The following is a 57,671-nucleotide window of genomic DNA, read 5'->3' on the forward strand; positions in this document are numbered from 1 at the left end:
TGGTAAAGGGTGTTATTATCGCATAATGTTCGTTTAAATAAATGTTGGTGCTCACCATTTTGAGCCATCATTCGATAATCTAGATCAGCTACTACAGCAGGGAAAAATGTCATGACACTCGTCTTCTTAAACCAATCTTCTCCCATTATTTTTTTCGCTGAAACATTTGAAAACGTTCGTTTTGTCATAAAATTCAATCCGTCAGAAGGAATGTTTGTGAGTTTACTTACACCACTCTTCATGATAGCTTTCATCAGTGGCATTGGGACAGAGATGTTTGGTGCCTTCATATTCATACTTTCTGACATCATACTTAATAGTCCAGCAACGTTCTGATCGTGCTCTTTGTCTTCAACAAGTGTATATGTTTGAATAGCCGGCTGCTCCAACTTGAAAACCTGTACAATACACTTCGCAAACTCATCGTTTGAAATAAGTGGTAACCGATAGTCCTTACCTCCAGGAATCACCGGCATGAGCCCTCTTCGCATACTCTTTACAAGCAAACCCAATCCTGCAATTTGCTCTGTACTCCCTGTTTGACTACTACCAACGACAGTTGGCGGATTAATGACAGAAAGCGGATAACCTACTGCTGATGCCTGCTGACGAATATAAAGATCTGCTAAAAACTTTGTTCTCTCATAAGGATTTTTTATTTTCAAGTAATCGTTTCCTTCTTCAAACACGTCGATGGCAATCTTGCTATTTTGATCATCAAAGGGACTCATATAACCGACAACATGAATAAATTGCTGCAAACCCTTCAATTGATGAATACTTTTAGCTAAGTCACTTATATGTTTGGCGCCATTTAAAAAGACAGAAGCTGCCTCATTACTGGTTGCTTGAATATCCATGGGTCCACCTGCATGAATGATCACATCTGTTCTCAATACCCTCTGCTGATCTTCAGGACTTAGACCCAAATCGACTTTCGTCAAATCACCTTCAACAAAGTGCATCACTGCCTCTTTTAAAATGCCTCTTTCTTGAAAAATGCGTGTTGCTTTACTTTTTGACCTCACTAAAAGAAGAATGTTCACATCCTCTTTGACTAATTCTTTCACTAATTGCTTTCCGATAAACCCTGTTCCACCAATTAAAAATACTGTTTTCATATGAGGTCTCCTCTTTAGTACTAATCAGTACTAATTTGATGTAAAAAAAATGCTTCTGTTATCGAAGCAAGTTAAATAAATGATCTGCTGTTTTTGTGATGACAGTGGCATCCTTCAATGTTTCTGAAATAAATAACGCTCCTTCAAGATTTGTCATAAAAAGTGATGCCACTTCATCAATATGAATCGTCTTTCTGAATTCTCCATTCTCTACCCCTTGTTTTAGTAACAGAGAAACTTTCTTTTGTAATCCTGTAAAAAAAAGACCTATTTTTTCTTTTATTTGTGTGGCCTGTGCAGGACTTTGAATATAAAGAGTAATAAATGGACAGCCGCCCTTATACTCTCTCGACTGAACGCCTTGTGATAATTGCTTTAAAAACATTTGGGTACGATCTTCAACTGAAAATTGAGTCTGAGACATTACGTCGTCTATTGCAGCTTGATACATATCAATCCAATAATCAACGACCCCTTCTAATAATTCCTCCTTATTAGAAAAGTGATAATACACATTAGACTTTGACACTTTGCTTACACGAACTAATTCATCCATACTTGTATAAGCAAACCCTTTTTCCAAAAATAATGTTGCAGCCACTTCAAGTACACGTTTTTGATTCATTAATTTTATCTTTGTCATGATTAGAACTATACAGTACTAAATTATATGTTGCAAGTATTTATGATCATTTAGAAAAGAGTTTGATGAAAAAGTTTTCTCAATGCGGTCAAACGCAAATGAGGAAACTAACAATAAGAGAGTTTCTTTTAATTATAATCTTCTCCTACCAGTAAAGTACTATACTTTGTTTTAAATTTTTCATGCTTTCTCTCATCTTTAAATAATAAGAATGCCCCTCTGTCATCATAAATATGATAAATAAAATCTTTATTTATAAAGAATATTTCAGGATAACTACTATATTTGTCATTGAACCTCGGAGCCATACTTTTAAAATCTTGATTACATATTGCCTTGATTATTTTCTTGTACTCTATATGCTGTTTTTTTGTTTCTAAAGAATATTGAATGACTTTTCCATTCTCATCTTTAGAATTTTTTACATTGAGTCTATATTTATTAATTTTTTTTGAATACTTACTATATACTCCTATCGGCCTCTGTAATGAATGCTCGCTTCGAACAATTGTGACGACGAACAATAAATCGTTCTCCCCAAAAAGTTCATCAAATATACTTATTGCAACATTATAAACCTTATTAAAATATTGAGGATTTAAATTGCCTTGATCATTAAACTGATACATTTCTTTTTCGAGTTGAATATGAAGGCTTAGAGGTAACTCGTCAAAGGAATCATTAATTAAATCAATATTGAATTCACTTTGTAAATAATCTAGATGAACCATATCTCATTCTCCTTTCATTCTTTTATGTACAATTTTTATTTTCTTAATATATGACCACTTTTATTTAGTGTAGCTATACGCTCTCCGGATTTATTCATTATTTTGTAGTAACTTCCTCCATGAGAATTCTCTTTCCCAAAATCTCTTGAAATGGTCCAACCAGATGTAGGATCTTTCCACTCTTGTTTACCTTTAACCTTCTTAGTGAAAAGAGAAATCTTAACTCCAGTATCATTCAATAAAGATTTTTTACATTTTTTTATACATAGTCAACTTAGATGTAACCAATGAAATAGAAAAAGACGAACTTAAAAAGTTCGTCTCATACACTAAAAGGTCATCTTGATCGGCACAAATTCGGCACGCTTCATCAACCTCTTATATCAATCATTTTCAACCCTCTGTATTAACCAATAGAACCTTCCATTTCAAACTTAATCAAACGGTTCATTTCAACGGCGTATTCCATTGGCAGTTCTTTTGTGAATGGCTCGATGAAGCCCATGACGATCATTTCTGTTGCTTCTTCTTCAGAAATTCCGCGGCTCATCAAGTAGAATAGCTGTTCTTCTGATACTTTTGATACCTTCGCTTCGTGCTCTAATGAAATGTTGTCGTTTAAGATTTCATTATAAGGAATCGTATCAGATGTTGATTTGTTATCCATGATGAGTGTGTCACACTCGATGTTTGAGCGTGCACCCTCTGCTTTGCGTCCGAAGTGAACGATTCCGCGGTATGTGACTTTACCGCCTTGTTTGGAAATCGATTTCGATACGATCGTTGAAGATGTGTTTGGTGCAAGGTGAATCATTTTTGCACCTGCATCTTGGTGCTGACCTTTACCTGCTAGGGCAATACTTAATGTCATACCACGAGCGCCTTCACCTTTTAAGATGACCGCTGGGTATTTCATTGTCAGCTTAGAACCGATGTTTCCATCAATCCATTCCATTGTTGCATTCTCTTCACATACTGTACGTTTTGTCACAAGGTTGAAGACGTTGTTTGCCCAGTTCTGAATCGTCGTATAACGGCAGTAGCCGCCTTTTTTGACGATGATTTCAACAACCGCACTATGAAGTGAGTTTGTTGTGTAAACTGGAGCTGTACAGCCTTCTACGTAATGCACGTGTGCGCCTTCATCAACGATGATCAGTGTACGTTCGAACTGACCCATGTTCTCAGAGTTGATTCGGAAGTATGCTTGAAGTGGTGTATCTACTTTTACGCCTTTTGGTACGTAGATGAATGAACCACCAGACCATACAGCCGAGTTAAGCGCAGCAAATTTGTTGTCAGTCGGAGGAATGACTTTTGCCCAGTGCTCACGGAAGATGTCTTCGTTCTCTTTTAATGCACTGTCTGTATCTTTAAACACAATGCCTAGATCTTCAAGATCTTGCTTCATGTTGTGATACACAACTTCAGATTCGTACTGAGCAGATACACCTGCTAAGTACTTTTGCTCTGCTTCAGGGATTCCAAGCTTATCAAAGGTTTGTTTGATTTCTTCTGGTACTTCATCCCAAGAACGCTCAGAGCGTTCTGATGGTTTTACGTAGTACGTAATTTCATCAAAGTTTAATGCATTTAAATCTCCGCCCCATTGTGGCATCGGCATGTTGTAAAAGTGCTCAAGAGATTTCAAACGGAAGTCGAGCATCCACTGAGGCTCTTCTTTCATACGAGAAATTTCTTCAACGATCTCTTTTGTCAGTCCGCGCTCTGAACGGAAAATGGAAACGTCTTTATCAGAAAAGCCGTATTTATATTCACCAACATCTGGCATTTTTTTAGCCATCCATTTTCACTCCAATCTTATGATTTGCCGTTATCTTCGGCAGATGCGCCTTTTTCAAGCGCCTTCCAGGATAATGTTGCACATTTGATGCGCGCTGGGAATTTTGCGACTCCCTGCAGCGCCTCAATGTCACCAAGATCAATGGAATCGTCGTATTCTTTTCCTAGCATCATATCGGAGAAAATCTGAGACATTTTCAAAGCTGTTTCAATATCTTTCCCTTTAATCGCCTGCGTCATCATAGAGGCAGATGCCATCGAAATCGAGCATCCTTCTCCTTCAAATTTCGCATCGATGACTTTTTCGTCTTCGATTTTCATCGTGAGACGAATGCGGTCACCACACGTTGGGTTGTTCATATCGACGACAATGCTGTCGTTTAACACACCTTTGTTTCTCGGATTTTTATAATGATCCATAATCACTTGTCTGTACAGTGTGTCTAAGTTTACATTAAAAGACATTCGTAAAATACTCCTTTGTCTTACGGAGCGCTGCCATGAGCTCGTCAATCTCCTCTTCTGTATTGTACAGATAGAAGCTTGCTCTTGCAGTCGCTGATACACCAAGCCATTTCATGAGCGGCTGTGCACAGTGATGTCCAGCACGAATGGCGACACCTTCCGTATCTAGAACAGTTGAGGCATCATGAGGATGGACGTCGTCTAAGTTAAACGTCACAAGTCCAGCTCGGTGCTGCGGTCCGTAAACCGTGGCACCTTCAAGCTCCTTAAAGCGCTCAAGTGCATAAGTCGCAAGCTGATGCTCGTAACGGCTGACTTCTTCCATTCCGATGTCATTTAAGAAATCAATCGCTTTTCCGAGCCCAATTGCTCCTGCAATAATCGGTGTTCCCGCTTCAAATTTCCACGGCAGCTCTTTCCATGTAGAATCATATAGATCCACAAAGTCGATCATTTCACCGCCAAACTCAGCAGGCTCCATATTATTCAAAAGGTCCTTCTTCCCGTAAAGAACACCAATGCCAGTCGGTCCACACATTTTATGCCCAGAGAAAGCGAAAAAGTCACAATCCAAGTCCTGAACATCAATTTGCATGTGCGGGGTGCTCTGGGCACCATCGACGACGATAATTGCACCGTGATCGTGAGCAATCTTTGCGATGTCTTTAATTGGGTTGATGGTTCCTAATACGTTTGAGACATGTGTGACAGCAACGATTTTCGTTTGATGTGTGATGGTTTGCTTCACATCTTCAAGCGACAGCGTGCCGTCTTCCTGTAACGGAATATATTTCAATGTGGCGCCAGTTGCTTTTGCTGCCTGCTGCCAAGGGATGATATTCGCATGATGTTCCATATGCGTAATGACGATCTCATCGCCTTCTTTAAGGTTTGCTCTAGCATAGCTGATTGCCACTGTGTTCAGTGCTGTTGTTGTACCTCTAGTAAAAATAATCTCCTGGACAGAAGAAGCGCCAATGAATGCTCGAACTTTTTCTCTTGCACCCTCGTATGCGTCCGTTGCTCTTGTGCCAAGGGTATGAACACCCCGGTGGACGTTCGAGTTGTAAGACCGGTAATACTCATTCATTGCATCAATGACAACTCGTGGTTTTTGAGATGTCGCTGCACTGTCCAAATACACCAAATCATGTCCGTTCACTTGCTGATGAAGGATTGGAAACTGCTCACGAACGTCTTTGATATTCATTATTTTACTTTCCTTTCAATCACAGAAACGAGCTGCTTTTTAACTCCTTCAATCGGCAGTTCTTTGACGACTGGATTTAAGAAGCCATAAATGACAAGTCTTTCTGCATCTTCTTTGGAAATCCCACGGCTCATGAGGTAATAGAGTTGAATTGGATCAACACGCCCAACAGAAGCAGCGTGCCCTGCTGTTACATCATCTTCATCGATTAAAAGAATTGGGTTAGCGTCACCGCGTGCTTTCTCACTCAGCATGAGAACACGAGATTCTTGCTCCGCATTTGACTTCGTTGCGCCATGCTCGATTTTACCAATCCCGTTAAAGATAGAAGATGCTTGATCCTTCATGACACCATGCTTCAAGATATACCCTTCAGAGTTTTTACCGAAGTGGATGATGCTTGTTGTGAAGTTTTCCGTTTGATTCCCGCGGCCAACAACAACTGATTTCGTATCACCGAATGTACCGTCGCCCATAAGCTTTGTGATGTTTTCAGACACGACGTTTCCATCATTCATCAGACCAAGCGCCCATTCGATTTTACTGTCACGACCATTTGCCATACCACGTCTATTCACATAGACTGTCACACCTTCTGCAAGGTTATCCACTGCACCGTAAGTGACGCGGGCATTTGCACCCGTGAAGACTTCAGACACGATATTGAAGATCGCTTCTTCTGGTGTTGCCGTACTGATGTAGTTTTCTACATATGTCACAGCACTATGATCGTCTGCTACAACGATGACATGGTTAAACAACGTTGTTTCGTCATTTTCATGAAGATAAACGGCTTGAATTGGTGCTTCAAGCTCTACGTTTTTCGGTACATAGAGGAAAGCTCCGCCATTCACTAAAGCAGCATGTAGAGCTGTTAGTTTGTGCTCATCCACTTTCACTGCATCAGTCATGAAATATTTCTTCACTAGCTCTCCATGTTCGCGAATCGCAGTATGGATATCAGTGAAGATCACGCCTTTGTCTTTTGCTTCAGTAGAAAGAGACAAGTATGCTGGCGTTTGATCACGCTGAATATAGACTGTCTTATCTGTGTCCTCTAAATCAATAAGAGATTTCACTTCTTCAGGAAGCTCTTCTAAAGATCCAAATGGCGCACTTTCAACTGTATGCTGTTTGAAATTTGTTAAATTCCATTTTGAAATATTCGTTTTGTCAGGCTTTGGCATTGGGAGGTCTTCTGCTTTTTCAAGAGCCTGTAAGCGAAGGGAGCTCATCCATGCCGGTTCCTGATGCTTCTCGGAGAAGCTTTTGACATAATCTTGATCTACTGATAATTTCGTTTCTAATGTCATCAATAATCCTCCTAACGCTTACGCTTCTTGACCAACAGTTTCGTCTTCAATTCCTAACTCTTTTTTAATCCAGTCATAACCTTCTGCTTCTAGACGCTGCGCGAGTTCTGGTCCGCCAGATTTCACAATACGTCCTTGCATCATGACATGAACGTGATCTGGTGTGATGTAGTTCAATAGACGCTGATAGTGAGTGATCATTAAGCAGCCGAAGCTTTCGCCGCGCATTTTATTAATCCCTTTAGAAACAACTTTCAGTGCATCGATATCAAGACCAGAGTCGATTTCGTCAAGGATGGCGATTTTTGGTTCAATCATCATTAATTGAAGAATTTCGTTACGTTTTTTCTCCCCACCTGAGAAACCTTCGTTTAGGTAGCGCTGTGCCATATCTGGGTCCATTTCAAGGAATTCCATGTTTTCGTCCATTTTGCGGATGAATTTCATGAGAGAGATTTCATCGCCTTCTTCTCTGCGTGCGTTAATAGCCGAACGAAGGAAGTCTGCATTTGTTACACCACTAATTTCAGATGGATATTGCATTGCAAGGAAAAGACCCGCTTGAGCGCGCTCATCTACTTCCATTTCAAGAACATCTTCGCCATCAAGCAAAATGCTGCCTTTTGTCACTTCATACTTAGGGTGGCCCATGATAGCAGCAGATAAAGTAGATTTACCTGTACCGTTTGGTCCCATTACTGCGTGGAATTCTCCACCTTTTATTTCTAGGTTTACACCTTTTAAGATTTCTTTCCCTTCAATCTCAACGTGCAAGTCCTTAATTGTTAATGTCGAAGCAGTCATATATCGATACCTCCAAAATAATCATTATTCTCAATTTATTCTCATTCTAATTTTATAACAAATTAAAAGTGAATACAACACATTCACGACAAGCGTGAGAGGATGCTCTCAAAATTCTAACAAAAAATACAGGTAGATAAAAGGATTTATGTCGAAAAGACTGTTTTCATAAAGAAAGGGCGGGAAACTGTTCTCCCCGCCCCTTAGCTATCAATAGCCTCGTATATTCATTTTTGCGAGCTGTCTTTTCTCATCTCGATAGGACTGCTCTCGTTTAAGTTCTACTTTCATTCGTAAGTCATGGTCTCTTTCGTACTCTGCATAACTCATGCCATGAGATTGATGCATGGCCTTTTCCATCTCGGCGGTATAATCCAATCCCAGTGTACTCTGGTCCGAACAAATAATAAACCATTCCCTTCTCTGAGTGTAGCTTTATTGTATCAAAGGCATGCTGCTTCACTCAAAAAGGATATGACGCGGTATACTGGCATATTTTCTTACACACTTGGCTGAGAAGAACTCAACTCCCTGATATGGAAAAATACCACCTTATCCTTCCCTTAATGCGTCTGTCCTCCAAATTCATCAATACATTGCTGAACAACTGTGATGCCTTGACTTAGCGCAGCACCGCCGCCAAACGCTGCCGCCACACTGACGACCTCCAGCAAATTCTCTTCTGTTGCGCCTTGGTCGAGCGCTCCCTTTGTATGATAAATCATGCAATATTCATCCTGTGCATGAATGCTGATGCCAAGGGCAATCATTTGTTTTTCTTTTTGCGTTAATGAATCGCTCTGGAAGCACTGCTCCGTAAATTCATTAAATTTCTTGCCAAACACCGGCATTTTCTTCTGGAATTCACCCATTGCCGTTTTATAATCCGTCAATGATTGCTGCATCGATCCGCTCATATGTTGTTCATTCATCTTCATTCCATCCCTTCAAGTCATTTGTTCGTTTTTATTATGAGCGAGATTTGAAAAAATACACAAAAAAACCCCGCTTTGATGAAAGCGAGGTTGCAGATTATTGACAAAGGGCTAAAATAAAGATCATTTTAGCCCTTTGTCTTCTTTTTGTTATTCAGATACAGGCAATACTGCACCATCATACTTTTTGTCGATGAATTCTTTGATTTTATCAGAGTGAAGAACTTCCATTAATACCTTGATCTTCTCTGATTTTTCGTCACCTTTGCGAACAGCGACGATGTTTGCATACGGGTTATTTTTCGTTTGCTCAAGTTCGATTGAATCTTTTTTCGGATTCAATTTATTTTGGATCGCATAGTTAACGTTGATAAATACAGCGTCGCCTTCACTGTTTTCATAAGCTTTTGCTGTTAGTTCAGGAGCGATTTTTTTGAATTTTAGGTTCTTCGGGTTTTCTTTGATGTTTTTGACTGTTGCGTTGATTGTATCTACTTTTGGATCAAGCTTGATCACACCAGCATTTTGTAATAGGGCAAGCATACGTCCTTGCTCAGCTACGTTGTTTGTCATGATGATCGTGCCGCCGTTTGGAATATCTTTTACTGATTTGTATTTCTTAGAGTAGATACCGAAAGGCTCAAGGTGAACGGCACCAGCACTCACTAAGTTGTAATCTTTGTTTGATTTATTTTCTTCGTTCAAGTAAGGGATATGTTGGAAAAAGTTCGCATCCACTTCTTTTTCAGCTAATGCTTTGTTGTACATTTTATAATCGCTCAGTACTTTCACTTTTAGATCGTAGCCTTTTTCTTTTAGAAGTGGTTTTGCTTCTTCAAGAATCTCGGCATGTGGTGTTTTTGAAGCGGCAACCGTGATGGTTTTGTTATCGCTTGCGTTATTTGATGAACCGCAAGCAGCTAAAATGCCTGCAAATGCTAGAAATAGTGCACTTAAAATCAATTTCTTCATGAATAATTCCTCCCTTAACGTTTATCAATTTTATTTGTAATCAAATCACCGATTATTTGAATGATAAAGACGATGATCAGAATAAACACAGTGGCTACAAGTGTGACATCTGTATTACCAGATTGGTATCCTTCTACATAAGCAAGGTCACCCAGTCCGCCTGCTCCAATTGCTCCTGCAATCGCAGTAGAGCCAATCAGAGCAATCGCTGTTACAGTAATTCCTGAAATAAGGGCTGGCAGTGATTCTGGAAGCAATACTTTGAAAATAATGGTCGACGTTTTTGCTCCCATAGATCGTGCTGCTTCAATGACTCCTTTGTCTACTTCACGCAGTGCAATTTCAACAAGACGTGCGTAGAAAGGAGCTGAGCCAATGACAAGGGCTGGTAATGCTGCATTTGGGCCTAAAATTGTATGCATTAAAAATTTCGTAAACCCTAGTAAAAGAATAATTAAAATGATAAAAGGAATCGATCTGAAAATGTTGACGACTGCGCCGATGACAGCATTGATCGGTTTATTTTCCCAAAGGCCGCCTTTTCCTGTAAGGAAGAGCAGCAGACCAAGAATAATACCGATCACAAAGGCAAATGCCAATGAAATGAGTGTCATATAGACCGTTTCACCCGTCGCGTTCCAAATAACCTCTAGATCAACGTTCGGAAACCATTTCTCAAACATGTGTCATCACCTCGATTTCAACCTGTTTGCTTTGGATATAGGCGATGGCTTTTTCAACTTCGTTCTCGTCTCCATTAATATGGATAAAGAGTGTTCCAAACGCGCCTTCCTGCGTTTGAGAAATCTTTCCTTGCAGGATGTTCACATCGACCTTGAAGGATCGAATAATTTCCGTGATCAGCGGCTGTTCGGCAGAATCTCCAATAAAGGACAACCTGACGACCTGACCTTCTTTTACTCTCTCTAGGACGTGCTCGATCGTTTCTTTTGCTTCTTCTGGTTCAGCAAGCTGTTTCACGAATCGCTTCGTCATTTCTTCTTTCGGCTGTCTGAAGACACGTAATACTTCGCCTTCTTCGACAATACGGCCATTCTCCATCACTGCCACACGGTGACAAATTTTGCGAATGACGTGCATTTCGTGTGTGATCAATACAATGGTGAGTCCTAGTCGTTTATTAATATCGGCTAAAAGCTCAAGGATGGAATCCGTTGTTTGTGGATCAAGCGCAGAAGTGGCTTCGTCACATAGCAGAACTTTTGGGTCATTTGCTAATGCTCTCGCAATCCCTACACGCTGCTTTTGCCCGCCGCTGAGCTGAGAAGGATATGCATTTTCTTTTCCTTCTAAACCGACCAATTTAATCAGTTCGTTTGCACGAGCTCTCCGTTTTGACGTTGGTACACCTGCGATCTCGAGCGGGAACATAATATTTTGTCTCACTGTTCTTGACCAGAGCAAGTTAAAGTGCTGGAAAATCATGCTGATTTCTTGTCTTGCTTTCCGAAGTTTCGCATTCGATACTTCATTGATCCGGTTGCCTGCCACTTCAACGATTCCTTCTGTTGGCAACTCCAGACCGTTTAATAGGCGAATCAGGGAGCTTTTCCCAGCGCCGCTATACCCGATAATTCCGAATATTTCACCTTTATCGATATCCAAGTTGACGTCTTTCACGGCATCAACATTTCCGCTTTTTGAAAGATACGTTTTTGATACATTCTGTAAATGGATCACAGTCTGTTCACCTGCTTTCTTGCTGAATCTATAGGTTGCCATCACATACGTTCAATTATTCTTCCGACTGTTATGACTCTAGCCTGACGCAAGGTCAGTAAAAAAGACCTAACTGCAACGCAAGCAGAAAGGCCTTTTATATCAAATACGCCTTTCTCTCATCTTTCAAAGCGTTGCGGCTTTGAGTGAATTGGCACCAATTTCAGCTATGCTGACGGTTGCCGGGTTTCATAGGGCACGTCCCTCCACCTCTCTTAATAAGAGAAAATATGTTGTTTTATGTGATGTTCATGTTTTTACTAACGTAGAATATCATGCTATCTGAGATATGTCAACGCTGTAAATCGCTAATTTCCAAGTAAACGACTACGTTATCATTTTTCGAAAAAAACCGTTCGTCAGCCAAAGTACCGCTTCTAGTCTTAGAAGAGCTCGAAATGAGCCTTTCACTTTCACTTGTCCTCTGCTGATCAGCTGCTGTAAGGACATGTCTCCATCTAATAATTGCAAAATCTCTTTTCGCTCACCATAAAAGATGAGATCCGATAACTCAATTGCAGGTAGTTTCTTCACTTCACCACGTTCATCCACAATCAATGTACAAGAGTCCGTTTCCGCCTCAAATGTAATCTTCAAGGATGATGATGAGAGCAACGGCTTTAACAATAATCGCTGCCCTGCACTTCCATGGGCTTTCACATTTTCCACATGTATAACCTCCCTGTCATTTGGTTATACATAACATTTCTCTACAAACATCGGCTTGTCCTTTATAAATAGCTCGACAAATTTTCAAATGAATTGCTTGAAATATGACAAAAAACCGCTTTATTTAGCGGTTTCAATCATTTCGTGAAGATATGGAACGGAGTGAAAAGCATAGCCTTTTTGCACCAATTCTCCTTTTTTAAACAGTAGAAAGCAAGGAACACTCTCGATCTCAAATGCTTTTGCAAAACCTGGTGAATAGTTTAAATTGTTTTCGTAAAATGGTACATCCGGCTGCATGGCGTCTACGACTGCCAGCATTTTCTTTGCCAGCTGGCATGTTCCGCAAAACGGTGTATATAAGTATAAAAGAAATAAATCGTCCTCTATCTCCTTGAATTCATGCTCTTCAATCTCTTTCATATACGTCACCCTTATAAATATTTCGAATGAACATCAATGTTTGCAGCTAATAGAATAGATGCAATGTGGGCTGACGGTGAAGCGGCCACTTCGCGGTACGTTCTGTCGACAAAAAGATGCAGTGCTTCAGGGAATTCTTTTCGGAATTGCTTCCGCAGTTTGTCGCCAGCATCGTCACTGTCTGCTAATATGTAAACGTCTTTCCCGAATAAATCGTCCACAAGCTGATCCAGCTTCGATGTACTGATCGTGCCATTGGTGCAAATGATGGTAACAGGTTCACTTATGACTTCTTTTAGCTTCTGTTTATCTGATTTACCTTCTACAATGATGACCTTTTCTATCTCGACATTCATCACGATCACCCGGCCCTTTTGACGTTGATTCACTTCTTCCTTAGATTACAATCTTTCATTCGGGTTGTAAAGATTGGGCAATTGATCAACAAAAAGACTGCAGCACTCACTGCAGCCTTATCTGTGATCAGCACCAGCCATTTTCATCGTCACAGTCTACATATTTTTCAGTCCCATGGGTCAACGTATCTGACAGACGATAAAAACGGTTTTGATCATAGGAATAACCTGATTTTAATTCATATTGATTTTCACTAATCATCGTGCCAATCTCTTCGTTTTGATGGTAAAGCACCATGCCGCTCTCTTTGAATCGTCCAGTGACATGCTCTGTTATATCCACCTGTTCTTTTTGAAAAGACAAATTGGACACCCCCCATATAGGTAGAGTGTCCAATTTCACATGAATTAGTCTTCTTTTGTCATTTCTTCATATTGCTCAGCTGTCATTAAGTTCTCGATTTCAGATGCGTCCGCTGGCTCTACTACGATCATCCAAGCTTTTTCGTATGGAGAGTCGTTGACGAACTCTGGGCTGTCATCAAGCTCATCGTTTACTTCAACGATTGTGCCGTTAATCGGTGCGTATAGTTCAGAAACTGTTTTGACTGATTCTACACTTCCGAAAGGCTCGTCCGCTGTAATTTTGTCTCCTACTTCAGGAAGCTCAACGAACACGATATCGCCTAGCTCAGATTGAGCAAAATGCGTAATACCGATACGCACCTTATCTCCTTCTACTTTGACCCATTCGTGTTCTTCTGAATAACGTAAATCTTTTGGTGTGCTCATTTCATACCCCTCCAGTCTTTTCTTACAATCTATATTGAAGATACCACAATCTGAATGAAAGTTACATCATTTCCAGACGCTTTTAAATGTATCTTCATTAAATCCAACTGTCACTCGTTTGCCGTCTGTTGTAATTGGACGCTTGATTAGCATTCCGTTAGACGCAAGTAATTCAAGCTGCTCGTCCTCTGACATTGCAGGAAGTTTATCTTTCAGCTGCAGCTCTCTGTATTTCTGACCGCTCGTATTAAAAAATTTCTTCAGCTCTAAACCGCTTTTTTCGTAAAGGGCTTTTAATGTTTCTTTATCAGGCGTCTCTTCGACGATATGTATGCTGTTGATGTCTTTATTGTGTTCTTCCAGCCATTTCTTTGCTTTTCGGCATGTACCGCAAGATGGGTATTCGTAAAAATCTAAAGCCACCATTTTCACCTCCTGCAAATAGTGACAACATTTTATCACAAAACATATGAAAAACCTAAATGTATGCTTACAAAAAGGTGCGACATGATATCCGCACCTTTTCAGCCGTCTTATACGATATATTTCTCTGCTTCAAAGATTCGTTTCGCCACTTCGCGCTTTTTGGCGATGACATTCATTGGCGTGAATCTTGTCAGCTTGCGAAGGGCTGACAGACTCATACGGAGTGAATCTCCTTCTTCCATGGCAATCAATGATTCTTTCGCATGAGCTTCAATCTTTAAAAAGGCTTCCTGCGTGAAAATTTGTGTATACGCAAGCTTTTGTGCATTTTTTTCTGCGCCTGATGCTGCGATTGCTTTTTCCGTACGCAAGACCGCCGACTCAGCAGCAAAGAGTTCATTGACGATATCTGCTATATTCACAAGGATTTCTTGCTCTTTGTCTAATGCTTTCCCATATTTCATGGCGGCCATACCTGCCACCATCAAGGCGATCTTTTTCGCATGGGCAAGTAAGTATTTCTCTTGATCAAGCGGCTGATCACCCGGCTCTTCCGGCATCATCATCATTAGCTCTTCCTGTAGGGTTTGCGCTTTTTGAAGAAGCGGAAGCTCTCCTTTCATCGCTTTCTTCAAGAAGGTGCCTGGCACAAGCAATCGGTTAATTTCGTTCGTTCCTTCAAAAATACGGTTAATTCGTGAGTCGCGATAGGCTCTTTCGACTTCGTATTCTTGCATGAAACCATATCCGCCGTGAATCTGCACACCTTCATCCACAATATAATCGAGCGTTTCAGAGCCAAGCACTTTACAAAGAGAGCATTCAATCGCATATTCTGCAATGGATTGCGCAATTTGTTTCCCATCCTTTTGCTCCTCGTCACTTAACAGACCCATTCTTTGTTCAAATAACCCGACTGTGCGGTATACAGCACTTTCCATGGCATAAAGCTTTGCCGACATGTTGGCTGCTTTTTCGCCAATTAAGCTAAATTGAGAAATTGGTGTTTTAAACTGCTTGCGCTGATTGGCATACTCTGCCGATAATTGAATGACTCGTTTTGATGCTCCGATTGTCCCTACAGCCAGCTTATAGCGTCCAATGTTCAAAATGTTAAAGGCAATGACATGACCTCTGCCTGCTTCACCAAGCAAATTCTCCTTTGGCACTTCGGCATCTTCAAGGATTAACGTTCTCGTCGATGACCCTTTAATGCCCATCTTTTTCTCTTCAGGTCCTGTTTTGACTCCAGGAAAATCCTTTTCTACGATGAAAGCAGAGAAGTGTTCACCATCAATCTTCGCATACACGACAAACACATCGGCAAATGCGGAGTTTGTGATCCATTGTTTTTCCCCATTGAGGACATAATGTGTTCCAGCTTCATTCAGGACTGCCGTTGTTTTCGCACCTAGCGCATCAGAACCTGACCCTGGCTCTGTTAGGGCATAGGCCGCAATTGTTTCTCCAGAGGCGAGTCCTGGCAGGTACTTTTCCTTTTGCGCTTGATTGCCGAACAGCACGATCGGCAAAGAACCGATCCCAACATGGGCGCCGTAAGAAAGAGAGAAGCTGCCTGCTCTTGCAAATTTTTCAGTAATGATGGCTGAGCTGATTTTATCTAGCCCAAGCCCGCCAAATTCCTCAGGAACATCAGCACCAAGCAGGCCAAGCTCTCCAGCCTTTTTCAAGAGACGAACAGAATGCTCGAATTCATGATTTTCAATTTGATCGATGTGCGGAACGACATCTTGTAAAATGTAATCTTCTGTTGTTTTCCCGATCATTTGATGTTCATCAGAGAAATCCTCTGGTGTAAAGATATGCTCATAATTCGTCTCATCAATTAAGAAACTGCCACCCTTTTTTACTTCTTCCATTGCTTTCATCCTGTTTTCCCCCTTTAGATCAATTCAAAAATGCCTGCTGCTCCCATGCCCCCGCCGATACACATCGTCACAATACCAAATTGTTCATTTCGCCGTTTCATTTCATGAATGAGGGACAGCGTGAGTTTCGTTCCTGTACAGCCTAGCGGATGTCCTAATGCAATGGCGCCGCCGTTGACATTTACCTTCTCTTCATCGATCCCTAAATGACGAATGACTTGAATCGCCTGAGAAGCAAATGCTTCATTTAATTCAAACAGCCCGATGTCCTTCAGCTCTAGACCAGCGATTTTCAGCGCACGCGGAATGGCTTCAACCGGCCCAATTCCCATGACTTCAGGTGGTACACCACCAACAGCAAACGCTCTGAACTTGGCGAGCGGCTGAAGAGAAAGAGAAGATGCTTTTTCGCGATCCATCATCATGACACATGCCGCTCCATCACTCGTCTGCGAAGAGTTTCCTGCAGTCACTGTGCCTTTTGTTGAGAAGGCAGGTCGTAACGTTGAGAGAACCTCCTCTGTTGTGCCCGCTCTGACACCTTCATCTTGTGAGAACGTAAATTGGCGTTCTTCTAGTTGATTCTGCTCTCCTACCCGTCTTTCTGTCACATCAACGGGAACAATTTCATCTGAAAATTTCCCTTCTTGAAGTGCCTTTGCTGCCTTTTGATGGCTCCTCACCGCAAAAGCATCTTGATCTTGCCTTGTGACCTGATACTTTTGCGCCACTTGCTCCGCTGTGTGGCCCATGCTCATATAGTATTCAGGCGCTTGCTCTGTCAAAAGAGCGTTTGGACGAATGGAGTGACCCATCATTGGGACTTGCGACATCGATTCGACGCCTCCGGCCAAAATGGTTTCTGCCTGCCCAAGCATAATTCGTTCACCTGCATAAGCAATTGACTGCAGACCAGAAGAGCAATAGCGGTTAATGGTAATAGCAGGTACTGTATATGGCAAACCTGCTAATGCCCCAATATTCCGGGCCACATTCAGCCCTTGCTCTGCTTCTGGTGTCGCACATCCGATGATTAAATCATCGATTGTTCCATCATAATCACCGGCACGCTTTAGCGTTTCTTTTACACACAATGCGCCCATATCATCAGGTCTGACATGTTTTAATGATCCCTTTTTGGCTTTCCCTACTGGTGTTCTTGCGCCAGCTACAATCACTGCTTCTCTCATTTTGACTCCCCCCTAGTTACGTAAAGGTTTTCCTTTAACGAGCATGTGCTGCATGCGTGCCTGAGATTTGACTTCCCCTACAAGACTTAAAAAGGCTTCTCTTTCAAGCTCTAATAAGTATTGTTCATCCACCTCTGTACCAAATGGCAATTTGCCGCCAGAAATGACATGTGCTAGTTTTTTCGCAATGGTCATGTCATGGTCTGAAATGTATCCAGACAATCTCATGTTTTCAGCAGCCAGCACCATTGCTGCGTAGCCTGTTTCCCCCATCACGGGCACCTTTCGCTTCAGAGGTGCACGATAACCCGCTTCATCAAGAGAAAGAACGAGTTGTTTCGCATCATGGATTAAATGATCACCATTCATGCTGATCCGGTCATTCACTCGGAGCATCTTCATATCACGCGCTTCCTCTGCTGATGTAGATACCTTTGCCATCGCAATGGCTTCAAAGGTTTGTAGCGCAGCATCTTGGATCGCAGTTGCTGATGGCTTTTCCGCTCCTTGCAGATGGCGAATATAGAGTTCTTTGTTTCCGCCTCCGCCCGGAATGAGTCCGACCCCCGCTTCGACAAGCCCCATATACGTTTCACTGGACGCTTGGATAGCGGCTGCTGGTAGACAAAGCTCCGTCCCTCCGCCAAGTGTCATACCAAATGGTGCAGCCACAACTGGACGGTCACTATACTTCACCTTCATCATCGCCTGCTGGAACCTACGAATGACAAAATCAATTTCAAAGAAGTTGTCGTCCTGTGCTTCCATTAAAATTAAGGCGAGATTCGCACCAACACAGAAGTTCTTTCCTTGGTTACCGATGACCAGCCCTTTATAATTCTTTTCTGTTTCATCTACAGCACGGTTGATCATATCAATGACATCAAGCCCAATGGCATTGCTTTTCGAATGAAATTCAAGCAAGACAACATCATCCCCGATATCGATCAAGCTTGCACCTGTATTTTTAAAAATGACATCGTGTTTCTTTTTCAATCTAGCTAACGAAATATTCTTGTCGTTTCCCTTTTCCTGTTCATAAGCACCATTCTGATAAAATGCACGGTCTCCTTCGGCATTTTCTTGATAGAATGTGTCATGTCCTTGTGAAAGCATATCTCGCACCCAGGTCGGGATGCTGTGCCCTTCCGCTTCCATTCGACTGACGGCTTTTTTCACGCCAATCGCATCCCACAGCTCGAACGGGCCATGCTGCCAGCCAAATCCCCATTTCATGGCGTTATCGATGGACTGAATATCATCCGCAATGTCGCCTTTTAGATGAGCTGAATAAAGAAGAACAGGTGCGGTCATATTCCAAAGCAATTGCCCAGCACGGCCGTCTTGATAAATAAGCGCTTTCAATTTCGCTTTTGTCCCCTTTTGCTGCTTGGTAATGTCAATGCCTGGATCCTTCAGCTTTGTCCGTTCTCCGTATGTGAGTGTGACAGGATCAAGCTCTAAAATGGTCTTTCCGTTTTTTTGATAAAATCCTTGCCCTGCTTTGCTGCCGATCCACCCTTTTTCGAGCATTCTTTCCATAAACTCAGGCAGCTGAAAAATATCTTTTTCCTTTCCTTCTACCTGTTCATACACATTGCGGGCTACATGAGAAAATGTGTCGAGTCCCACCACATCAAGTGTGCGGAAGGTCGCACTTTTCGGTCTGCCAATGAGTGGACCTGTAACAGAATCGACCTCTCCGATCGTGTATTTGTTCTCAAGCATTTCACGCACTGTGACAAGAAGCCCATAAGTGCCAATTCGGTTGGCAATAAAGTTCGGTGTATCTTTTGCTTCGACCACACCCTTGCCAAGTACATCTTCACCAAATGTTTTCATATATGAGAGTACTTCTGGATCTGTTTCTTGAATAGGAATTACTTCTAACAGCTTTAAATAACGAGCTGGGTTAAAAAAGTGAGTGCCTAAAAAGTGGCGTTTAAAATCAGCTGATCGGCCTTCTGCCATTTTTTCAACAGAAATACCGGATGTATTGCTGGATACGATGCTGCCTTCTTTGCGGTGTTCGTCGATGAGAGAGAATACGTGTTGTTTAATGCTGAGCTTTTCAGTGACGACTTCAATGATCCAGTCAGCATCGTGTAATAAGGAAAGGTGATCTGTGAGATTTCCGGGTGTGATGTATGATAGGTTTTTGGCTGAAGTAAGAGGTGCTGGCTTTTGCTTTAACAATTTTTTCATTGCGTCTTGGCTTAATCTATTCCGAACACTAGGGTGATCAAGCGTTAGCTTTTTTGCCGTTTCTTCCTTTGTCAGTTCATGTGGCACAATATCTAGCAATGTTACTGGTATCCCGATATTGGCTAGATGTGCAGCAATGCCTGAGCCCATGACACCTGAACCAATGACAGCCGCCTTGCGAATATGTTTGCCCATAAATATCCCCCTAAACATTTTGAATGAACAGTCATTCATTTTTTGTCCAAAAAAAAGCAATGCCTCTTTCTTTATCTTAAAAGATTTTCCGAAACAGTTCAATAGCAGATTTCAAAAATTTACACATTCTCATGCGTCTTTCTTTACAGCGTATGAATTAAAGACGAGGGGGAATTGTAAGAATGGAGGTGATGTCCACATGTCTCGTTTGCAAAAGAACCCATCAAAAGCAGGCGTAAGTGCTGCAAGTGTGAAAGGAAACGCAGGTCCATCACAAGAAGCAGACCTAGGTGGTAAAAAGACCAGTCAAAATCAGCAATATAAAAAGAAATCGTAAGGAGGAACACATCTTGAACAACCAGCAAATGAATATGCCCCCACAGGTGATTTCAGTAAAAGATTCCTTGTACCTAGAGGATATGCTGAACTGGAATTTGATCGCCATGAAAAAGGCTCATTTTATGGCCGAGCATTGTCAGGATCAAACATTGAAACAAGAACTCAATCAAGTTGGCCAAATGCATCATCAGCATTACACACAAATTCTTCAGCATTTAGGCAGCTCAGGGCAAGGCCAGTCTTCTGGCTTTATGCAATAGGAGGTAACAGACATGGAACAGCAAAACCAACAAAAAATCGGGAATCCACAAACGCCGGTTCCAACAACGACAAACATGAACGATCGCGACTTTGTCACAGACCTTTTGTCGACTGAAAAATATATGACAAGCGGATATAACACAGCGCTCAATGAATTCAGCCATGAATCTCTTTACCAAGATATTCAGCGAATTGCGCTAGAAACACAAAAAACGCAAAGACATTTATATGATGTCATGTTCAAATATGGCTGGTACTCTGTCGAAGCCGCTGACCAGCAGAAGCTCCAGCAGGCACATCAAAAGTTCCAGCAAACACTGACAGATCAATCACCGTACGGATCATCACCCATGTCATAAAGAAAAACTGCCAGTTTGAGCTGGCAGTTTTTTAACGGTCTTTATTCGCACGATGAGCTTCATTTAATTGCTTGATCCGCTGAATCATTTCTTTGATGTCTTCTTTTGCCTCTGGATACATGTCATTAAAATGCTTGGCTAAAGGCGGCATGCTTTTGGCAATATGAGAATAGATGATCCACTGCGTGACCTCTCTTTTCAGTTCCTCATTCGTTTCACCAAGCAGCAGCTCTGTATATTTATCAAGTAGGCCTTCGAGCTTTTCATCTAATTCATTTCCCATTGGTATTCCGCTCCTTTTTTCAGAAAAAAGCCTGACTCTGCATGTAACAGATGTCAGGCTTTTCACATACGATTATCTTGCAGCAAGAAATGTCTCAGCTTGTGCCTGTTGGACAATACAGCGTCCTCTGCCGTGCGGAATACATAACGGCGTTCCGAATAAAGGATCTGTTGTGACTTGGCAGTTCATATCAAAAACATTTTTCACAAGATCACAGTTAATGACAGTTTCCGGTCTTCCTTCTGCATAAATCGCCTTGTCTTTAATGGCCACAAGGTGATGCGCATATCTGCAAGCGAGATTGAGGTCATGCAGAACCATGACAATCGTGCGCTGCTCTTTTTCATTTAAATCAAAAAGAAGATCCAGGATTTCAATTTGGTGCGTCATGTCTAAATACGTTGTTGGCTCATCTAATAGAATAATATCCGTCTCCTGAGCCAGTGTCATCGCAATCCATGCACGCTGCCTTTGTCCACCTGATAATGAATCAACCGTTCGATCAGCAAGGTCTTCCATCTTCGTTGACTTTAGTGCGCGATTAACCGCTTCTTCATCTTGCTTTGACCATTGCTTCAGCCAATTTTGATAAGGATATCGCCCTTGCTTGACGAGCTGATGCACCGTTAATCCTTCTGGCGCTTCTGGTCCTTGCGGAAGAATGGCGAGCTGTTTCGCCACTTCCTTTGTTGGTAATTTTGCAATGGAATGACCTTCAAGAAGGACAGAACCACCCATTGGCTTCATGAGACGGGCCAAAGAGCGAAGTAGCGTGGATTTACCGCATCCATTGCTGCCAATAAATACTGTGATTTCACCCTTAGGGATTGACACATTTAGTTCGTCTATGATCATTGTTTCTCCGTAACCTAAGCTTAAACCTTCAGTAGAAATGGCACTCATTCCGCTCAAACGCTCCTTTTCTCATCCAAATTTTTTATATTGAATATCGTCTATGTAGACGTCAAAGATCACTTATCTCAATTTAGTGTATCAGATTTAAGTGATCTTGAAAATCATTTTCAATTAAAAAATGAGAAAGTCTCGTTTACTTTTTCTTTTCGAATGCACGTTTTGTCCCATCTTCGAGCTTGATATCGACTCGTATCCGCTGATAATCATCATCTAAATTAAAAGCAGATAATAACTCATTGACATATGTTTCATTCAGCTTTGCACTAGGAATCGACATATCATTGAGCTTCATTTTCATTTCACGTAAAGCTTCTTCCCCTTCATAGCGGACACCATTCATATGATCTCGAATCAGTGCTTCTTCTCTTCCACCAGCTTGACGATAGGTAGCTTCATATAATTCGCTTTTTTGTCCATATTGTACGTGCAATTGCAAATGCTGAAATGGCAATTCCTTCATTTGAACAGCTGACAGACTTTCAGCTTCTGCTTCATGTGGATGTTGTATTGGTTCGATTGAACGACAGCCAGACAGCATAAAGAACAGCACTCCTAGCAGTCCCGCCTTCTTCCAGCACATCATGTGTTTCCTCCTATTTCATAGCATCGTTTTTTATTCTTCTCCAAGCCCCTTTTGGTTATTCAATAAAACAGCAGACTATGGTAGATTAAAACAAAAAGGAGAACCGGAAGATGAATAAAACAGCCATTGTGACTGGTGCCAACAGCGGTTTCGGAAAGCTCATCACACTGCGTCTCGCTCAGCAAGGGTACACTGTGATTGCTGGCGTAAGACAGGAAACCAATGCGAAAAAGCTTGCCGAAGAAGTAAAGAACGCCGCTTTATCCGAATCAATACATATTGAAGCATTAGATGTGACAGATACACAGTCCATTCAAGCATTTCAAAAAAGGCTTAATGCCTATGCTCCCATTCACCTGCTTGTGAACAATGCGGGAACGGCCTATGCTGGTTTTGCTGAAGAAGTGCCTGTTGACCAGTACCGTGAGCAATTTGAAGTCAATGTCTTTGGTGTGATGGAAATGACACAAGCAGTCCTTCCGTTGATGACGAGCGGTGCAAAAATATTGAATATGAGCAGTATCAGCGGACTCATGGGAATGCCCGCACTCTCTCCATATGTATCGTCAAAGTTTGCGCTAGAGGGCTATACAGAGAGTTTGCGAATTGAGCTGGCTGCGTTTGGCATTCAGGCCGCTTTGATTGAGCCGGGTTCTTTCCAAACGAACATTTGGAACACCTCCATGAATGAGCAAATGACGCCGCCTGCAGAAGGTTCTAAATACACAGCTATTTATCAAAAGATGATGTCCTATATAGAGGCTCAAAAAAACAACTATGGAGATCCCGGCGAAGTTGCAGAGCTTGTGGTTTCGCTTGCAGAGAAGAAGCGGCTAAAGAAGCTAAGGTATCTTGTCGGGAAAGGTGTTCGTCTTTCATTCATAGCAAAGCAGCTCCTGCCTTGGAATGTATGGGAAAACATTATTTTACGGACACTATCCTCAAAAAAATAGGCACAAAAAAACAGGTGGATCGCTTATCCACCTGTCAGCGTGTAGACAAACCTTCGCATTCTTTGTCATCCTGCGTGCTGGTGCTCACGAATGTCAAATTCGCTCCGCGCCAGTACTCGTCCTTCCTAGACTTCAAAGGTTTTCTATCACGCTGAAAAAAAGAAGACAAAGGGCTAAAATCAAGTTCATTTTAGCCCTTTGTCAACAATCTAACAGGTGGATCTTTTATCCACCTGTTTTCTTTTATTCGTTATCAGACTGCCCAAGGGTAATATCAAGATTTTTATTCTTTCCATCACGAATGACAGTCATTGTCGTTTTATCGCCAATTTTTGTTTCTTTATAAAGGATTTCTTTCAGTTGTGAGCTGTTCGCTACATCTTTTCCTTTGAACTTGATGATGACATCTCCAGACTTCAAGCCTGCTTTTTGTGCAGGAGATCCTTTTGATACATCTTTTACATAGATTCCTTTACCGATTTGTTTATCAAATAGGCCAAGTGTATTTTCCTGATACGTTTCAGGCACTTGCTCAAGGTCAATCATTTGTACGCCAAGGTAAGGACGTTCGACTTTTCCATTTTTCAACAGCTGATCTACGATCGGTTTGACATCGTTACTTGGGATCGCAAATCCGAGTGATTCTACTCCGCTTTCGCTAATTTTCAAGCTGTTGATACCGATGACTTGACCGTCTGTATTGATCAGTGGACCGCCACTGTTTCCAGGGTTAATGGCAGCATCTGTTTGAAGCACATTCATCTCAACGGTTCCAGATGATGTATTGGCTTCAACGGTACGATCGAGACCACTAATAATCCCTTCTGTTACTGTACCAGAGAACTGCGCACCGAGCGGGTTCCCGATTGCGATGACTTTGTCTCCAGCCCGAAGCTTAGAAGAATCTCCAAAACTTGCAACTTTATCAATGCCGTCAGCATTTATTTCCACGACAGCTAAATCTGTCATTACGTCACTGCCGACAAGCTTGGCATCTTTTGTTTTCCCATCGTATAGTGTGACCTTTAATTTATTGGCACCCTCGACTACATGGTTATTTGTGATAATGTATGCTTTTTTTCCATCTTTTTTGAAGATGACACCAGAACCCGTTCCAGCTTCTGCTTCAGTTGAATCACCGCTAAGACCGAACGAGTTTTGTGTAGATTGATAGTTTGAGACCCCTACAATCGTCGGCTCTAAATCTTCTACCATATCAGCAACATTCGTCGCATTGGTGATTTGTTTTGTTGAGAAATTTTCAGATGAAGCCGGTTCGCTTGATGCTGTTTGGGTTTGAGTGTTTGCCGCTGTATCTTGTGACTGCGGTAAAAGCGGTGTAATGCCAAGCACAAGACCGCCTCCAATAATCCCTCCAAGAATCGGACTTAGCCATGCAGCCTTTCGTTTTTTCTCCTTTTTAGACGAACGGTCATCAATCACTTGAGGAGACCCATTTGTCACCCTCTCCTGAGAGGCAGATGCTTCGTTTTCATGATGGTGAAAAACGAGTTCTTTCTCTTTTTCTGGTTCTTCTATTTGTTTCTCATTCTCTTGATGTGTGTGTTCTTGATCATTCATTTTTTTCTCTTCATCTTCTCTTCGGAAATCCATCGCTTGCACTCCTTTGCATCATTTTCATGAAATGCTTCATTCATATGTCTAGACAGGACTCATGTCCTCTTAATGGCAATATCATTGAAAAATTCTTTATGACAATATGTCAAATTATATAATACTTATTCATAGAAAAAAAGCAAGGTGTGCACATTGGTGAAAAGCACCTATTCATTAGCCTTTTGTCTATGCCCTTTTTTCCCTTGAGCTTATCATAAACAAACATTATGGGATAATGATGAGAAGAATATGTGAAATTGTGAAAAAAGCGTGTGATTGTTGACATGCCGCCTTTGTATCCCGTTATAATGACGTTGAGAGGATGTGGAAGACTTTGTCGTACACCATTTATTTAGTTGAAGATGAGCAGAATTTAAATGAACTGTTAACCAAATATTTAGAGAGTGAAAATTGGAATGTGTCCTCTTTTTTAACCGGAGAAGCGGCACGCGAAGCAATGAACAAGCCCCCGCATCTATGGGTTTTAGATATTATGCTGCCTGATACAGATGGCTACACACTCATTAAAGAAATCAAAGCAGCCTCGCCTGACGTACCGGTCATTTTTATTTCGGCACGTGATGCAGATATTGATCGTGTGCTTGGCTTAGAACTCGGGAGCAGTGATTATATTGCGAAACCCTTTCTTCCGCGCGAGCTGATCATCCGCGTGCAAAAGCTGCTGGAGCTTGTATATAAAAACAGTGACACACCGCAGCAAAGCGTCACACCCGTTTCTTCCTATATCATTCATGAGGACGTAAGAGAGGTGTATGAAGGAGATCAGCTGATTAATTTAACGTCTAAGGAATTTGATTTGCTGCTCTTATTTACCCATCATCAAGGACATGCCTTTTCCCGGGAAGATATCCTCGTCAAGATCTGGGGGCACGATTACTTCGGGACAGATCGTGTGGTCGATGATCTTGTCAGACGGCTGCGCAAAAAAATGCCTGACTTAAAAGTCGAGACCATTTATGGATTTGGCTATAGGATGCTAAAGGGATGAAGAACAAACCACTCGCTTTTCAAATCTGGGTTGTCATCTCTGGCATTTTACTCACCATCTCGATTGTCCTGATCATTTTATTTTCAAATACATTACGCAGCTTTTTTACGAATGAAATTTATAAAAACATCGAAAACGAGCAGCAAGTGTTAACAGAATACCCTCTGAATCGAGACGGCTCACCAAAGTCGACACCAGAAAACCGCTCGGTTCAGCACATTCTGATTCCGTCAGATGAATTAAATCAAATGGCTCAGTTTTTCCCGCATGCCTTTATTGAAAAAGTGCAGTCCTTTGTTAAAAAACAAAAAAGCGCAACAAAACGCTATTCTGAAGAAGTGAATGGTCAGCATATCTTCTTTGTGATCAAAAAAGTCTCAACAGGCAATACACAATATATTCTCTTGTCATATGCACCCGATTCTTATCGAGATGACTTGTCCTTTACACTGTTTAAACAGCTGATTTTCATCTTAGGAACGGTTATTTTACTAAGCTGGATTCCATCGATTTGGCTCGCCCGCTACTTATCACGTCCAATCGTCGCGTTTGAAAAGCACGTCAAGCGCATTGCACAAGAAGACTGGGACGATCCTGTGATGGTTGACCGGCAAGATGAAATTGGCAAACTGGGGCATACGATTGAAGAAATGAGACAAAAGCTCATTCAAAAGGATGAAACAGAACGAACGCTTTTGCAAAATATATCACACGACTTAAAAACACCTGTGATGGTCATCCGCGGTTATACGCAGTCTATTAAAGATGGAATTTTCCCTAAAGGAGATCTTGAACAAACGGTGGAAGTGATTGAAGGCGAAGCGGAAAAGCTTGAGAAGAAAATCAAAGATTTGCTGTATTTAACAAAGCTTGATTATTTATCAAAACAACATCCGGCGCATTCTCCCTTCCTTGTGAGTAATACAATGCTGGAAGTGGTTGACCGTTTACGCTGGTCGAAAAATGAATTGCAGTGGAACGTGGACTTAGATGATGAGGCTGCACTTGAAGGCGATCCAGAACAATGGAGCAAATTATTTGAAAATGTATTAGAAAATCAACTTCGCTACGCAAAAAATAAAATTGATATTCATATGAAGCAGGAAGAGGATCAAATTCGCATCGTCATTCGTAATGATGGCCCTCCAATTGAAGAACACATGCTATCCAGCCTATACGAACCTTTTAGTAAGGGAAAAAAGGGCGAATTCGGCATTGGATTAAGCATTGTCAAACGAATTCTTTCAATGCATCAAGCGTCCATATCAATTGAAAATGATGAACTAGGTGTACGCTATACGATCACTGTTCCAAAGAAGAGGCTGTAGGTTTTTACCGCAGTCTTTTTTAGATGAATGAATACCCATTGAAATCACGGTATGTGGCTTTGATCTTCTTGCCAGCTTGATACATCCATTTCTTTTCAATGGTTGTCTCTTTCGGCATTTTGACTTTTTCTACTTGAATTCCTTTTGCTTTCAAGCGTCTAATCATATCATCAATTTCTCTCATGGAACATCATCCTTTCACATTTTTTGACCGGTTGGTCACCTTACTTTATAATATAAAGAATTACACTGTAAAAAACAAGTTACAATCTGATTAATTTTTGAAAAGTTTTGTCGTTTATGACCGATAAGTCACATCTCTTTGCGCACGTTTCCTAAGACATTTGTCTCTCGGTAAGAAAGGATGACATTCATATTGAAAAAGAAAGAAAAAATGATTATTGAGGCTGGTATGAAGTTATTTGCCAGCAAAGGCTATAATACAACGTCTGTTCAGGAAATTGCGGATGAATGCCACATGTCAAAGGGTGCGTTTTACCTTTATTTCAAATCGAAGGAAGCACTACTTATTTCGATCTTGCATTACTATTACGATAAGGTATTTACCCGGATTCATGAGGTTCAAACAGAGGGCGGCACACCAAAAGAGGCCTACCGGAAACAGCTCACTGTCTATTACGATAATATTTTGCAGCAAAAAGATTTTATTAAAATGCAGCTAAGCGACAGGGCGCTCCCATTGAACGAAGAAACACAGCAGCTCGCAAAGCAAATTCGACTTGCGACGATTCAGCTGCACATTGATAACATTAAGCAAGTGTATGGAGATGCGGCCATTCCTTATATGGCTGATCTATGTTTAACGATTGAGGGCATGAGTCACGTTTACTTTGAGCTTGCCATTTTATATGATTTTCAGCTCGAAGCAGAGGAGCTTGCCGCAACAATGATTCACCGTATTGATGATCTAATGGGCGGTATGATGAAGCGCAATGACCATCCGCTCATTTCTGTGGACCAAGCAAGCGACTGGTTTGGCCCGATTTATGAACGATCATTTGACCCGCTCACAGAATCTCTATTAAAAGAATTAAGAGAACTGGCAGAAGCACATTATGAAGTGAAAGACGAGCCAGATTTATTTGAAGCGCTTGGCATTTTAGAAAACGAGTTAAACAAACAAAAGCCAAGACAAGTCATCGTCAAAGGCATGCTTTATCAATTGAAATTATACACACCGCTTCAGCCGGTCTCCGGCTCCTTATTACGCATTCTAAAAGAAGATCATTTATAAACCCAGGGCTTGCTTGCCCTGGGTTTTATTGTGACAAATAATCAAAATTCTTTTCTGTTATGTCAGGAAGTTTGTTCGCTTGGACTCTTTCAAGCAATTCATCTACATATCTTTGAACAGCCAGCATGTCATACGGAAAATCAAAATCAAATTCTTCCTCCACCGGCAGTATATCCATATAATACGAACAGGCTGGTTTGTTACCAAGCATATCGTTATTGAAGCTTAACACATCTTCATACGATTCTTCTGACAGTTCAAAATGAGAAATCAAGTATATATCAATATGATTTCCGCTCTTTTGGCACCTTTGATCAACATATAATAAAAAAGCAGACTCCTCCGTATCCTGTGATATCACTTGGAAAAATTCAACATCCCGTGTCCGTAACCACCTAATAAATCTTGTCTTCAACTGCCTCAAACACCATTCACCTCGATAAGTTTCCATATAAAAACCAGAGGCACAGAGGCCTCTGGTGTCTTATTTTGCTTTCGGTGTCACCATTTCTTCTGGTTTCACAAACTCTTCAAACTGCTCTTCTGTTAATAGTTCTAATTGAAGGGCAGCTTCTTTTAGCGTTAATCCTTCTTTGTGCGCAAGCTTCGCAATTTTCGCTGCATTTTCATATCCGATGTGCGGGTTGAGTGCCGTCACAAGCATCAATGAATTGTTTAGGTTTTTCTCGATTGTTTCTAGGTTTGGTTCAATTCCAATGGCACACTTGTCATGGAATGAGTTCATACCGTCAGCTAGCAATTCAACTGACTGCAAGAAGTTATAGATGATGACCGGCTTAAATACGTTCAGCTCGAAGTTTCCTTGGCTTGCGGCAAAACCGATTGTTGCATCATTCCCCATGATTTGTGCGGCAATCATTGTTAAAGCTTCACTTTGAGTTGGGTTGACTTTTCCTGGCATAATGGAGCTGCCTGGCTCGTTTTCAGGAATGATCAATTCACCAATTCCGCAGCGAGGACCACTTGCAAGCCATCTCACATCATTGGCAATTTTCATTAAGTCAGCTGCAAGAGCTTTAAGCGCTCCGTGTGCATATGTGATTTCATCATGGCTTGTCAGCGCATGGAATTTGTTTGGTGAAGAATTGAACGTTTGACCTGTTAACTGGCTGATTTCTTCTGCCACGTATTTACCAAACTCAGGATGTGCGTTAATTCCCGTACCAACAGCTGTTCCGCCAATGGCAAGTTCTCTCATTTTTTCAGTAGATTCTAAAATCATTTCTTTTGAACGATCAAGCATGTACACCCAGCCGCTAATCTCTTGGCCCACTGTAAGAGGTGTTGCATCTTGCAAATGCGTACGGCCAATTTTCACGATCTCTTGGTATGCTTTTGCTTTCTCATCAAGCGTCGCTCTTAACTGGTCAATCGCAGGCAATAGCTTTTTGTACACAGCTAAAACAGCTGCCACGTGCATAGCCGTTGGGAATGTATCATTTGAACTTTGGCTACGGTTCACATCATCATTCGGGTGAATGCTGAATTCACTATTTTTATCTTTCAAGTAAGCAGTTGCTCTATTTGCAACGACTTCGTTCATGTTCATATTACTTTGTGTTCCACTTCCTGTTTGCCATACAACAAGCGGGAAATGCTCGTCATACTTACCACTGATGATGTCATCACATACAGCAGCAATCGCTTCAGCTTTTTCACTTTCTAAGTTGCCAAGACGTTCGTTCGCAATCGCTGTGCTACGTTTCAAAATTGCAAACGCATTCACAACTTCCTTTGGCATTTTCTCAGAACCGATTTTGAAATTTTCTTTACTTCGTTGTGTTTGTGCACCCCAGAACTTGTCCTGTGGCACCTTGATTTCGCCCATTGTATCTTTTTCGATTCTAAATTCTGTCATTATGTATCCCTCCATAGCTTCATCACTCAACTCTATTCTATACAAAAAACGAAAATCCTTTAAGCGTTTTCAATTAAAATTTTATCTTTATTTTAATTTTAGTTCAATATAAACACGAACATCTTTGGAATATTTGTATTTTGGATTTGTTTTTCCGTAATCTTTTGACGTATAGGTCACCTCATAATGCTTGTCAAACGACTGTAGAATACGGTCGATCTCCTCTTTTGTTCCTGCTAAACGAATTTGCGCCATCTTCTTTCCTCCAACACCGTGATTCTTTCATATACCACAAAATAATGTAACACAGAATATTGTTTTTTCAAGCAGGTAATGCTAAGAAAAAGAAATTGAGGCGGGTGATCCATTTGAATCAAACTCCATTGAAAGAGCACTTATACGATAATCTCTCTGTCATTCTCCCTCAGTTAAAGGACATGGATGATTTGATCCATGAGAAAAAAACATTGCCTCATGGACAGGTTGTCTACTATTTATACATTAAAGAAATGAACGAAACGATGCAGATTCAAACCTTCTTAAAGCTGCTATTGCAAGATCATGCCTCTCTGACAAAAGAGAAGCTAGAATCCAATTTATCAATGATGACAACTCGTACGGTGAAAACCTCTGAAGAGCTGGTAGATGCCATTTTTCAAGGACATTGTGTCGTAATGATTAACGGATTTCAGCACGCTTATATTTTAGAAACGCACGGAACGAAGAAACGCAGTTTAGGAGACGCTACATCTGAAACCGTCGTAAGAGGACCAAAGATTGGTTTCATTGAAGATATCAACACGAACTTGGCTCTCATCAGACAACGTTTGAAAAACCCTGATCTCAAAACAGTAGATATGAAAATCGGCGAAAAAAAATACACCAAAGTATCGATCATGTACATTGACGGGATCGTTGAGCCCTCTGTTTTAAAAGAGGTAAAAAAGCGTCTCAAACAAGTCACCATTGATGATATTCAAGACTCAGGCGTTCTTGAGGAGCTTATTGAAGACAATGTGTATTCTCCTTTTCCGCAAATTCAAAACACAGAACGGCCTGATAAAGTCGCATCTGCTTTAAACAATGGGCGCGTCGCCATCTTTGTTGATCATTCGCCTTTTATCTTAATTGTGCCTGCTTCCCTTGCGACGATTATGCAGTCACCTGATGATTATTATGAAAGGTGGATCGCCGCCTCTCTGATTCGTTTGCTGCGTTTTACGTCCATCTTTCTCACATTGTTTTTATCAGCCATTTATATTGCCCTTGTGTCCTTCCATCAAGGTCTTTTGCCCACAACTTTAGCTATTTCCATCTCAAGCACACGTGAGAATGTCCCCTTTCCTCCTATTGTGGAAGCACTCATCATGGAAATGACCATTGAGCTGCTGCGGGAAGCTGGGTTAAGACTGCCTAATCCACTTGGACAAACAATCGGACTTGTGGGCGGTGTTGTCATTGGGCAGGCAGCCGTACAAGCCCATATCGTCAGCTCCATTATGGTCATTATTGTCAGCGTCATTGCACTTGCATCCTTTACCTTTCCTCAATATGGAATGGGGATATCATTTCGTGTCCTTCGCTTTGTGTCCATGTTTACTGCAGCTGCATTCGGTTTATATGGACTTGTCCTGTTTATGCTCGTCTTACTCACTCATTTGACAAGACAAAAAAGCTTTGGCACCCCATATTTTTCACCAGATTTTGTGTTCAGTTATAAAAATGAGGACAATTCCATCATCAGATTGCCTTTGAAAAATCAAAAGAAAGGGGAACGACATGGTCAATCATAAAGAGTCGATCACAAGCTATCAGGCAAGTGCCATTATCGCCAATACCACACTAGGTGCAAGTATGATGATTCTGCCAAGATCAATGGCTCAAGCTGCGCCTACACCTGACGGCTGGATTGCACTCTTACTCATGAGTGTGATATACATTGTGTTCATTTTTGTCAATGTGCTCATGATGAAAAAGGTCTCCTTTTCTTCCTACTATGACTATACAAAAGAAGGACTTGGGAAATGGATTGGCTCACTTGCCAACCTGTTGATTATTATTTACTTTCTCGGCGTTGCCAGCTATGAAGTACGAGCCATGTCTGAGATGGTGAAATTCTTTCTACTTCAAAACACACCGGTAGCCGTGACGATGATCAGCTTTATTTTGGTTGGTTTTTACCTTGTGATTGGGGGGATTGGAGATTTTGCCCGGCTGTGCCCTTTTTTTCTGATTGTCACACTCATCATCTTATTTGTAGCCTACGGACTTAGTGTACAAGAGTTTAAGCTCGATAACCTACGGCCAGTTTTAGGAGAGGGCATTTCCCCTGTTTTCAATTCCTTGAATGCTTCGGCCATTTCGTTTGTCGGCATTGAAATGATGCTTTTCATGCCTGCCTATATGAATACGCAAAAACACACTTTTGCATATGGCTCCATCGGCTTTTTGATTCCTGCGATCATCTATATTTTCACCTATATTCTTGTGGTTGGTGCGCTCACGGTGAAAGAAACGGCGACTCTGACGTGGCCGACCATTGCCTTATTTCAATCATTTGATATTCAGGGGATTTTTATTGAACGGATTGAATCCTTTTTGCTGATTGTTTGGCTTGTCCAGCTTTATACGAGCTTTGTAGGATATACGTTTTTTGCTACGATAGGAGTCATCAAATTGACTAAATTCCCTAAAAAAATCTCGCTCGCCTTGATGGGCATTGTGATCTTCTTTGCCGCTCTTTTCCCAAAAGATGTTGATACGGTCCGAGACTATTTAACCTACGTAAACAACTTGTTCTTTCTTCTATTTGGTATACTCCCGTTTCTTTTATTTATCATCGTATTTTTCAAAAGGAGGCGGAAAACAGCATGAAAAAGAAAGCGGTTCTTGCGCTCTTCTCACTGATTCTATTATGCGGGTGCTGGGATAGTACAAATATCGAGGAGCTCAACATGGCAATTGGATTTGCTGTAGATAAAGGAGATGACGGACATAAATTGAAGCTGTCTATGCAGGTGCTCGTTCCGCAAAAAATTGAGCAAGAATCAAGCGTGAAAGATCCGACGAAGATTATTGAGACAAGCGGTGATTCCATACACCAAATTTTTCGTACAACGGCCCTAAAAACACACCGCATTTTTGCTCAGCAGCTGAGGGTTTATTTGTTTTCTCAAGACCTTATCAATGAAAATAATTTCGATTTGGTCATCAATCAATTCATTCGGGACAATGAAACACGAAGAGGAAGCCTTGTCTTTATGGCCTCTGAGAAGCCTGGAGATATGCTGAAAATCAATGACGACGGCCAGCCTGCCGCTTCCACCTTATACGATATTTCTTCGAATACAAAAACGACCATTCGTATGTTCAAGCCCGTTTCCTTAGGAGATATTTCTTCTGCTATGCAAAACAACGTATCCTTTGCCATTCCGAAAGTCAGTGTCAGTCAGGGCAAATTAATGCTGGATGGTGCCTCGATTATTCAGAACAAACGATTTCTCACCAACATCTCTCCTTTAGCGGTGCAGTCCTACAACCTGCTGACTGGAGATGCAACAGGCGGAGTGATTGAATTCCAATATGAACATAGCATTTATTCTTTTGAGATCTTTAAAATCAAACACAACATTGACACCCATAAAACAGCCAGTGGCAAATATGAATTTGATGTGTCAGTGGAGCTTGATGGAAGATTGTCTGAGGATTGGAATGAACGGGAAAATTCATTTAATGAAAAATACCTCCAAGAAATTGAGAAAGTCGTGGCACATCGACTTGAGGAAAATGTAAAAGATTTTATCGGGGAATTACAGCATGAAATCAAAGCAGATATTTGTGGGTTTTATCAAAAAGCAAGCATTGCATATCCGAAAGACTATCGAAAAGAAGCAAAACATTGGGATGACATTTTTAGTGAATCGGATATTCGTTACAAGGTAAATGTGAAAATCCGTGACTTCGGGACTAAGGGCGCAACACAATCCTAATAGAGTATGTTAAAATGGTAAGAAAAAAAGGGTGTCAATCATGAAACGAGCTTTACTTTCGGCCGGCATTCTATTTTTGATTCTAGGAATACTTCTGTTAGTCGTGGTATTCATGCAATCAAAAGAAGATTTCTTCATTGAAGCCGACAGCTTTTCAAGCACATTTTTGATCGTGATTTATTATGGACAAACCCCTGCGCTCCTTCTGATTGGAGGCGGTTTATTTGTTGGACTTTCACAGATCATTGATTTGCAAGAGAAAAAAGCTGCAGTGGCAAAGGAAAGCGTCAAGCTGCTTTCCGAGATGAAGAAAACCCTGGAAGACAAATCGGCCGAGGAGCAGGAGGCTTTTCCAGTTCCTGAGCTCCATCAACTATCCGAACGTCCAATCACAGGACAGAAGGACTAATTTTGTGCATGTTCCAGCAGCTTTCATTTGAAAGCTGTTTTTTTATTGAATCAGCTTATGGCGATGTGCATACACGGCTGCTTGTGTGCGGTCTTCTACATCAAGCTTGGAAAGAATGTTGGTAATATGCGTCTTGACTGTTTTGATGGTAATAAACAATTCCTCAGCAATGACCTTATTCGATTTCCCATCGGCAATCAGCTTTAATATTTCCATTTCTCTTGCGGTTAACGAATCGTGCAGAATGGACCCATTTGATGAATGGCGGAGTTTGTTCATGACCTTTCCAGCTACTTTTGATTCAAGCCTTGGTTCGCCGATACTTGCAGACCTGATGGCATCAGCAATTTCTCCTGCTTTCGATGTTTTTAAAAGATAGCTTAAAGCACCAGCCTCAATCACTGGATACACTTTATCATCATCAATAAAGCTCGTCAGTACAATAATCCGGGCATCCTCTATTTCCTGACAAATTCTTTTCGTTGCTTCGATGCCATCCATGCCTTCCATGACAAGGTCCATTAAAATCACGTCTGGCTTTAATTCAACCGCTAGTTCTACACCTTTTTGTCCATCTGACGCTTCACCGATGACTTCAATATCCGCCTGTGCCTCTAAAAAAGCAGCAAGACCCATTCTCACCATTTCGTGATCGTCAATTAAAAGCACTCGAATCATCGAACGTTCTCTCCTTTTCCTTCATCAAAAATGGGAACCTTCACATCAATTTGTGTGCCTTTTCCCTCAAATGACATAATCTCTGCGACACCGCCTACTTCACTTGTTCTTTCTCGTATCGATTCAAGTCCGTAGGAAGCAGTCTTCACATGATCTGTTTGAAAACCAATCCCGTTGTCGATAATTTTCAATTGAACTTGACGGTTCCGAATAAGCAGACGTACTGTCACCTTTGTCGCCTTTGCATGCCTAAACACATTGGAAAGGGCTTCTTGCACAATTCGGAACAGATGGTCCTCCACCCCTTTAGACAGCGGAGCATCATCTTCTATTTCCCAATCAATATCAATTGGCTGCTTTGCCTGAAATTCATTGAGTAGCTCAATCAAGCCTTTTTTCAAGTCTTTTCCTTCAAGGGTGATCGGTCTTAAATGCAAAAGGAGTGCACGCATCTCATTTTGTGCATCGCCAGCCATTCGTTCCACAAGACGCATTTGCTTTAAAATCTTTTCATCCTTTTCCTTCATCCCTTCAAGAATCGCAGACGTCATCATCGAAATGGCGAATAGCTGCTGGCTGACTGCATCATGCAGCTCACGCGCTAGACGCTGACGCTCTTCTGAGACAACCGATTTTTTCATTTGAACCTGCCATTCAGCTCGCTCATTTGAGAGCTTTTGTAAGGAGGCTACTTGCCCTTCCACTCGTTTCGCCATTTCATTTAATTGATCTGCCGCCAAACCAATTTCATCATCACCTAGAGAAGGCAGTCTATAGGCAAAATTCCCATTTTCAAACTTCAAAATCGACTCTACAAGCTGATCCAGCCGCTTCTTATGCTGATAGCCAAACACATGCCCCGCTGATACACCAATGGCGAGACTAATAATGAGCAAAATACAAAAAAACGGGATGCCGAACCACCGCGTAGACAGTAAAATCATGGGATCAAGCTGGTAATAAAAAAACATCGGGAGTGTCGTCATGATGACAACACCAAGCGAGATACCGACTGCAAGACGAACAGATTGCCACTGGATGCCTAAATGCAGTTTCCTCATAAGTACCTCACATCCACATCCCCTATCAGGAGAGAAATGGAGATTTTCACTTTTCGCTTGCTCTCATCATAATCATTTGTCATGACATACACTTTACTGCCGAACCCGCTTCTTTTTTCATCAATGATTTTCATATCACCAATCGCCGCCGAAGCACTCACACACACTTCAATATCCTGCGGTACATAAATATCGACATCTCCGATGAGTCCACTAATGACGATCGTACTCTCTTCCTCAGCAATAATCGCCTTTGATAAGTCGATTTTGACATCGCCAATAAAACCTGAAATGGTCAAATCACTTAATTGAAATGGTTTTTTCATCAGCCTGACTTCACCGATAAAGAAATCATGTTCTTTGCGCGGCTTTGCCTGGCTTTTTGTTTTCTTCTGATCGCCCTCTTTTTCAAGATTGACTTTCAGTGAAGGCTTTCCATCGTCTGATGAATCCTTTTTATCGACATCAAAAACAGGTTTGTTTTTCAATAAACGATAGCCCGCATAGATCAAAAAGGCAGCAAATAAATACCCAGTCAAACTAAACGTGATATTTAGTAGAAACTTCAAGAAGAGAAAGCCTGCAAAAATATAGGAAACCGAACCGAGCCAACGTTTAGATCGAGAGTGCAGCCAATAACCAAATAGAGCAAAAAACACTGGCCAAAATAGGTCTGCCCCAATCCCAATAATTTTGAGAAAAAGATTAATACCAAAAATCACCACAATGATGCCTAAAATTTGATTTCTAGAAAAACGCAGTTGACTCGCCTCCTTCCTTTTTTCGTTTGTTTACCGCAATTTTAAGTTTCCGCTTGTCATCTCAATATCGACTAAGTGTGTCCCTTTCCCATGCGTGCCTGTAAAACCTCGGCCTTCACTATCCGCTTGGTCAAAATCATACGAATGATCAATACTTCCACTCGTTTTTTTCACTTGAACTTTGAAATCTCCCTCATCTGGCAAGTTCAATTTCGCACTGCCTGATGTCATGTGAAAGTCGACTGGTGAATCAATTGTATCAAAGCTTGCTGTCAGCCTGCCGCTTGTCATGCCTAATTGCAGCTTTCCTTTTACATCTTGAATATCAGCACGACCAGAAGTGGCACCAATATCACTTTCCTTCGCATCAATATGAGACACTGAGAGTCTGCCAGAAGTCGCCTTGATTTCCACTCGATTTGCTGAGAAGTTCTCAGCTGTGAGGTTTCCGCTCGTTGATTTGAGCGTCACATCTTGAAGAGACAGCTTTCCTTCGCCATTTACTTCGCTCACGCCGATTCCACCTGTTATTTTCACATCTTTATGATAATCTGTTGGAATTTTGACTAAGAGTTCTCCTTTTTCAAATGCAGAGAAAAACAAAAATCCTTTATTTTCAGCACGGACTTTGAATGTTCCGCCTGTTTGTTCCGCATACATTTTCCCTTTTCCATTCACAACCATCACAGAAATATCCGAACGATCTTCCGGCTTCACCTTGATGCGAAATCCAGAAAGAGAGATATCTAATTGTTCAACCTCATCCTTTTTCGCTGAAGCTGTTGTGACCGCTTTATCACGAGAAAAGCTCAAATGAAAGAGATCTCCATTTTTGAAAAGCATCCCAATCATCAAAAAAACACCAACAAGTATACAAATTAGACCAATGAACCGTTTCATTTATATCATCCCTTTATCCTTTGACCTTTTTATTATAAGGAAAAGCGAAACAGAAAGAAATCAAATAACGGAAGAAAAATCCTGTTTTTCTTCCGTTTTGACACATTTCCATTAGTTTGCCGGCTGTTTCTCAAGCTGCTTTGATCGTTGAAGCTTTTGCCATTCCTTTTCAACCTCATCAGTGTAATCAAGATGAGCATATGCACCCTGATCGGCAAATTGTGCATAACTACCCGCTTTTGTCTCCATTTCCTCTATACGATTCTCCATGCGTAGAAATTCTTTATAAGCACTTTCACTATCAACCTTATTCATAGATTCATTCATATGCTGCTTTGCCTGTGCAGCATTGGCTCTTGCAATCAGCGCTTGCTTCTTGTCTTTAACATCACGCAGCTTTGTTTCTAGATGCTGCAACTGTTCTTTCAGCTCTTTCAACTGTTTAACAGATTGCTGGTAGGCTTCTTGATATTCGTTGTGCTTTTCTTCAAAATACTTCATTTCAGTCAGTGCTTTCCGTGCAAGTTCTTCTTCTCCTGCATGAAACGCCAGCTCCGCCTGTTTCTTTCGCTTATCAGCAAATGCTTCTGTTTCTTCTGCTTTTCTCAAGAAACCTTGCTGAATGGTTTGCTGTTTAATGATCGCATGTTTCGCTTTGGCAATATCGTCCTCCATATCACGAACATATTGATTCAGCATGACACGCGGATTCTCCAATTTATCTAAACCTTCATTGACTGTTGCAACAAACATATCACGTACTCTTCTTAATACCATTTCATATTCCTCCCTTTATTTTTTCTTTAAAAAGTCTTCCCATTCTTGATCAAATGACGTGTGCATCGGTTCTTCCATGTTCGGTGCCGTGTTTGGCTCCATATAGGATGATCTGCCTGATGATTCCTTTGCAGATTCACCATTGATCATCTTCCAGCCAAAGTAGAGAAGTACTCCAGCAAATGCGATTCCGAGTAAAAATGGCAGCGACTGCACGACGAGCAATACACCGATAATAGAGAGAATGACCCCTGTTGTTTTACTGCCTTTATCATATTTTTTGACACCTACATAAATGAGCCACGCCCCAATCAAAGTCGGGATCAGCCCGCCCAATGAACCACCAAAGAAGATGGATAAACCGATAAACATCAGGATTGAACCGATGATGGTTTTACTTGTGATTTTCATCTTCATGCCTCCTTTCTTGCTCCTTGCTTTCACTATAGTCAAAAAAGGAAGCTGGCAAAACGTGTCGTAGATTGATCTTTGATTGCGACCAGAGTCGTAACATGGCTCAGACTGAGCGGTTGAATCTATAGAAAAAGCACTCTTCGACTAGAAGAGTGCTTTTCCTCATTTAGAACGAAACACGTCTGCACTTCGTTCATATTCAACATCCGCTTCACCAAGCCGATGATTTACAATACGGGCGACAGCAAATAAATAGTCGGATAGACGGTTCACATATGTGAGCGTAACTGCTGGAATTTCCTCCTGCTTTGCGAGTGTCACAATATGCCGCTCGGCTCTCCTGACGACTGTTCGCGCTACATGTAAGAGGGCAGCACCTTCCTGGCCCCCAGGTAAAATAAATTTAGTCAGCGGTGCGGCTTCTTCTACATACACGTCCATTCGCTTTTCAAGGACTGTGACAGATTCTTCTTTTAACTTGCCTTCTTTCGGTGGTTTCACCGTTGCCAAATCACCGCCGCAGTCAAACAGTTCATGCTGAATGACCATTAGCTCAGATAGAATATCTTGAAACAATTCGCCATGCTGCCTTAAGTTTGCATGGGCTAGTCCAATCAAACTATTCGCCTCATCTAATGTACCGTACGCTTCTACTCTTGCGTCATCTTTATCAGCCCGCCCGCCAATCAAGCCTGTTTGACCTTGATCTCCGGTTTTTGTATAAAGTTTCATTGAGGTTCCCCCTTATCCATTGCTTGTTCCTTTTAGTATACCCTGAAGTGGAAAAGATGTATTTGTTTTATTATGAAACACTTTTATTCAAAACCTCTTCATTCCCACTTTATATGTTGAATGATGAAACATCACATTTTATAATAAATGAAAGCGCTTTTTAATTATGACAGATAGGTGGGATGATAGATGACTTTACAAAACAAAGTAGCAATCATTACAGGTGCAAGCAGAGGGATTGGGCGCGCCATTGCGGAGGCATTTGTCTTTGAAGGAGCTAAAGTGGTGCTGAACGGAACGAATGAAGTGCTATTGCAAGACGTTTGCTCCTCTCTAAATAAAGAAGAGACACGCGCTGTTTCTGTCGCTGGTGATGCTAGTTTACCAGCGACAGCTGCCTCCCTCGTTGAGAAGGCAAAAAACCATTTCGGACAGATTGATATATTGGTCAACAATGCTGGGATCAATTTGCGGAAATCAACAGTCGATACATCTGTTGATGAATGGAAAAGACTAATTGATATTAATTTGACGGGTACGTTTCTCATGTGTCAAGCAGTCATTCCTGACATGATCAAACAGCAAGGCGGGAAGATTGTCAACATGAGTTCAACTACTGGCAAAACCCCTCATCACAATGCATCACCCGCTTACGGCGTTTCAAAGGCAGGTATCAATTACTTAACGATGCATCTTGCCAAAGAATTAGCAGCACATCACATTCATGTAAATGCTGTCTGTCCTGGGCCAATTGAGACAGACATGAGCAAACAGTGGAGTGATGAATACCGTAGATCTGTTTTAGAAAGAATTCCTCTGAAAACAATTGGAACACCGCAGCAAGTCGCAAACGCCGTCACCTTTTTAGCCTCTGATCAGTCAGATTTCATCACAGGGGAAACCATCAATATGAATGGCGGAACGTATATGAACTAAAGAAAGAGCCTCCATTGGAAGGCTCTTTCACTTTTACTATCGGTTCTCTCTCGTACCAGAAAGCATGATTGCCTGCCGAATGGCTTCTTCCATACTCGCAGAATCAGCCTTTCCTGTTCCTGCAATATCAAATGCTGTCCCATGATCGACACTTGTACGGATTATAGGCAATCCAACTGTAATATTAACGCCTGATTCTAAGCCAAGCACCTTGATTGGTCCATGCCCTTGATCATGATACATCGCCACAACGATATCAAAGTCGCCTCTTGTCGCCCTAAAGAACAGTGTATCAGCTGGTAGCGGGCCAAATACTTGAACCCCTTCATCCTGTGCTCGTTCTACCGCTGGAATGATCTTCTCCTCTTCTTCTCCGTTTCCAAACAGACCATTCTCCCCGGCATGCGGATTAATCCCGCACACAGCAATTCTAGGTGCAGGGATACCAGATCGAACGAGGGTATCATGAGCCAGTTTAATCGTTGTGTATACACGCTCAGGATTGATTTTTAAGATGGCATCCATTAATCCGATATGTGTCGTCACATGCACCACTTTTAAATTAGGAGCTGCCAGCATCATGGCATAATCGTCCGTACCTGTCAGGTCAGCTAATATTTCTGTATGCCCTGGATACATATGACCAGCCTTATGAAGTGCTTCCTTGTTTAACGGTGCTGTACAAATGCCGTCAATTCTACGGTCATTCGCAAGTGTAATGGCTTTTTCAAGATATCGAAAAGCGGCATTCCCTGCTTCTTTTGAAATCTCTCCTACTGGAATATCACTTGTTAATAGATGAAGATCAAGACAAGGAACGGCACCAGCTTTTACTTGTTCCGCCTCCTCCGGTTCTTTAATACTGACAATCTCCACATGTGTATTCACAAAATCTTTCGCCCTATTTAATATATGGGTGTCTCCAATGACAAATAGAACGGCTTCTTCATGTAAACGGCTTTGCTGGAAGGCTTTTAAAATAATTTCAGGACCAACCCCAGAAGCATCTCCCATCGTTACAGCAATGATTGGTTTTGCCATTCGTCTACCCCCTCTATGTTTTTCAACACTTCAACCGCATGGAGCACAGAATCTTTTTGACCATATGCCCCTGCTTTTGTGACCGCATATACACTCGTATCAACGAGCCGCCCAAGCGGGATGCCGGGTTCAATTTCTTTCAACAGCTGAATCCCGCCTGCTCCAAGCTCATGGCATATCGCACGCGCCGTATCTCCACCAGTTAAAAAAAGGCGTTTCATCCCTGTTAATTCAACAATGTCTTTTGTGATCTTACCAAGACAGACAGATAAGGTACTTCCTACTTCTTGTCTTGTCATGCCATTCGCTTCACCGTATGCCAACATCTGTTCAACCATTTCTGGCCTTGCGTCTGTATAAAGGAGAATATCTTCATCCTGACGCATGAGCAACTGATCCATGACTGATTTCCTTTCCCATGCTTCACGGCCGTTTAATACATTCAACGGGTTCACTTTCACCTCGAGACAATCGTGTTTTTCTCTTAAAAAAGCAAACTGCTCATTTGTTTTTTGAGAAGCACTTCCTGAAACGATGAGAACAGATTCATGCTTTTTTGCATGAGAAAGATTGCGGTGTTTCGCGACATAGGATGATAATGCGCCAGCGAGTCCGGCTGACCCGACCCAAAGCACTCTTTGATTGATCTTCATAAACAAATCAACGATCTGTGTTAAATCATTGTTCGTTTCTGCATCACACACAAACCATTGATGACCATGTTTTAATAAAGATGAAACGTCATGACTCGTTTCGTTTAGCTCTGAATAGATCGCTTGCTGCGAAAGATGTTTTGGCTTGATGTTTGTCTGCTCGTCAATTAAGTCTGAAATACTGGATGTCAGGACAGGCGTTTTTGGGTCCTTCGCTGCTTCTGATAGATGAACAGGCACACCCTCCACATAATGAATCCCATAGGCCGTAGATCTATTCGCATCGGGGTAAGCGGGGGCAATGACTGCCGCATCAAACCGGCCAAGATCCATTAGTGCCTGAAGCTCTACTCCTATATTTCCTCTTAACGTTGAATCTATTTTTTTAAAGAAAAGGTGCGAATCCCCTTGTAGAAACGGCTGGACCACTTGACTGACCTCATTATACGCTCTTTCAGAAGACATACTTCGTGAGTCTGTATCGACAATAAGTACATCTTCCTCCTTGTACCGGCTCATATCCTCAAATGACGGCTGGAACAGCACAGAGGCTTTTAAACCGGCCTTCACAAATTGAACACCTGTATCACTTGCGCCTGTTAAATCATCAGCCACAATGATCACCTTTTGCTCTAAGTTCGCTCCTTTTTTTAATAGATCGTTTGTCATTTAGACACCTCGGTCTCATTGCATATTATTCCTTTAACTTTCTCCACAGCGTCGTGCGGTTAATATTCAGCCGCTTTGCTGCTTTTGATTGATTCATATTTTCTTCTTCCAGCACCGTCCGAATGATTCGTCTTTCAATCTCGTCAAGCGTGCCATGTAAATAGCTGGACAGCTGTTTTTCTTCATTCTCAGAAGCAAGTTGCTCAATTGCCGGCTTTGCTTTACTCAACGTGATATATCCACTTTTTGTTGTCAGCACCAGTTCCTCCATAATCCGCTTGAACTGCCGGACATTTTCTCTAAATCGCTCGTTTTGAAAGGCGGCAATCACATCTGCTGACAGCCCAACAACCTGCGTCCCATAAAGAGAATTTAATTCAGCTATAAATAACCTGCTCATATCCTCAATATCTTCTGCCCGTTCAGATAACGGCGGGACATGAATGACGAGCTCCTGCAAACACGTATATAGGTCTTCATGAAACGCCCCAGATTGCATCAATTTGAACAAATCAACTGTAGATGCAGCCATCCAGCGAATGTTCTGCTGATGATGAATAAGCTGCTCGGCCATAATGGGCTGCATAGCCATTGGGACACGATCAATATCCTTCAGAAAGATCGTCCCTTTTTGATGCACCGGAATTATGTTTACATCATCTAATTCAGTCAAACGGCTGCAATGCACCGTCATAAAGCTCTCATTTTTCCTCTCGCTCAATTGGTGAATAGCAAAAGCAAGGCTTGATTTACCAGTTCCTTGTTCACCATAGAGACAAATCGATCGATCTGTTTGGCTGAACGCCTTTGCCCTTTTAATCACATCTTTCATATTTGAACTCTGCTCAGTAAAAAGAGCAAATGGATGTGCTGAATGAACAGGTGCAGCCAGCGTCCATATACGCTGCCCCTCCCTATTAATCACAGCAGAAGGCTTCTCAATCGTCAAAAGTAGCTCACCTTTAGATAATAAGCTTCCTTTGACATGCCACACTTGCTGCTGAAAGGAGATTTGAGAATATCCATTTTGTTTTCCTTCTCGAACTGCTTTTACTGCTGGTTCAAGCGCCGGGCACCAATCCATCACATCAACATGAGACGTAAACGGTGCAAATAACCCTTTTTCTGTCCATTCTTTCATTTGCTGATTGATAAAATAAAGCTGATTGTGCTGATCAATGATCAGCATCCCTTTTGACTCTTGGTCAATCATTTCACGAAAGAGGCGCTGCTCAGCTGTCGCCTCTTTATATAAACGGTACATTTGTTTTGCTTGATGAAACGCTTCTTTGACAGATTCACGTCCTGAGGTAATGAGCATGCTTTGCATCCCAAGCTCCTTGGCCGCTTTATCTGTAACCACATCACCCAGTACAACCTGTGTCCCTTGCTCCTGTAACTGCTGTAAAAGATCCCACACTTCTTCCTCTTGCTGTATTGTATAAATATCAATTTTGATCCCGTATAACTCTCCGATGGTGCGTACACCTTGTGTAATATTTTCAAATCCAACTACTGCTTTTTTCCCTTGGTAATCTTTAATCAGCGTCAGGGCACGAAGCAAGTCGTAGCCTGACACAGGGATATCCACCACTGGAATGTTGACGTGTTTTTGAATAAGCGCAGCTGTCCCCCCGCGGCTCATAATAATATCCATTCCTTGAGCCTCGGCCTGTTCTGCCAGTGCAACACCAGACCTAAGATCTCCGACTTCAAGCTGGAATGTGATGCTTTTTTCGTCTTTGGCAAGGTCGATTAATACATCGCCTAATCCTTTATACGGCGCAATACCTAATACTTTTATATTCATGAAAAGGACCCCCATTTTTTATCTCTTCATCGTGAGACATACGTTGAGGGAGTCCAAATGTTAGCAAATTGAGACAACCCTCCAAACATCAATTATAAATGAAGAAAATGAGGGTTACAATTCACGGAAACACTGATCCCTTGCGGTTAAGACGTGTGATGAGTCCATTCTTCTTTCACACACACATACTTGATGGCCTGCCGGTAAAAAGTAAACGCAATGTGCAGGCTCCCATCTTTTCCTTCTGTGATGGATGGATAGGAATACTCTCGATTCAATTTGTCCTTTGAGTTGTTTGTCATGGCATATCCATCGCCAATTTCAAGGTTACGTCTGACGGGCCATGTCGCACCGTCATCCGTCGAGATGGCAAGTGTCATTGGCGCACGCGGTGTTCCCCAAAAGGCTGGACGCGCCTCTGTATCAACAGCCGTTCGTGTATCGCCTTCATCCTCAATTTCATCATACAAGGACGCTCTTCTTTCTGTTTGATCATCCGCGTTGATATGGTTATAAACGAGGGCAAGATGACCATTATGGAGCACCGTAAATTGAATGGATGAGTTATTGTTTGGCAGCTCTGTTGCTCTTGGCTCAGACCATGTCCGTCCATGATCCACTGAACGGCTCATATAAATCGAATCAGCAAACCGGCTTCTAAAGAGGGCAAGCAGGGAACCATCCGCACATTTTCCGATATTCATATGAACACAGCCAGTACTGTTGGGCACAGTGACCTCTTCCCAGGTCTTCCCTTGATCTGAGGAAATCTTCACAGCACTGACATCACGGTTTCCTGTCCATTTTACGCCAGGAATCGTTTTACAATAGAACACCGGAAGGAGCCAATCATCATTATCCAATACAACAATAGGCTGTCGTATAAACGTCCCCGGCTGATCAAATAAAGTACCAATCTCTCCCCAAGTCTCTCCTCTATCCTCCGATAAACGATATCTCACAAGAGCTGTATCTTGATTGCCAGAAAGTTGTGCTGTATAAAGCAGCCACAGCCTGCCATCTTTCTCTTGAAAAAGAACTGGATTTTGTTCAGATCGTGTAGAATCATCAGACAGCTTCACAGTTTTCGTCCATTGATTACTTCCTTGCTTGAGCCTTGACATATAGATAGAGATATCAGGAATTCCTTCTTGCGTACCGCCAAACCATACACACAGCAAATCTCCATTATCCAGTTCGATGAGATTAGCCGCATGGTTTTGCACGCAATCTGTTGGTAAAAAGGCTTCTTTTCTAGCTGCGTCTTGTTCATTTTGTCGCAATTTTCCATCTATTTTGATCATGATGTCTTCATTTGTCATCATAATTCTCCTTTCAGTGATTGATCCTTTTTAGCTGGCGGGCTGATCCATCGATCCATCACCAGAACTAGGAAAGGAATGATAATGGCCACATACATATTATCGATTCCAAATGGATTATCGAGTAAATACCACACCGTCGTGGCGATGCCTGAAGCGGCAAGACCAATGGTTGCTCCTCTATTTGAATTAAAGTATGGCAAGTAAAAGCCCATTGCTGCTACAACTGCAATCGATGTTCGAAGTGCTCGTGTAAAAAAGGAAAGTGACAGCAACTCTGGTGCAAGTGCGACCCCCACAAGCGGCACAATCCCAACCATGACGGCTACATACCGAGTCACCTTCATACGCTGCTCTGGTGATGGTTTCTTTTTCGGTACATAAAAGTCATCAATAATCAACGTGGTTGTAGCAAGTGCAACCGTCGAGACACCAACAAAAATGGATGCGACAAGCGATGTTGCCACAATAGCGCTCAAAATCGGATTCATATGCTGTAAAAAGACAGGGAAAGCATAAATAGGGTCAATGTCTGGATACAAATAACGGGCTGCGACACCGATGATCCCGATCGCAATGGCAAGCGGCAAACAAAGGAGTGCTGCATACAGGGTCGATTTTTTCGCTTCTCGCTCACTTTTCGACGAGGTGATCGCTTGAATGATAAACTGCGTCGCAAAAATGGCCCCCATGTTTCCTATAAACCAAGCTCCAATCGTTCCCCAACCGATGGTCCCATCCCATGTAAAGAAATGGTCGGGTAATGTTTGTTTCATTGGCTCAAAGCCTTTTGTTAAATAAAGGGCTACCCCTAGTGTAATCAAAATCCCCGCATACTTCACAATTGAATGAAGGATCGTGACCCATGCAACCCCCTTCATTCCTCCGAAAGTAAAATAAAATGTACTCACAACCGCCGTGATGATGGCACAGGTCATTAAAGGAAGACCAAGAATGGATGCAATGGCAGCTGAACCACTTAAATAGTTTCCTAGATTCACCAAGAGCAGGGCTGCAATCATAATGACAGAGACAACAAGCTTTGTTGATTTCCCAAATTTTTGATCAATAATACCTGAAATCGTGTATTGTCCTGTTCGATAAAACTTTCCCACTAAGAAAAAGGAAAAAATAAAAAAGGCAATAGCAACTGTGATAACAGACCATGAAGCGGAAAGCCCGTGTGTAAAAGCAGATTCAGCTGTTCCGACAGTTGACTTCGTCCCAATGAATTCACTCATTAACAAAATACCGACCACAATAGCTGGAAGTGACTTAGCGGCATTGTTAAATTCTGAGTTAGACTTACTACGGAAACGCATCGTCAGCCAGGTCGTAAACAGAATATAGAGAATAATGACGATTAAAATAAATGTGATGACAGAACTACTTAAGACATTCACTTAAAATCCCCCTTTGTGTGCAAGCCGTATGAAGCAACTTCTCATGTCCCATCCCAGTGACGTATGAAGTGTTAAACGTGGAGCAGTTTCATGTAGATCTGTTCAATATCAGAGACAGACATCGGCTTCGGGTTGTTATCCATTAATCTCTTCACCTCTGAAGCAGCTTCAGCAAGTACCGGCACATCTTCTTTTGACACGCCGAAGGCTTTGAGTTGTTGAGGAATGTGTAAATCCGCTGTCCACTCTTCAACTTGACGAATCACTTGCTCTGCAAGCGTATGCTTTGAGCCTTTCTCTTCGATCCCTATCACTCTAGCAATATCTTCAAGACGATCTTTGATATGGTCTGCATTAAACGCCGTGACATGAGGAAGCAGCATGGAATTAGCGACACCGTGTGAAATTTTGAATTTCCCCCCTAACGGATAAGCCATTGCATGAACAGCAGCGGTTCCGGCACTTGTGAGCGCCATCCCGCCATACATGGCACCAACCAGCATATCTTCCCTTGCTGTCATATTATCCCCGTGATGATAGGCCTCCTGAATACTTCCTGAAATGAGCCTCATCGATTCGAGTGCAAACATATCACTAAATGGATTGGCTTTATTTGAAATATACGATTCAAGCGCATGCGTAAACGCATCCATCCCTGTAGCTGCGGTAATGGCTTTTGGCAATTTGAGTGTCAGTGAGGGATCTAAGATCACAAGATCAGGCAAAAGGTATGGGCTGACCATGCCAATTTTTAATTCTTTTTCCGGAAAGGTAACAATCGCGTTTGGTGTCACTTCTGATCCCGTACCTGAGGTTGTTGGAATGAGAATCGTTGGAACTCCTCTTTTTTTAACAAGGTTCGTGCCAACGAGATCAGAAATTGGCTGATCATTCGTCTTTAGAACGGCTAATATTTTGGCCGCATCCAGCACACTCCCGCCACCAATCCCAATAACGGCTTCATGCTCCCCTTTTAAAAATGTCTGGAAGACGTCCTCGATATTTTCTTCCGTTGGTTCAGGCTTAATCTCTGTGCTGATCTCACTCGCAATCCCTTTTTTCGCAAGTTCTGTTTTGATTTGATCTGCGTAACCAAGAGATACGATGGATGGCTGCGTTAAAATAAAAATGGATCTCAACTTGCTAAGTCCTAATAGCTCTAGCTTCTCCCCAAGGAGCTCTAGAGAGTGAGCGCCAGAAACAATGTGTGATGCCGTTTGAAAGTGATATTGTGATATTGTCATCTCTTCACGACTCCTTTGCTGCTTTTGCTTGTATCCGATAATTCTCCATCATGTTCACCACAGCTTCTAAAGCTTCGCCGGATAATGCTTTGACCGGGCTTTTTGGCGGACCTACAGGAATCCCCGAAAGTTCAGCTGCTTTTTTCAAAGGTGCTGGTAACGTTCCTAATGTGAATGTGGCTCTTAACGGCTGCAGCTGCTGCTGAAATTGCTCACTTTGGTCAAGATTTCCTTGCTGAAACGATTCATAAATGCCAACGACGGTTTCTGGAAATACATTTGCCGTTGCCGCCACTGCACCTGTTCCGCCTAGCTTCAATGTCTCTAAAATGAGGGAATCCGTTCCTGCAAGCACGACAAACTCTTCATCCTTTGTAACATCGAGATACGCTTTGATATTGGCAATATCTCCACTACTGTCTTTAATACCTAACACATTCGGTAGGACGCTGAGCCTTGCAACCGTCTCTGGCGCAAGTGACACACCTGTTCTTGACGGAATGTTATAGAGCAAGATGGGGATGGTCACATTTTCTGAAATATGACGAAAATGCTCATACAGCTCCTCTTGTGATGGCGCAACAAAATAAGGGGTGATAACCGACAGGACATCTACGCCTAAATCTGCGAACTTGTTTGAAAGCTTAATGGTTGCCTCAGTACTATTCTCGCCTGCTCCCATGTATACAGGCACCCTGCCGCCCGCAGCCTTTACAACAGTTTCAGCAATTTGAAGCTTTTCTTCCTCTGAAAACAAATGAAATTCGCCGTTTGTCCCTAAAGCAAAGATGCCGTGCACACCAGAGTCGATTAAATGATCAATGAGTTGCTTTGTCACTTCTGGATGAAAATACTCTTCTTCTGTAAGCGGTGTCAAAATAGCTGGAATGATTCCCTGAATGTTCAAATGATCCTCCCCTTCCGATTGTTGCATTTTTAAACAATTAATTATTAAAACGCTTTCATGATTCTTATTATAAAAGTAATATGATTTATTTAGCAACATATTTTTCGTTTTTTTCAAATATTCAGTGGGTGACATAAGTAGATGTTGATGTTTTCAACAAAAAAAGTGAACCAGCCGGTTCACTTTTTCATTACATTTAACGTATGAAGAAGATGCTTCACTTTCAGTCTGACTCTTTCATGTAAATGAGCAGCATGCTCCTTTTCTTCTGCATTGGCAGCAGCGATACAAAGATGATGTACCTGGATACTTGTCTCTTGTTTAATGAAGTGCATCAGCTCGCCCATCAGCTGGACAGACGCACCATCTGATATCGTTCCTTTCAGCACAAGCCAAACGGACAGCTCTCCTTCTTGATGCATTCCATAAAGAAGGACATCTTCATCATCATCTTCAGCGGCGTATTGCTTCGGCCCATCAGATTGACCAAGAAATAAGTACCCTTCCTCATCATCCAGCATGTCTTGGAGTGCTTCAGTTCCCGTTCCAAGGGACCGTGTCCAAAAGAAACCCCCGCTTTTCTCATGTGATGAAAGGATGCGCAATGGCTGATGAGTAGAAAATGTCATTCCGTTTGCGCCATATGTTTTCCACCCATCCGCTAAGTTCAGTCTTGAATGTTCAGAGATGGACGCAGGTTCAATTACCAGCTGAGGGTTTGCCCGCAGTGGATGTTGGAGAGGTGTTACATCTGTTTCATACACCCGGTTCACCCGTTCGGTGGTCAACACATGATGCGGTTCTCCCAGCATGTCCGTCTTTCCTTCATTCAGCAAAAGCAGACGGTCACAATACAAACTGGCAATGTTCACATCATGAAACACACCGATCACCGTTAAGTTATAGGAAGCGGTCTCTTGTTTAATCAAATCGAGTAACTCTTTTTGATAAGCTAAATCAAGAAAACTGGTTGGTTCATCCAGCAATAAATAGTCAGGGCACTGAGCCAGCGCTTGAGCTAAGTAAACCCGCTGCTGTTCTCCACCGCTTAACTCTTGGATGGATTGATTCTTAAATTGAGCAATATCTGTTAGGTCCATCACCTTGCTGACAATCTCGATATCTTCTTTCGTAACAGATTGCAGCCAACCTTTCTGATAAGGATAACGCCCAAACTGGACCGTTTCTTCCACTGTAAATGAAAAGGCTTGATCGGTCTTCTGGGGAAGAACCGCCAATTTTTGCGCAAGTGCCTTTGGGCGGTAGGATTGAACTGGATGACCACTTAGTGTTACTTGGCCGCTCTCAGGTGCTAAAATACCTGCGATCATTTTAAGTAGCGTCGTCTTTCCGCTCCCATTCGGACCAAGGATGCCGAGGAATTCCCCTCGCTCCACTTCAAAACTCACGCCGTGAATGACCTCTTTTTCACCATATCCTCCTCTAACTTCCTTCACTTGAATCATAGATGCGTCCCTCCTCTATATCTGCGGATGAGGATGATGCCAAAGACAGGTGCACCAATTAACGCTGTAATGATGCCAATAGGCAATTCAGTCGGTTCAATGATCGTACGGGAGAGCACATCTGCTAAAACGAGAAAGGAAGCACCATTCAGCATCGACAAAGGCAGCAAATGACGATGATCCGTAATGGATAAAAGACGGATAAAATGTGGAATCACCAGTCCGACAAATCCGATCGTTCCTGACACAGCCACCGCACTGCCAGTCAGAATCGAACCAGCAAGCAACACCACATATTTGCTCCGTTTCACATGAACCCCTAACAGTTTTGCCTTTTCTTCGCCATATGTCATCACATTTAAATCTCTTCCCATCAGGATGAGTGCAAATGTACCAATGAGGAAAAAAGGAAGGAAAAGAGCAATATATCGCCAACCTCTCATAGACACACTGCCTAGAAGCCAATGAATAATCTCTTTTAAATCATCACCTGTTAACGCAATCATTAATGAAATGAGCGCTCCTAAAAAAGAGCTGAAGATGACCCCCGTCAAAATTAAAGAAGAAATGCTCATTCCTCGGTGAACCAGACGGGCAAAAAAGAGGACGAGACATAGTGTGACAAGCGCTGTTGTCATACTCAAAAAAGGCAGTGTAAAACTGCCAAGCAAAGGAAACTGCAAACTGAAAAACAATGTGGCTACAGCCCCCACAGATGCCCCTTGAGATACCCCAAGTGTATAAGGGTCAGCGAGAGGATTTTTTAATAAACCTTGAAAGGCTGCACCAGATAACGCCAGAGCTGCTCCGACTAACGCCGCTAATATCACTCTCGGCAGCCGGATATTCATCATAATATTGCGGTCAATTGCATCAATGGTTCCGGCCTCGATTCCAAATACTTCATGAACAAAGATCCGAAGTATAGAAGGAATGGGAATCCCTAAGCTGCCAAATGAGATTCCCATTCCAATGCTCACCACAAGAAGTAAAGCACTTGCTGTGTATGCGATGATGATTTTATTTGAACGTGTCAGGATAGATGCTTTTCGCAAGAGCCTCCACTCCTTCAACCAATCGCGGTCCCGGTCGTGATGCCAGATCCGTATTCAATTGAAAGACTTGTTTTTCTTTGACTGCTTTGATCGCCTTCCAGCCGTCTCTTTTTTTCAGATCAGCTAAACTTGCGCCATCAATCGTAACGATGGCATCAGGATTTCGTTTAATAATTGATTCTTCCGTCATTTGCACCCAGCCTGTTTGGTCGCCAGCAGCATTTTTTGCATGAATGACAGACAACATTTCGTCCATAAACGTTTGTTTACCTGTTGTATAAATTTCAGGCGCACCTGATACTTCGACAAAAACTGTTTTTTGTTTGTCTTTGGAGATGGATTCTGCTTGTTTTTTGATGTCATTCAGTTTTGATTTCATCTCATCTACAAGCTTCGTTGATGCCTCTTTTACGCCGGTTGCTTCACCAATCATATGGATAGACTTATAAACATCTTTGAAGGAAGCCGCATCATTGACAGTCAGCACTTGAATACCTGCATCTTCAAGCTGTTTAAATCCGTCTTTTGAGCTCATTTGTGATGCATGTGCTAAGACAAGATCAGGCTTTAAGGAAATAACCTTCTCTACATTGAAATCAAGACCGCCAATCTTCTCCACCTTTTCTACTTCCTTTGGATAGTTGTCAAAGTCTGATCGACCAACGATTTTATCTCCAAGACCAAGGGCATAGGCAACCTCTGTATTACTTGGAATTAACGAAACAATTCGTTTAGGCTGTTCTTTGATTTCAACTGTTTTACCAGCTGCATCTTTGATGGATACAGGAAATGCGGCAGCCGCTGTCTCTTTAGGCTTTGAACTGTTTGTTTTTTGGTCCGTTTCCGCACCTGCACACCCTGCTAAAACACCGATCACAAGTAACAATGATAGCCAAATACCAGTTAACTTCTTCATCAATAAACCCCCTGCTTTATGTACTGCTTGACGTCATCTCTTTCGTCAATTCTTTTCTAATTTCGGGAATATTATACTACAGTGCAGATAGGTTGTATATGTGATTCCGAATACGTCTTGTCTGTCCTTATAAAAGAAAAACAGCCTTTGACGTGGCTGTTTTCACTTCCGCTATTGGTTGATATGTTCACCATTAATGACAACTTTCTGAAATGAAGGAGATACTGCATGTTCCAATGAAAGAGGGTATGTGACATCGTCAATGACACAGTCTTTCATTTTAAAGTGTGTGACCGGGGAATGTGAGTATGCGGCGATCTTGACACCATATCGCCCTCCGCTGCTTTTTAACCCTTCTACTTCAATATGACGGACTACAGGCCTATGCGGACCGGCATCCCCTTCCTCATACATCATGTCGATACAGACCACCTCATGTTTTAAGCTTTTCACTAGATTGTTTTTAAAATAGATGTGTTCAATGGTACCGCCCCTGACAGAGTTGGTCTTAATGCGCAATGCCCTGTCAAGGTTCGGACTGTCCATGACATTATCCTCTGCATATACATACTTGACGCCTCCAGAGATTTCACTCCCGATCGTTACTCCGCCATGACCATCACGCATCGTATTTCTACGAATGACGATGTTTTCAGATGGAACGCCGATTCTCCGGCCGTCCTCATTTCTGCCCGATTTAATGGCAATACAATCATCGCCATTATCAAAATAACAATCTTCAATGAGCACATGTCGGCACGACTCTGGATTCACACCATCTGTATTTGGGCCATGACCGATGATATTCACCCCGCGGACGATGACGTTTTCACTTAACACCGGATGGACTTGCCACATCGGTGAATCCTTTACGGTTACTCCTTCAATGAGAATGTTTTGGCAATTGTATGGCTGGATAAAGCTTGATCTTAAATAATGTCCTTCGCCAAACACTCTTTCTTCCACTGGTATTCTTTTTTCAGCCATTTCAAAAAGAAGCTGACGATCCCGATCTTGAGAGGGCTGACCATTTGTTCCATACTTCCAAGGCCACCAGTGGTGTTCATCCCCTCTCCCGTCCAGCGTGCCTGCTCCTGTAATCGCGATGTTTTCTGCATGATGGGCATAAATAAGTGGCGAATAATTATAAAGCTCAATGCCTTCATATCTTGTTAGAACAAGCGGAAGATAATCACGTGTATCTTGGCTGAAGCTCACATAGGCGTTTTCATGAAGATGAAGCTCTACATTGCTTTTCAATTCTAGAGCGCCTGTCAAAAATGTCCCTTCAGGAATCAGCACACGCCCTCCTTTCAAACGATGTGCATCATCGATGGCAGACTGAATAGCATTTGTCGAAAGCTCTATCCCTTTGTTATCTGCACCATAATGAATGACATTGAATTCACGATCTGGGAACTTTGGCGCTTTTATCTGCTTTAACACATGATCTATACCATCTGTTTCTTTGTCTTTTTTCCCTTGCTTTGCTAAACGTGCGAGTCCAATTCCTGTTAGTACTGTTCCTGCTGTCACATACATCAAATTCCGTTTTTTAGACATTTCCTTATCCCCCAGACGCCTTAAAGTGTCACACCTGTTTTAAAAATAGCCAACTCTCTAAAATTGTTTTTTTCATGATTTAACAGCTTTCCACTCGCCACATCAATCACCGTGGCAATGAACTTCTCTAGCACCACATCTTCTGGTACATCCTCAAGCAATTCCCCCGCATTAAAGTCGATCCAATGTTTTTTTGTTTCATATAAAGCGGTATTGGTCGATACCTTCATCGTTGGAACAAATGTGCCAAACGGTGTGCCTCTGCCTGTTGTAAAGAGGACGAGCTGACAGCCAGACGCTGCGAGAGCAGATGAAGCAACCAAATCATTCCCAGGCGCACTTAATAAATTCAATCCTTTTCGTTTTAGCAGCTCCCCGTATGTTAAAACATCCTTTATAACGGAAGTACCCGCTTTTTGTGTGCAGCCGAGAGATTTATCTTCTAATGTCGAAATTCCTCCTGCTTTATTTCCCGGGGAAGGATTTTCATATACTGGCTGTCGATGATCCATAAAGTATTGTTTAAAATCATTGATCATCTGCACAATATTGTCGAATGTCGCTTTTGATTCCGCTCTCTCCATTAAGATCGTTTCAGCCCCAAACATTTCCGGTACTTCTGTTAAGACGGTGGTTCCGCCTTGAGCCACAATAAAATCGGACAGTCTACCTAAAAGTGGATTTGCGGTAATGCCTGAAAACCCATCTGATCCTCCGCATTTCAAGCCAATTTTCAGCTCAGATAACGGAATGTCTTCACGCTGATCTTCTTTCGCTGCGTCATAAATTTCCTTGAGCAAAGCGACACCTGTCTCAATCTCATCCCCTACTTCTTGGCTTCTTAAAAATTTCACCCTCGTCTGGTCATACTCCCCTAATGTAGCCTGAAAATCCTCAATGTCATTGTTTTCACAGCCAAGCCCTAGAACGAGAACCCCTCCAGCATTTGGGTGCTTTACGGCATTTTGAAGAATGGTTTTTGTGTTTTCATGATCATCCCCAAGTTGTGAGCATCCATAATTGTGCTTTAATACTAACGCCGTTTCAAAAGGATGGATGCTTCCCCCCATTTCAGCGGTAAATATTTGAATGATTTGATCGGCAATGCCATTGACACACCCAACTGTTGGGACAATCCAAAGCTCATTTCGTATACCACTTGCGCCATTTTTTCGTTTATACCCTTTAAATGTCAGATTCGTTTTTTCATAGGGGTTTTCTGTTAAAGAAGGGCGGTATTCGTAATCGAGCTTACCTGATAGATTCGTTTTGATATTGTGCGTATGCACCCATTCTCCAGTCGAAATCGCAGTGGATGCATGACCAATGGGATAGCCATATTTGATGATATTCTCTTTTTCTTTGATCTCAGCCAATGCAAATTTATGACCTTTAGCAACGGTTTCTTTTAAAATGATTGTATGACCTTGGTGCTGAAGCTCTTCGCCTTGCTCAAGCACTTTTAAAGCGATACCAACATTATCTGAAGGATGAATCACAACAAAGTCCCTCATGCCTTCTCCCCCTGACTTTCATATTGAAGTATTTGGTGAACAGCAGCTCTCATGCCATTTTCATGTATGAAGGTGAGCTGCTCGGCTACTGCATCCTTCAGCCCTGCGATCTTCGTCAAATCCATCCCCCATAAAACTTCGTTTGAAAGAAGTTGATCGACCATTAATTCATAGGAATGGTCCACTTCCTCCCATGCTTCCTTCATGAATGTCATCACAGACTCATCATCCTTTATTTGATCTGCATGGACTTGATAAAAATAAATCAAACTGCTCAGTGAGAACATAAGCTTCGTAGGCAACTGTTTTTTTAGCTCTATATAATCTAGAAGAGACGGGAGAATACGTGCCCGAAATTTAGATACACCATTTAAGGCAATATCGAGTAATTGATGTTTGACAAAAGGGTTGCAGAATCGATCCCAAACGGATTGTGTATAAAGCAGCAGCTCTTCTTCAGGAAGTGGCAAACTTAGCAGCACTTCCTCCTCAAGCATGCGGCGAATGAACACACCAACATGCTCATCATCCACCGCTTTTTTGACAGTATCCAAGCCACATGAATATGCAATCGGCACCATCGCTGTATGCGCACCGTTTAAAATGCGAACCTTACTCATACGATAGGGAGCGATATCTTCCACAAAAAGCACGTTTAACCCTGCTTCTTGAAAAGGAAGCTCTTTTTGAACAAACGCAGGTGCTTCAATGACAAACAGGTGATAATATTCTGCTGTGACAAGCAATTCATCGATATACCCCTCTTCTTTTTGAACAGTCTCCGCTGC

62 protein-coding genes and 1 riboswitch (2 of these 63 only partly in view) are annotated in these 57,671 nt (G+C 42.0%); of the genes, 12 read left to right on the forward strand and 50 right to left on the reverse strand.

Annotated elements, in window-relative coordinates:
- From N521_RS01095 to N521_RS01195, 22 genes are all read right to left on the reverse strand, one after another.
- Positions 1-1,121, reverse strand: partial view of an alpha/beta fold hydrolase gene (locus N521_RS01095; protein ID WP_035389334.1) — the 5' portion only. It extends 736 nt beyond the left edge of the window; 1,121 of the gene's 1,857 nt are visible here — the first part of the coding sequence; its start codon is at positions 1,119-1,121; its stop codon lies beyond the left edge, outside the window.
- A gap of 58 nt (positions 1,122-1,179) precedes the next feature.
- Positions 1,180-1,746, reverse strand: coding sequence for a TetR/AcrR family transcriptional regulator (locus N521_RS01100; protein WP_017359293.1), 567 nt, complete (start codon positions 1,744-1,746; stop codon positions 1,180-1,182).
- Between the two features lie 146 nt (positions 1,747-1,892).
- Entirely contained in the window at positions 1,893-2,495 is a 603-nt protein-coding gene (locus tag N521_RS01105) for a DUF3885 domain-containing protein (protein WP_035389337.1), read from the reverse strand.
- Positions 2,496-2,901: 406 nt separating this feature from the next.
- Positions 2,902-4,299, reverse strand: coding sequence for a Fe-S cluster assembly protein SufB (sufB, locus tag N521_RS01110; protein WP_007500362.1), 1,398 nt, complete (start codon positions 4,297-4,299; stop codon positions 2,902-2,904).
- 17 nt (positions 4,300-4,316) lie between these two features.
- On the reverse strand, positions 4,317-4,763 hold the full coding sequence (gene sufU, locus N521_RS01115; RefSeq protein WP_008347017.1) for a Fe-S cluster assembly sulfur transfer protein SufU: 447 nt from the start codon (positions 4,761-4,763) through the stop codon (positions 4,317-4,319).
- On the reverse strand, positions 4,753-5,973 hold the full coding sequence (locus N521_RS01120; protein WP_035389339.1) for a cysteine desulfurase: 1,221 nt from the start codon (positions 5,971-5,973) through the stop codon (positions 4,753-4,755). Before N521_RS01120 ends, sufU begins: the two co-directional genes overlap by 11 nt.
- Complete coding sequence (gene sufD, locus N521_RS01125) at positions 5,973-7,286, reverse strand: Fe-S cluster assembly protein SufD (protein WP_035389341.1); 1,314 nt, start codon at positions 7,284-7,286, stop codon at positions 5,973-5,975. The genes N521_RS01120 and sufD overlap by 1 nt, the downstream gene beginning before the upstream one ends.
- Before the next feature lie 18 nt (positions 7,287-7,304).
- Complete coding sequence (gene sufC, locus N521_RS01130; RefSeq protein WP_007500355.1) at positions 7,305-8,090, reverse strand: Fe-S cluster assembly ATPase SufC; 786 nt, start codon at positions 8,088-8,090, stop codon at positions 7,305-7,307.
- A 210-nt stretch (positions 8,091-8,300) separates the two neighbouring features.
- Positions 8,301-8,438 carry a YuzK family famiily protein gene (locus N521_RS19605; RefSeq protein WP_008356693.1) on the reverse strand — a complete coding sequence of 46 codons (138 nt, stop codon included), beginning with the start codon at positions 8,436-8,438 and terminating at the stop codon, positions 8,301-8,303.
- Positions 8,439-8,653: 215 nt separating this feature from the next.
- Positions 8,654-9,022: a carboxymuconolactone decarboxylase family protein gene (locus N521_RS01135; protein ID WP_003212803.1), complete on the reverse strand. Its 369-nt coding sequence runs from the start codon at positions 9,020-9,022 to the stop codon at positions 8,654-8,656.
- A 153-nt stretch (positions 9,023-9,175) separates the two neighbouring features.
- Entirely contained in the window at positions 9,176-9,997 is an 822-nt protein-coding gene (metQ, locus tag N521_RS01140; protein ID WP_007500351.1) for a methionine ABC transporter substrate-binding lipoprotein MetQ, read from the reverse strand.
- Positions 9,998-10,011: 14 nt separating this feature from the next.
- Positions 10,012-10,680, reverse strand: coding sequence for a methionine ABC transporter permease (locus tag N521_RS01145; RefSeq protein WP_008347031.1), 669 nt, complete (start codon positions 10,678-10,680; stop codon positions 10,012-10,014).
- Positions 10,673-11,698 (reverse strand): methionine ABC transporter ATP-binding protein, encoded by a 1,026-nt coding sequence (locus tag N521_RS01150; protein WP_017359288.1) that lies wholly within the window; start codon positions 11,696-11,698, stop codon positions 10,673-10,675. The genes N521_RS01145 and N521_RS01150 overlap by 8 nt, the downstream gene beginning before the upstream one ends.
- Positions 11,699-11,853: 155 nt before the next feature.
- Positions 11,854-11,962: riboswitch (SAM riboswitch) on the reverse strand.
- 102 nt (positions 11,963-12,064) lie between these two features.
- Positions 12,065-12,406, reverse strand: a complete 342-nt coding sequence (locus N521_RS01155) for an SCP2 sterol-binding domain-containing protein (RefSeq protein WP_008347033.1) — start codon at positions 12,404-12,406, stop codon at positions 12,065-12,067.
- Between the two features lie 120 nt (positions 12,407-12,526).
- Positions 12,527-12,829, reverse strand: coding sequence for a thioredoxin family protein (locus tag N521_RS01160; protein WP_024426005.1), 303 nt, complete (start codon positions 12,827-12,829; stop codon positions 12,527-12,529).
- Positions 12,830-12,840: 11 nt separating this feature from the next.
- On the reverse strand, positions 12,841-13,185 hold the full coding sequence (locus N521_RS01165) for a toprim domain-containing protein (protein ID WP_008347035.1): 345 nt from the start codon (positions 13,183-13,185) through the stop codon (positions 12,841-12,843).
- A 127-nt stretch (positions 13,186-13,312) separates the two neighbouring features.
- Positions 13,313-13,549 (reverse strand): YusG family protein, encoded by a 237-nt coding sequence (locus N521_RS01170; protein ID WP_008347037.1) that lies wholly within the window; start codon positions 13,547-13,549, stop codon positions 13,313-13,315.
- Positions 13,550-13,593: 44 nt separating this feature from the next.
- On the reverse strand, positions 13,594-13,977 hold the full coding sequence (gene gcvH, locus N521_RS01175) for a glycine cleavage system protein GcvH (RefSeq protein ID WP_008347039.1): 384 nt from the start codon (positions 13,975-13,977) through the stop codon (positions 13,594-13,596).
- A gap of 66 nt (positions 13,978-14,043) precedes the next feature.
- A complete protein-coding gene (locus N521_RS01180; RefSeq protein ID WP_008356673.1) occupies positions 14,044-14,400 on the reverse strand; it encodes an arsenate reductase family protein in 357 nt (118 codons plus the stop codon).
- Between the two features lie 110 nt (positions 14,401-14,510).
- Positions 14,511-16,292: an acyl-CoA dehydrogenase family protein gene (locus tag N521_RS01185; protein ID WP_024719779.1), complete on the reverse strand. Its 1,782-nt coding sequence runs from the start codon at positions 16,290-16,292 to the stop codon at positions 14,511-14,513.
- Between the two features lie 14 nt (positions 16,293-16,306).
- Entirely contained in the window at positions 16,307-17,482 is a 1,176-nt protein-coding gene (locus tag N521_RS01190; RefSeq protein WP_019743167.1) for an acetyl-CoA C-acetyltransferase, read from the reverse strand.
- A 12-nt stretch (positions 17,483-17,494) separates the two neighbouring features.
- Positions 17,495-19,882 (reverse strand): 3-hydroxyacyl-CoA dehydrogenase/enoyl-CoA hydratase family protein, encoded by a 2,388-nt coding sequence (locus tag N521_RS01195; RefSeq protein WP_035389347.1) that lies wholly within the window; start codon positions 19,880-19,882, stop codon positions 17,495-17,497.
- A gap of 199 nt (positions 19,883-20,081) precedes the next feature.
- Between N521_RS01195 and N521_RS18980 the strand changes: the two genes are divergently transcribed.
- The 3 genes from N521_RS18980 to N521_RS01205 are packed head-to-tail and all read left to right on the forward strand — an operon-like array spanning position 20,082 to position 20,841.
- Complete coding sequence (locus tag N521_RS18980; RefSeq protein WP_008347049.1) at positions 20,082-20,219, forward strand: YuzL family protein; 138 nt, start codon at positions 20,082-20,084, stop codon at positions 20,217-20,219.
- 10 nt (positions 20,220-20,229) lie between these two features.
- Positions 20,230-20,481: a hypothetical protein gene (locus N521_RS01200; RefSeq protein ID WP_060698253.1), complete on the forward strand. Its 252-nt coding sequence runs from the start codon at positions 20,230-20,232 to the stop codon at positions 20,479-20,481.
- A 12-nt stretch (positions 20,482-20,493) separates the two neighbouring features.
- Positions 20,494-20,841: a spore coat protein gene (locus N521_RS01205; RefSeq protein WP_007500333.1), complete on the forward strand. Its 348-nt coding sequence runs from the start codon at positions 20,494-20,496 to the stop codon at positions 20,839-20,841.
- A 31-nt stretch (positions 20,842-20,872) separates the two neighbouring features.
- On the opposite strand, the gene N521_RS01210 is transcribed toward N521_RS01205, so the two are convergent.
- The 3 genes from N521_RS01210 to N521_RS01220 all read right to left on the reverse strand — a co-directional run bounded on the left by N521_RS01210 (position 20,873) and on the right by N521_RS01220 (position 22,619).
- A complete protein-coding gene (locus tag N521_RS01210) occupies positions 20,873-21,124 on the reverse strand; it encodes a YusU family protein (protein WP_035389350.1) in 252 nt (83 codons plus the stop codon).
- Positions 21,125-21,196: 72 nt separating this feature from the next.
- Positions 21,197-22,027: an ABC transporter ATP-binding protein gene (locus N521_RS01215; protein WP_035389352.1), complete on the reverse strand. Its 831-nt coding sequence runs from the start codon at positions 22,025-22,027 to the stop codon at positions 21,197-21,199.
- Positions 22,028-22,172: 145 nt separating this feature from the next.
- Positions 22,173-22,619 carry a YusW family protein gene (locus N521_RS01220; protein ID WP_171465740.1) on the reverse strand — a complete coding sequence of 149 codons (447 nt, stop codon included), beginning with the start codon at positions 22,617-22,619 and terminating at the stop codon, positions 22,173-22,175.
- Between the two features lie 113 nt (positions 22,620-22,732).
- Between N521_RS01220 and N521_RS01225 the strand changes: the two genes are divergently transcribed.
- Positions 22,733-23,575 carry an oxidoreductase gene (locus N521_RS01225; protein WP_017368022.1) on the forward strand — a complete coding sequence of 281 codons (843 nt, stop codon included), beginning with the start codon at positions 22,733-22,735 and terminating at the stop codon, positions 23,573-23,575.
- A gap of 243 nt (positions 23,576-23,818) precedes the next feature.
- Here N521_RS01225 and N521_RS01230 read toward each other — a convergent pair whose 3' ends face one another.
- A complete protein-coding gene (locus N521_RS01230; RefSeq protein WP_008347064.1) occupies positions 23,819-25,189 on the reverse strand; it encodes a S1C family serine protease in 1,371 nt (456 codons plus the stop codon).
- Positions 25,190-25,526: 337 nt separating this feature from the next.
- On the opposite strand from N521_RS01230, the gene N521_RS01235 reads away from it, so the two are divergent.
- The gene (locus N521_RS01235) at positions 25,527-26,201 is read left to right on the forward strand and encodes a response regulator transcription factor (RefSeq protein ID WP_035389355.1); all 675 of its coding nucleotides are present in this window, start codon (positions 25,527-25,529) and stop codon (positions 26,199-26,201) included.
- Positions 26,198-27,529 carry a HAMP domain-containing sensor histidine kinase gene (locus N521_RS01240; RefSeq protein ID WP_007500323.1) on the forward strand — a complete coding sequence of 444 codons (1,332 nt, stop codon included), beginning with the start codon at positions 26,198-26,200 and terminating at the stop codon, positions 27,527-27,529. The genes N521_RS01235 and N521_RS01240 overlap by 4 nt, the downstream gene beginning before the upstream one ends.
- A gap of 19 nt (positions 27,530-27,548) precedes the next feature.
- Here N521_RS01240 and spxO read toward each other — a convergent pair whose 3' ends face one another.
- Positions 27,549-27,713, reverse strand: coding sequence for an anti-adapter protein SpxO (gene spxO / locus N521_RS19610; RefSeq protein ID WP_008347070.1), 165 nt, complete (start codon positions 27,711-27,713; stop codon positions 27,549-27,551).
- Positions 27,714-27,905: 192 nt separating this feature from the next.
- Here spxO and N521_RS01245 point away from each other — a divergent pair, with 192 nt between their 5' ends.
- A complete protein-coding gene (locus N521_RS01245; protein ID WP_017359276.1) occupies positions 27,906-28,784 on the forward strand; it encodes a TetR/AcrR family transcriptional regulator in 879 nt (292 codons plus the stop codon).
- Between the two features lie 25 nt (positions 28,785-28,809).
- Here N521_RS01245 and N521_RS01250 read toward each other — a convergent pair whose 3' ends face one another.
- The 3 genes from N521_RS01250 to N521_RS18990 form a co-directional block, all read right to left on the reverse strand.
- The gene (locus N521_RS01250) at positions 28,810-29,145 is read right to left on the reverse strand and encodes a hypothetical protein (RefSeq protein WP_035389357.1); all 336 of its coding nucleotides are present in this window, start codon (positions 29,143-29,145) and stop codon (positions 28,810-28,812) included.
- A 123-nt stretch (positions 29,146-29,268) separates the two neighbouring features.
- Positions 29,269-30,663, reverse strand: a complete 1,395-nt coding sequence (gene fumC / locus N521_RS01255) for a class II fumarate hydratase (RefSeq protein WP_008347076.1) — start codon at positions 30,661-30,663, stop codon at positions 29,269-29,271.
- 87 nt (positions 30,664-30,750) lie between these two features.
- Positions 30,751-30,918 (reverse strand): YvzF family protein, encoded by a 168-nt coding sequence (locus N521_RS18990; protein ID WP_003213147.1) that lies wholly within the window; start codon positions 30,916-30,918, stop codon positions 30,751-30,753.
- Between the two features lie 113 nt (positions 30,919-31,031).
- On the opposite strand from N521_RS18990, the gene N521_RS01260 reads away from it, so the two are divergent.
- From N521_RS01260 to N521_RS01275, 4 genes are read left to right on the forward strand one after another with little or no spacing between them, the layout of a single operon-like run.
- Positions 31,032-32,456, forward strand: a complete 1,425-nt coding sequence (locus N521_RS01260; protein ID WP_035389359.1) for a spore germination protein — start codon at positions 31,032-31,034, stop codon at positions 32,454-32,456.
- On the forward strand, positions 32,443-33,537 hold the full coding sequence (locus N521_RS01265) for a GerAB/ArcD/ProY family transporter (RefSeq protein ID WP_035389361.1): 1,095 nt from the start codon (positions 32,443-32,445) through the stop codon (positions 33,535-33,537). The genes N521_RS01260 and N521_RS01265 overlap by 14 nt, the downstream gene beginning before the upstream one ends.
- On the forward strand, positions 33,534-34,652 hold the full coding sequence (locus tag N521_RS01270; protein ID WP_035389363.1) for a Ger(x)C family spore germination protein: 1,119 nt from the start codon (positions 33,534-33,536) through the stop codon (positions 34,650-34,652). The genes N521_RS01265 and N521_RS01270 overlap by 4 nt, the downstream gene beginning before the upstream one ends.
- A gap of 40 nt (positions 34,653-34,692) precedes the next feature.
- Positions 34,693-35,061: a hypothetical protein gene (locus N521_RS01275; protein ID WP_007500307.1), complete on the forward strand. Its 369-nt coding sequence runs from the start codon at positions 34,693-34,695 to the stop codon at positions 35,059-35,061.
- 42 nt (positions 35,062-35,103) lie between these two features.
- On the opposite strand, the gene N521_RS01280 is transcribed toward N521_RS01275, so the two are convergent.
- The 7 genes from N521_RS01280 to N521_RS01310 form a co-directional block, all read right to left on the reverse strand.
- Positions 35,104-35,739 (reverse strand): two-component system response regulator LiaR, encoded by a 636-nt coding sequence (locus tag N521_RS01280; RefSeq protein ID WP_007500305.1) that lies wholly within the window; start codon positions 35,737-35,739, stop codon positions 35,104-35,106.
- Complete coding sequence (liaS, locus tag N521_RS01285) at positions 35,736-36,800, reverse strand: two-component system sensor histidine kinase LiaS (protein WP_007500303.1); 1,065 nt, start codon at positions 36,798-36,800, stop codon at positions 35,736-35,738. The genes N521_RS01280 and liaS overlap by 4 nt, the downstream gene beginning before the upstream one ends.
- A complete protein-coding gene (gene liaF / locus N521_RS01290; RefSeq protein ID WP_035389364.1) occupies positions 36,797-37,561 on the reverse strand; it encodes a cell wall-active antibiotics response protein LiaF in 765 nt (254 codons plus the stop codon). The genes liaS and liaF overlap by 4 nt, the downstream gene beginning before the upstream one ends.
- Before the next feature lie 30 nt (positions 37,562-37,591).
- Positions 37,592-38,461: a LiaG family protein gene (gene liaG, locus N521_RS01295; protein WP_019744036.1), complete on the reverse strand. Its 870-nt coding sequence runs from the start codon at positions 38,459-38,461 to the stop codon at positions 37,592-37,594.
- A gap of 111 nt (positions 38,462-38,572) precedes the next feature.
- On the reverse strand, positions 38,573-39,238 hold the full coding sequence (gene liaH / locus N521_RS01300; RefSeq protein ID WP_035389365.1) for a stress responsive protein LiaH: 666 nt from the start codon (positions 39,236-39,238) through the stop codon (positions 38,573-38,575).
- Positions 39,239-39,253: 15 nt separating this feature from the next.
- A complete protein-coding gene (locus N521_RS01305) occupies positions 39,254-39,649 on the reverse strand; it encodes a membrane protein (RefSeq protein ID WP_008347092.1) in 396 nt (131 codons plus the stop codon).
- Between the two features lie 165 nt (positions 39,650-39,814).
- A complete protein-coding gene (locus N521_RS01310) occupies positions 39,815-40,384 on the reverse strand; it encodes a cob(I)yrinic acid a,c-diamide adenosyltransferase (RefSeq protein WP_035389367.1) in 570 nt (189 codons plus the stop codon).
- A gap of 189 nt (positions 40,385-40,573) precedes the next feature.
- Here N521_RS01310 and N521_RS01315 point away from each other — a divergent pair, with 189 nt between their 5' ends.
- On the forward strand, positions 40,574-41,320 hold the full coding sequence (locus N521_RS01315) for an SDR family NAD(P)-dependent oxidoreductase (RefSeq protein ID WP_017359266.1): 747 nt from the start codon (positions 40,574-40,576) through the stop codon (positions 41,318-41,320).
- Between the two features lie 36 nt (positions 41,321-41,356).
- Here the strand turns inward: N521_RS01315 and pdxA are convergent, their stop codons facing one another.
- The 13 genes from pdxA to N521_RS01380 form a co-directional block, all read right to left on the reverse strand.
- Entirely contained in the window at positions 41,357-42,361 is a 1,005-nt protein-coding gene (gene pdxA / locus N521_RS01320; protein ID WP_035389369.1) for a 4-hydroxythreonine-4-phosphate dehydrogenase PdxA, read from the reverse strand.
- Entirely contained in the window at positions 42,337-43,683 is a 1,347-nt protein-coding gene (locus tag N521_RS01325) for a four-carbon acid sugar kinase family protein (protein ID WP_035389371.1), read from the reverse strand. The genes pdxA and N521_RS01325 overlap by 25 nt, the downstream gene beginning before the upstream one ends.
- Before the next feature lie 25 nt (positions 43,684-43,708).
- On the reverse strand, positions 43,709-45,493 hold the full coding sequence (locus N521_RS01330) for a sigma-54-dependent Fis family transcriptional regulator (protein WP_197025604.1): 1,785 nt from the start codon (positions 45,491-45,493) through the stop codon (positions 43,709-43,711).
- 146 nt (positions 45,494-45,639) lie between these two features.
- Positions 45,640-46,815, reverse strand: a complete 1,176-nt coding sequence (locus N521_RS01335; RefSeq protein WP_035389375.1) for a sialidase family protein — start codon at positions 46,813-46,815, stop codon at positions 45,640-45,642.
- Positions 46,815-48,218, reverse strand: a complete 1,404-nt coding sequence (locus N521_RS01340; RefSeq protein ID WP_025207958.1) for a sodium:solute symporter family protein — start codon at positions 48,216-48,218, stop codon at positions 46,815-46,817. The genes N521_RS01335 and N521_RS01340 overlap by 1 nt, the downstream gene beginning before the upstream one ends.
- Before the next feature lie 71 nt (positions 48,219-48,289).
- Positions 48,290-49,462, reverse strand: coding sequence for an iron-containing alcohol dehydrogenase (locus tag N521_RS01345; protein WP_035389377.1), 1,173 nt, complete (start codon positions 49,460-49,462; stop codon positions 48,290-48,292).
- Between the two features lie 4 nt (positions 49,463-49,466).
- Positions 49,467-50,369, reverse strand: coding sequence for a 4-hydroxy-tetrahydrodipicolinate synthase (dapA, locus tag N521_RS01350; protein WP_019743891.1), 903 nt, complete (start codon positions 50,367-50,369; stop codon positions 49,467-49,469).
- Between the two features lie 179 nt (positions 50,370-50,548).
- The gene (locus tag N521_RS01355) at positions 50,549-51,835 is read right to left on the reverse strand and encodes a heme ABC transporter ATP-binding protein (protein ID WP_019743892.1); all 1,287 of its coding nucleotides are present in this window, start codon (positions 51,833-51,835) and stop codon (positions 50,549-50,551) included.
- Positions 51,832-52,890 carry a FecCD family ABC transporter permease gene (locus N521_RS01360; RefSeq protein WP_019743893.1) on the reverse strand — a complete coding sequence of 353 codons (1,059 nt, stop codon included), beginning with the start codon at positions 52,888-52,890 and terminating at the stop codon, positions 51,832-51,834. The genes N521_RS01355 and N521_RS01360 overlap by 4 nt, the downstream gene beginning before the upstream one ends.
- Entirely contained in the window at positions 52,856-53,806 is a 951-nt protein-coding gene (locus tag N521_RS01365; protein ID WP_008347105.1) for an ABC transporter substrate-binding protein, read from the reverse strand. Before N521_RS01365 ends, N521_RS01360 begins: the two co-directional genes overlap by 35 nt.
- 171 nt (positions 53,807-53,977) lie before the next feature.
- The gene (locus tag N521_RS01370) at positions 53,978-55,369 is read right to left on the reverse strand and encodes a glycoside hydrolase family 28 protein (RefSeq protein ID WP_008347106.1); all 1,392 of its coding nucleotides are present in this window, start codon (positions 55,367-55,369) and stop codon (positions 53,978-53,980) included.
- A gap of 20 nt (positions 55,370-55,389) precedes the next feature.
- The gene (locus tag N521_RS01375; RefSeq protein ID WP_017368042.1) at positions 55,390-56,883 is read right to left on the reverse strand and encodes a UxaA family hydrolase; all 1,494 of its coding nucleotides are present in this window, start codon (positions 56,881-56,883) and stop codon (positions 55,390-55,392) included.
- On the reverse strand, positions 56,880-57,671 hold the 3' portion of the coding sequence (locus tag N521_RS01380; RefSeq protein ID WP_017368043.1) for a tagaturonate reductase. The gene runs 660 nt beyond the window's last position; only the last 792 of its 1,452 coding nucleotides appear in the window; the start codon falls outside the window, past its right edge; the stop codon is at positions 56,880-56,882. Before N521_RS01380 ends, N521_RS01375 begins: the two co-directional genes overlap by 4 nt.

Source organism: Bacillus sp. UNC125MFCrub1.1 (assembly GCF_000701305.1).
GTDB lineage: Bacteria > Bacillota > Bacilli > Bacillales > Bacillaceae > Bacillus > Bacillus altitudinis.

Coding starts and splice junctions, on each gene's coding strand:
- N521_RS01100 (WP_017359293.1), bottom strand. CDS start 1,746: ATGAATCAAAAACGTGTACTTGAAGTGGCTGCAACATTATTTTTGGAA.
- N521_RS01370 (WP_008347106.1), bottom strand. CDS start 55,369: ATGTCTAAAAAACGGAATTTGATGTATGTGACAGCAGGAACAGTACTA.
- N521_RS01165 (WP_008347035.1), bottom strand. CDS start 13,185: ATGAATGTCGAGATAGAAAAGGTCATCATTGTAGAAGGTAAATCAGAT.
- N521_RS01365 (WP_008347105.1), bottom strand. CDS start 53,806: ATGAAGAAGTTAACTGGTATTTGGCTATCATTGTTACTTGTGATCGGT.
- N521_RS01160 (WP_024426005.1), bottom strand. CDS start 12,829: ATGAAAGAGATTGAAGAGCATGAATTCAAGGAGATAGAGGACGATTTA.
- N521_RS01195 (WP_035389347.1), bottom strand. CDS start 19,882: ATGGGCAAACATATTCGCAAGGCGGCTGTCATTGGTTCAGGTGTCATG.
- gcvH (WP_008347039.1), bottom strand. CDS start 13,977: ATGAGCACACCAAAAGATTTACGTTATTCAGAAGAACACGAATGGGTC.
- liaH (WP_035389365.1), bottom strand. CDS start 39,238: ATGGTATTAAGAAGAGTACGTGATATGTTTGTTGCAACAGTCAATGAA.
- sufD (WP_035389341.1), bottom strand. CDS start 7,286: ATGACATTAGAAACGAAATTATCAGTAGATCAAGATTATGTCAAAAGC.
- N521_RS01105 (WP_035389337.1), bottom strand. CDS start 2,495: ATGGTTCATCTAGATTATTTACAAAGTGAATTCAATATTGATTTAATT.
- liaG (WP_019744036.1), bottom strand. CDS start 38,461: ATGAAACGGTTCATTGGTCTAATTTGTATACTTGTTGGTGTTTTTTTG.
- N521_RS01345 (WP_035389377.1), bottom strand. CDS start 49,462: ATGACAATATCACAATATCACTTTCAAACGGCATCACACATTGTTTCT.
- sufB (WP_007500362.1), bottom strand. CDS start 4,299: ATGGCTAAAAAAATGCCAGATGTTGGTGAATATAAATACGGCTTTTCT.
- liaS (WP_007500303.1), bottom strand. CDS start 36,800: ATGAGGAAACTGCATTTAGGCATCCAGTGGCAATCTGTTCGTCTTGCA.
- N521_RS01330 (WP_197025604.1), bottom strand. CDS start 45,493: ATGAATATAAAAGTATTAGGTATTGCGCCGTATAAAGGATTAGGCGAT.
- N521_RS01215 (WP_035389352.1), bottom strand. CDS start 22,027: ATGAGTGCCATTTCTACTGAAGGTTTAAGCTTAGGTTACGGAGAAACA.
- N521_RS01275 (WP_007500307.1), top strand. CDS start 34,693: ATGAAACGAGCTTTACTTTCGGCCGGCATTCTATTTTTGATTCTAGGA.
- N521_RS01205 (WP_007500333.1), top strand. CDS start 20,494: ATGGAACAGCAAAACCAACAAAAAATCGGGAATCCACAAACGCCGGTT.
- N521_RS01265 (WP_035389361.1), top strand. CDS start 32,443: ATGGTCAATCATAAAGAGTCGATCACAAGCTATCAGGCAAGTGCCATT.
- spxO (WP_008347070.1), bottom strand. CDS start 27,713: ATGAGAGAAATTGATGATATGATTAGACGCTTGAAAGCAAAAGGAATT.
- fumC (WP_008347076.1), bottom strand. CDS start 30,663: ATGACAGAATTTAGAATCGAAAAAGATACAATGGGCGAAATCAAGGTG.
- N521_RS01225 (WP_017368022.1), top strand. CDS start 22,733: ATGAATAAAACAGCCATTGTGACTGGTGCCAACAGCGGTTTCGGAAAG.
- N521_RS01120 (WP_035389339.1), bottom strand. CDS start 5,973: ATGAATATCAAAGACGTTCGTGAGCAGTTTCCAATCCTTCATCAGCAA.
- N521_RS01210 (WP_035389350.1), bottom strand. CDS start 21,124: ATGGGAAATGAATTAGATGAAAAGCTCGAAGGCCTACTTGATAAATAT.
- N521_RS01190 (WP_019743167.1), bottom strand. CDS start 17,482: ATGAGAGAAGCAGTGATTGTAGCTGGCGCAAGAACACCAGTAGGGAAA.
- sufU (WP_008347017.1), bottom strand. CDS start 4,763: ATGTCTTTTAATGTAAACTTAGACACACTGTACAGACAAGTGATTATG.
- N521_RS01230 (WP_008347064.1), bottom strand. CDS start 25,189: ATGGATTTCCGAAGAGAAGATGAAGAGAAAAAAATGAATGATCAAGAA.
- N521_RS01270 (WP_035389363.1), top strand. CDS start 33,534: ATGAAAAAGAAAGCGGTTCTTGCGCTCTTCTCACTGATTCTATTATGC.
- N521_RS01240 (WP_007500323.1), top strand. CDS start 26,198: ATGAAGAACAAACCACTCGCTTTTCAAATCTGGGTTGTCATCTCTGGC.
- metQ (WP_007500351.1), bottom strand. CDS start 9,997: ATGAAGAAATTGATTTTAAGTGCACTATTTCTAGCATTTGCAGGCATT.
- N521_RS01375 (WP_017368042.1), bottom strand. CDS start 56,883: ATGAGGGACTTTGTTGTGATTCATCCTTCAGATAATGTTGGTATCGCT.
- N521_RS01185 (WP_024719779.1), bottom strand. CDS start 16,292: ATGAAAGCAATGGAAGAAGTAAAAAAGGGTGGCAGTTTCTTAATTGAT.
- N521_RS01325 (WP_035389371.1), bottom strand. CDS start 43,683: ATGACAAACGATCTATTAAAAAAAGGAGCGAACTTAGAGCAAAAGGTG.
- N521_RS01355 (WP_019743892.1), bottom strand. CDS start 51,835: ATGATTCAAGTGAAGGAAGTTAGAGGAGGATATGGTGAAAAAGAGGTC.
- N521_RS19605 (WP_008356693.1), bottom strand. CDS start 8,438: ATGCATCAATCTCATGGCATGAGTTATGCAGAGTACGAAAGAGACCAT.
- N521_RS01220 (WP_171465740.1), bottom strand. CDS start 22,619: ATGTGCTGGAAGAAGGCGGGACTGCTAGGAGTGCTGTTCTTTATGCTG.
- N521_RS01145 (WP_008347031.1), bottom strand. CDS start 10,680: ATGTTTGAGAAATGGTTTCCGAACGTTGATCTAGAGGTTATTTGGAAC.
- N521_RS18980 (WP_008347049.1), top strand. CDS start 20,082: ATGTCTCGTTTGCAAAAGAACCCATCAAAAGCAGGCGTAAGTGCTGCA.
- N521_RS18990 (WP_003213147.1), bottom strand. CDS start 30,918: ATGGCGCAAATTCGTTTAGCAGGAACAAAAGAGGAGATCGACCGTATT.
- N521_RS01335 (WP_035389375.1), bottom strand. CDS start 46,815: ATGACAAATGAAGACATCATGATCAAAATAGATGGAAAATTGCGACAA.
- N521_RS01310 (WP_035389367.1), bottom strand. CDS start 40,384: ATGAAACTTTATACAAAAACCGGAGATCAAGGTCAAACAGGCTTGATT.
- N521_RS01280 (WP_007500305.1), bottom strand. CDS start 35,739: ATGATTCGAGTGCTTTTAATTGACGATCACGAAATGGTGAGAATGGGT.
- pdxA (WP_035389369.1), bottom strand. CDS start 42,361: ATGGCAAAACCAATCATTGCTGTAACGATGGGAGATGCTTCTGGGGTT.
- N521_RS01315 (WP_017359266.1), top strand. CDS start 40,574: ATGACTTTACAAAACAAAGTAGCAATCATTACAGGTGCAAGCAGAGGG.
- sufC (WP_007500355.1), bottom strand. CDS start 8,090: ATGACTGCTTCGACATTAACAATTAAGGACTTGCACGTTGAGATTGAA.
- N521_RS01135 (WP_003212803.1), bottom strand. CDS start 9,022: ATGAATGAACAACATATGAGCGGATCGATGCAGCAATCATTGACGGAT.
- N521_RS01305 (WP_008347092.1), bottom strand. CDS start 39,649: ATGAAAATCACAAGTAAAACCATCATCGGTTCAATCCTGATGTTTATC.